Here is a 52,615-nt window from a genome sequence, read left to right as displayed (position 1 = left end):
ATGCTTTTGTTTGACTGTTTTATTTTTATTGTATTTAGTATTCATTTTTATTTTTACATAGAAATGTATAAGTAAGTTATTGATGTTTTGAGCTATAAGTCAGAATTTAACTTTGGTAATAACTTATATTAATTTGGAATTAACGGTGAGGGTTTTGCAGTCTTTATTGGATAGTTTTATGGGGTTATGTGCTGATTATTTCGTATGTTATAGCGTAAAGATCTGTTTATCTGGGTGTTAAGCTTTAATTGCAGTGTTATAGGCTTTATCTGCCTTTGACGTAGAGAGTTAGATGCGTTTATTTAAAGCAAAGGCCACAAAAAGTGGCCTTTGAAGTGGCTATACAGCAAGCTGACTTAGTTTGCCTATGTCATCGCACTATTTTTGTTGTTGGTTTAGCGATTGGTAACCGCCACCATTATAGGTGTTAGTGTAACCGGCACTGATCAATGCTTCATTAGCAATACCGCTACGACGACCACTGCGGCAGTAAACCACCACTGATTTGTCTTTAGCCATTTTTCTATCTGCAAATACGGTCGTTATCTGCTCAAAAGGAATATTGATAGCGTTGGGTAGATGACCCTGTTCAAACTCTTCTGCGGTTCGTACATCGACAACTAAGGCGCCAGCATCAATTTTTTGCCAAGCTTGCTCAACATTTTGAACCGCCGCAAGTGCGAGTTTGCTAAACATAAATAGCAAAGCAGCTATTACCACAAAAATAATGGCATTTGATTTTAGAGACTGTAATCTAAGCATCTTACTCATCAATTTTCCTTTTTATAATAATTTAGAACTGGTTGATAGAGTATTATACCAATCAGTATAAGAAGTTTATCTACTCAGAGTGCTTTTTGCGAGCTAATTCAAGGTGGACAAACTCATAATTGTCGTGCCCTTATGAGTTTATCCAACGCAGAAGTAGCAACTAACAACACCCCTGACAAGCGAGTTTTAGCGATTATGATTCAGCGTTAATGAGCTTGAACCTAGTTTCACTATGGCCTCCACTCATCTAAAAACCGCTAAACTCTGCTGAGCGATCAAATCTTTATATTGATTGGTATGATATCGAGAACTGACTAACAGCTCTTGCTTTTTTACATATTAATCAATGTTAAAGCATCTATCTCCACTAACCATCCGTTGCTAATTGAGCCTCAGTTTTAAAGCCGAGTTTCTTCAATACCATAGCAGCAGGACAAAACCCAGTATAGGCACTTTGAGTTAAGTTTGCCCCGACAAATACGGTTAGCCAAACGAAGTTGTGATTAACCCATAACGTTAAGGCTAGTGAAAGCAAGATCATCATTCCGGCAAAAGCCATTATGGCGCGTTCTAAAGACATAGTGTTACCTCTCACAGTGTTAAAGTTACTTTAATTAAATACGTGCCGACTGTCGGCACGCGGTATGACAACTTTTTATTGATAGCGCTTTTTCATCACCGCATAGTAAAGCACTGGGATTACAACTAACGTCAGCAGCGTCGATACTAATATGCCAAAAATAAGACTGATCGCTAAGCCATTAAAAATAGGATCGTCGAGAATGAAAAGTGCGCCGATCATGGCTGCCATTCCCGTTAGCATAATGGGCTTTGCTCGAACAGCGCCGGAGTGAATAACGGCTTGTTCAAACGGCACGCCTGCAGCGGTTTCTTGGTGGATAAAATCGACTAATAAGATTGAATTTCGAACAATTATTCCGGCAAGCGCAATCATTCCTATCATCGACGTTGCAGTGAACTGTGCACCGAGTAAAGCATGACCTGGCATAACTCCAATAACCGTAAGAGGGATCGGCGCCATGATGATGAGTGGCACGGTATAGGACTTAAACTGTGCGACGACCAACAAGTATATTGCAATCATACCGACAGCGTAGGCGATTCCCATATCCCTAAATGTTTCATAGGTGATTTTCCATTCGCCATCCCACAGCACCGCGACACTATCGAGCCCAGTGGGTTGACTAATATAGTGTTGCTCAAATCCAAGGCCATCAGCGCCATTTATTTTGCCGACCATATCAAACATACCGTATAGGGGACTATCGAGCGGTCCGGCCATGTCGGCGACCACCATGATCATCGGGATCATGTTCTTATGGATTATTGGCGCATCAATTGTACCTTGTTGAATATGCAGCAACTCAGACATTGCAACGGCTTGACCTTCACTGTTTTTAATCGTCAGGTTCATTACTTGCTCTAAGTTGAACTTATCTGATTCTTTCAGCTGTATACGAATAGGCACAGGGTATTTTTGCTTGGGCATATGCATGTAGCTAATATCTTTGCCCCCTATGCTGGTGGCCACGAGATCGACCACCTGGCTATATTCAACGCCAAGCAAGCTCGCTTTGCTCCTATCTATATTAACTTGCCATTTAGCTTGTTCGGCAGGTAGGTAGATATCGATATCCACAACATCGGTTGTTTGATGAAATAAATCTTGTAATTGATTGGCTGCTTTCTCTCTAATCGCTTCACTGGGGCCATAAACTTCAGCAAGGATTGGTGACCAAACGGGTGGTCCAGGTGGAACTTCAACCACTTTGACATTAGCATTATATTGCTTAGCTATCTGCTGCAGTGGCCCTCTAACAGCGAGAGCAATGCTGTGGCTGTCTCTGTCTCTATGCTGTTTATCGACAAGGTTGACTTGAATATCTCCAAGCTCCTGTGTTTGACGCAAAAAGTAGTGACGTACTAAGCCATTGAAATTCATTGGTGCGCTGGTACCTGCATAGAGTTGATAGTTATCAACCTCCTCAACGGTGTTAAGGTGCTGCGCGAGTGCTTTTAAAGTTCTTTGGGTTTGTTCTACTGGAGTACCTTCTGGCAGATCGACCATGATCTGAAATTCTGACTTGTTGTCAAAAGGCAGCATTTTCAGTACCACTAATTTACCGATAGGCAGTGCAACGGCAATAGCGATAAGAACGAAGATCCCCGCGGCTAAACCAAAGCGCGCTTTTCTAGCACTTCTGCCCGTGACAAACGGTCCAATTAACCGATTAAAGGTGCGTACCATCAAGCCATCATGACCAGTTTCTTGGTTCGTCCCCTTATTGTCAGGCTGATTTCCATCGTGTTTTAACAGTTTACGGCTGAGCCAAGGGGTGACCATAAAGGCGACCGCAAGAGATATGAGCATCCCCATGCTGGCGTTTATAGGAATAGGGCTCATATATGGACCCATAAGCCCAGATACAAACGCCATTGGTAGCAATGCTGCAATAACGGTAAAGGTTGCCAGAATAGTTGGTCCGCCGACTTCATCAACAGCAATGGGGATGAGCTCGCTAAAGCTTCTTTTACCCATCGCCATATGGCGGTGAATATTCTCAACCACAACAATTGCGTCATCCACCAAAATGCCTATCGAAAAGATAAGCGCGAACAGGGAGATCCGATTTAAGGTAAACCCCCAAGCCCAAGAGGCAAATAGCGTCAGCGCAAGCGTAATGACAATGGCGATGCCCACCACTAATGCTTCTCGAAAGCCCATGGTGAGTAGCACCAAGATGACCACTGCAGAGGTTGCAAAAATCAGCTTTAAAATAAGTGTATTAGCTTTATTGCCAGCGGTTTCGCCGTAGTTGCGAGATACTGATATATTGACGGCGTCAGGGAGCAAGATATTATCGACTTTATCGACGCGATCAACAATGGCATCGGCGATATCAACGGCGTTAACGCCAGGTTGCTTGCCAATGGCAATGGTGACGGCAGGGTAGATATTGGCTTTATCGCCATGCCAGGCAGTTTGGCTGGGGATATCTGCTTTTAAAGTGATGTCAGCGATGTCAGCGAGAAATATAGGCGCAGCTTGATTATCACTGTCTTTGCGAACAGCAATCACCAATTGCTTTACATCATCAATACTGTTGATGAATTGGCCTGTTTGCACTTTAATCTGTTGATTTTGTTGTACCAGAGAAGCTGGCATAGAGACATGGTTATTGCTGCTTAATCGATTATTGATTTCATCATATGAGACGCCGTAGTAGTTCATTTTAATCGGATCAATACGGACATTGACGGTTAGCTGTTGCGAACCGACTGTGTTTATCTCTCGTGTTCCGGGGATCCTTTTAAGCTCGGTTTCTAAACCGTTGGCGACATGGGTGAGTTGCTCAGCTGATATCGCCGTGTCTTTTGACCATAACGTTAAGCTGACAATAGGGACATCATCTATGCCGCGAGGTTTTATCAGTGGCTCACCAACGCCTGCATCTAAAGGCAACTTGTCCAAGTTGGCGTAAATCTGATTGTACAGTTTAACGATAGCGTCGTTTCTGGCAACGCCCACCTCAAAGATGACGATAAACATCGCCCCATCTGGCTGCGAGAATGAATATAAGGTATCAATGCCTTTGAGCTCTGAAATTATTTGCTCGGTTGGTAGGGTGACTAAACTTTCAACTTCGGCAGGTGATGCGCCAGTAAAAGGAATATAAACGTCAGCGAAAGTAACATCAATTTGTGGTTCTTCCTCTTTAGGAGTGACGAGCACGGCAAAGAGGCCAAGCAGTAAACCCAGTAAAGCCAGTAAGGGGGTAATAGCACTGAGCTGAAAAGCCGCTGCAATTCTGCCTGAAATCCCTAAATTATTTTTGTCTGTCATCTTCTTAGCTCCCTATGGCTTATACTGCTTTTGTAAGCGCAATAAGGTTTGATAAGCATCTCTTGCAATAACATCACCGTTGGACAGGCCTGCTAAGACTTCAAAGTTATCACCATCTTGTTGACCCAACCTGACTTGATTGAGCACCCATTTGTCATTTTGCTGCAAATAGACGCCAGTCAGATCGTTAATAGTGATCAGCGCAGATTCCGGAATAAACATAGTTTGGCGTTGACCACTCACAAATTGTGCTTTTATCAAGCTACCAGGAATAAGACCGTCGATGTTACTTGGTAGTTCGATGCGTACCTTATAGCTATGACTGACTTGGTCTACAAAACTAAACAGATTAAGTTTGTCACTTGTCACTTCTGTACCGTCTGCCAAAATCAGTTTGAATTGAGGATGTGATTTCAAAGCACTGATATAGCGTTGGGGTACTTGAGTGACAGCGCGCATCTGTTTTAAAGAGTAACCAGAGTAGAGCGCTTGCCCAGGACTAACAGTCTCACCTTGCTCGACGTGTCTTTTGGTAACGACACCAGCAAAAGGCGCGCTGACAGCTGTGTACTTTAACGATTCGGTTGCTTGAATTATCCCTGCTTTAGCGGCGCTTACTGCTTGCTGCGTTGACTTGGCATTTGCCTCGGCTTCATCCATTGAACCTTCAGATATCGCACCTTGAGGAAAGAGTGTTTTATAGCGCTTTAATTGTGCTTGAGCTTCAATATTTTGGGCATTGGCTTTGGCATACTCTGCTTCAGCGCTGGCTAGCTGCGCACCTTGCTCTTTACTGGTTATCTCTAGCAGAGCTGCATTTTCGGCGACGATATCATTGACATCGTAATTGAGTTTTAAGATCCGTCCAGATGTTTGCGCAGAGACTGTAGCCGCTTTTGTCGGCTCTATAACGGCATCCAATGCAACCCAATTGGGATATGGCTGGTAGCTAACCGTTACCGTTGAGTGATTACTGACCGCAGGTGCTTCACCAGCCAAAGCTGAAAATGGCAGATTTGGTAGCAATGATAAAAGCAGTAATGCGAGTGAAGGAGAAAAGTAAGCCGTCATAATTCAATAAACCGTAAAAACATCCATGAGATTATTCTAATGGATGTTCGCTGTTGGTGCAATATTTATTCATTAGAAAAATACGATGGATAGGTGGTTGTAACAAAAAAGCACAATCAAATGATAGTGCTTTGCTAGGGCTGCTGGTTTTTATACTGCTTGGTATTAGGGACTGTTGCTCTTTTATGGTTGGTCTTGCCGCAGTGTATTGGCTACTTTAACGAGGCAGAGGTTATACGGCTTAGTCATTCTCCACGTTGTAACCTACAACGCAGTAAAAATAGCCAAGAAGCACGGCCCTTTGGGTTCGTTTCAATGTTTTTATCACTGCGTAAGGTGCTGTTCACTAAGCATCACTGCTCAAGCCTTTCCCAAAAGCATTATTGCTTACGGTAAAGAATTGAACAGCAACTAAGCTCGAAAGATCAACTGCCCCTAGTTAATCATTGAGGTAGTAGGTCAAGGTTGACACGATACGTACCTTCTTTATGTAGGGGGTATTGCTATCACGGTCGTTGATACTAAATTGCCCTTGCGCTGCTCTTTTAATCTTGCCTAATTTGGAGTCTGAATCTTTAGCGAATTTCTCTGCAACTTGACGCGCATTCTGTGTCGCAGATTGGATCATCTCAGGTTTAACATCATTAAGCTTGGTAAACAGGAACTGCGCTTTACTGTTGTAGTCTTGATCAGAGATAGCGATACCTTCTTTGGCAAGCGACAGCATTTGAGTGCGGGCGGACAGTAAAAGATCAATCTTATCGGTATAGAGTGATAATGAGACTCGAGCTGAATAACGATATTTCACATTAGGGTCTGAATACCCTTGGGCTAAGCGGTCATCAATGGCCGGAAGGGAGATAGTTATCTCTGAATCATCAAAACCTTGCTGTTTTAAAAAGGCAGCAACTATCTCCGTTTTGGTTTGTACATTTTGATAGAGGCTATCGAGATCGTTATCGACTTCGGTAAACCTGATTGGCCAGATGGCAATATTGGCTCGCACCTCTTTTTCAGCTAAGCCTTTAACGGTAACGGTACGCTCCATTGATTTCATTTTAATTAGCTTATCGCCGATGGTATTGCCAAGTAACACCATGCCTAAGCAGAGTAAGCCACCAAGAATAAAGGCTGAAACAGCGTTGTTTTTAGTCATAACAGATAGTTCCATCTATATAAATATACTCATGCTGCGAATTTTGGCGAGATGAGTGTGAAGAAGCTTAACGTTAGCAAGGATTATAGAATTGGTAAAATTAAAAGAAGTTTATCGAGGCAATAAAAAAGCCGCATAAAATGCGGCTTTCGGCTTATACAATGATCAACTTAGAATCTGTAGTTGTACTGCATAGAGTAGTATGTTGCATTTGAAAGCGTAGTGGCATGAACTGTACCTAGGTCGTTGCCTAATGTTGGCATTTGTTGGCCAACAAGGTCAAGAACAGAGCTGTGTTCAGTTAACTGAGTTTCTTCGCCTCTAATAAAGGCGATACCGAAATCTAGGCTGGTGTGCTTAGATAGGTTGTAAGTAGCACCCATCGTGTACCACTGACGGTCTGAATCAGGGATAGAGATAGAGCTCACTTCACCGACTACGCCTTGGTCAAACATGTAACCTGCACGTAGTGTCCAGCTATCATTAAGAGTGTAAGTTCCACCAACACTGAATAACCAAGAATCATCCCATGCGTATTTCTTTAGTTGCGCTTCACCTGGATCGTTGACTGTGATCTCATGGAAATCACCCCAAGTAGTCATTTGCGCAGTGTAGTGCAGGGCAAACTTCTCTGTTAGCTGGTGGAAACCAGCAACCTGGAAGATGTCAGGGATAGGGATATTAATCTCTTGAAAATCCACACCACCAAATTTAACATCGCCTTCAGCGGTAAACTCTGGGCTGAAACGGTAACTTACGCCAAGTCGGTGATTGGCATTGATTTCATAAACAGCGCCTACAATCCCACCGAAAGCGACGCCATCAGCGTCAACATCGACCAAATCGACTGGGACATAAGCACCGTCAGGGCCTAATGGAAGCTCACCCGAACGAGTCAGTGTTCCTTGTCCATAAATAACGTCTAAACCAGCACCAACACTAAAGTGGTCATTAATGCGGTAAGAGGCACTTAGGTTAAAGTTAATGGTAGTCACTTCAGTTTTACCTAGAAGGTCTACAGGTGCAGGAATTTGCGCTGCACCGCCTAGTATTGATTTAGGCTTTGATAAGTCGCCCGTATCAGTGCCTGTACCAAAGTTGCTGAACATAGCAACGCCATAGGCGAGCTTGTCATTGACTGGGCTTACATAGTAAAAGTTAGGAATAATTTTCGCTTCGGCTGCATCAGGCACGCTACCGTAGTGGATCTCACCTATGTTCGAATTGATATATACGTCGCTAACTTCTACTTCTACGTCAGCATAAGTTAAACCCATTGATAATTGCTTTTCATCAAACAACGCCATAGCAGCAGGGTTACGCGATAGCACTGATGCGTTATCTGCGATGACAGCATCACCGGCAAAAGCACGGCCGATACCGGTTGCTGATTGGCTGTTAAGTTGGAAACCAGCAGCCATTGATTGAGTGCTCACTAGAGCAACTGATACAGCGATAAGAGTCTTGTTGAAATACTTCATTATTATCATCTCTATTATTGTTGGTCTTGCTTATATAGGTGCTAATTTGAAATTAACTGCAAGATCCACTTGTTAGACCAGTGCATCTTAGGTAGGTAAGGGCAAGCTAACAACTCCGACCAGAGATAAAAAATTGTTAATTATTAGTTAATTGAGGCGCTTAGATGTTTAGAAAATCATTCTTTCGATTGAATATGATTAAAGAAGCTATACAGCATAAAGGCTTGGGGAATGCTTAAGGTTTAACTTATGGTTAAGAGTATGTAACGCCGACTTTTTTTTCGATGTGAATTAAGGGATAAAAAAAAGCGTACAGATGTACGCTTTTTAGAACTAATGTTAATTTACTCGATTACAGCTTAGCTTCGAACTCGCTAAATTGTGCTTTCACTTTATCAGATGGTGCCTGTAACTTACTGATAAGCACACCTGCGATGGTAGCAAATAGGAAGCCTGGGAGGATTTCATAAAGGTCAAATAATCCGCCGCTAAGTTGTTTCCAAACTACCACTGTGACCGCACCGACAACAATAGTGGCGACTGCGCCATTGCGACTGTAATCACGCCAGAAAAGCGACATCAATACCACAGGACCAAATGCGGCGCCAAAACCTGCCCAAGCATAACTTACCAGACCAAGCACGCTGCTTTCTGGGTTCAGGGCAACAACTCCTGCGATGACGGCAATGGCGAGCACGCCAATACGACCCACAAGCATAAGCTCTTTACTTTCCGCTTGAGGACGTAACCATTTTTTGTAAAAGTCTTCTGTAATCACGCTTGAACACACCAACAACTGTGAATCAATTGTGCTCATAATTGCTGACAGAATTGCTGCTATCAGTAATCCGCCAATCCAAGGGTTAAAGGCAGCGTGGGCTAAGTGAATAAATACCGTTTCTGGGTTTTCTAATGGTTCTGCTGCAAAATAGAGTGTACCAGCAAGGCCGGTAGCTAAGGCGCCAAATAGTGCGACGACCATCCAGCTCATTGCAATACGGCGTGATACGGTAATATCGTTGGCAGAACCAATGGCCATGAAACGCGATAAAATATGTGGTTGACCGAAATAACCTAGTCCCCAAGCGAGCAGAGAGACTAAACCGATAACGGTAGTATTTTCACTAAACAACGACAGCATAGCAGGATCTAAAGCTTCAAAACCTTGCTGCGTTTCGGGCTGACTGAAGATAGCAATCGGCACGATTAATAGAGCCACTAACATCAAGCAACCTTGGAAAAAGTCCGTCCAGCTAACGGCAAAGAAACCACCAACGAAAGTGTAAGCCACAATAATGGTAGAGCCAATGATCAGTGCTAGGGTGTAATCAAGGCCGAAAACCTTTTCAAATAAGATAGCGCCACCGACCATGCCAGATGATGCATAAAAGGTGAAAAAGACTAAAATAGTGACCGCTGAAACTAACTTGAGTATGCCTTTGCTGTCTTCAAATCGTTTTTCAAAGAAATCAGGTAGGGTAAGGGCGTTATCAGTAAACTCGGTATAAATGCGCAATCTTTTAGCGACAAACAGCCAGTTTAGCCAAGCACCAAAAACCAGTCCAAAGCCGATCCAAGCTTCACCCAAACCGCCTAAGTAAACAGCGCCAGGTAATCCGAGAAGCAACCAGCCAGACATATCTGAAGCACCGACACTTAACGCTGTTACGCCAGGTCCCATACCACGACCACCCAAAATATAATCGTCTACTGAGTCTGTTGCTTTGTAAGCCCAAAGGCCGATCCCCATCATTAAAGCTAAGTAGCCAATGAAGGTAATTAAAATGGGTAATTCTATGGTCATGAGATATTTACGCTTTTATCATTTTTAGTTGTGGCGCTATGCTAGCAGATATTTGAGCTGTAGCTCAATAATTGATGGGAGTGTGATTGAGATCTAACCAGTAGCGCAAAGATAGCGCTACTGGTTGTGAACGCTTTAGATGAATGTTTGCTTAATCTCGTTTTTCACGTGATTAAGATCTTCTGCTCCTTCACCAACAAGCAACATGTAGGCGTTGTCTGTTTCAAAGCCCATTCCTTTATACTTATTATCAGCAAAAGCTTCGTCAAGCACCATTCTATCTTCTAGAGGCACGATAAACAGCGTGACTTTTCCTGATTCACCTTGCATTACCAAGTGCAGGCTCTGGACGCCCTGAAAATCACAGTAGGTGCTATAAAACACTTTGCCTGGCTGCTGGGTAAACTTCATGTCGCTGCTGCCATTTAAAGAGGCGAGCTGAAAGTTAACATCTTGATATTGCACATTTTGGTCAACATGTAACGCTTTATCTTCATGATAAACATGCGCTAATGCATGCTGCCCTAAATCGACGGGTCCCATTCTTAATAGGGTAAAAGTAATACCAGCTAAAAATGCTACCGAGGCGACCATTGCAAATGCAAAGCCTGTTTTACGGCGCTGTGAATGATGATGCTGCAACTGCTGTCGCAGCAGTAATTTGGCTGCGAGATCGTCTGGCACATCAATTTTAAGCGCATTTTCGATTTTGTTATCTAAGCCTTTTAAATCATTTAAAAAAGCTTCTCTTTCAGCCGATTCCATTGCAGCTTGAAGGAACTCGGGATCTTGGTTATTTGGCTCACCATAAGCTTGGCGGCGAAATTTAAGTTCATCCATTGGATTGACCTCTGATAGTCGGTTGTTCGAGTACATCTTTAAGCTGGTTTCTAGCTCTAAATAAACGTGTCATTACGGTGTTTCTATTGAGATCTAATATTTTAGCTATCTCTTCACCACTGAAACCGCCTATCACTTGTAGTAATAGTGGTTCACGATATTCAAGTTCCAACTTTGAAATCTGTCTCTGCAATAAGTGTTGTTCTGCATGGTCTTCAGTGCTTCCGGAGAACGTATCTTCGATAAATTCTTGTTCAACATCTGAATAATTAAATTGCTTACGTTCAAAACGGCGAGCATTCTCACGACGAAGGATAGTGATCAGCCATGCTTTTGCAGCTTTTTCATCTTTCAATGAATCAAGCGAGCGCCAAGCGCGTAGAAAGGTTTCTTGAGTGATATCTTCAGCGATATGTTTATCGCCGCATAACCAATAGGCATAACGGTATATATCGGTATGAAGTGCCCTGACAAGGCTATCGTATCGTCTTTGTTTGCTAACCATGTCTGAAGAGACCGTGGAGCTAGACCTTTTATTTCGCCAACTATCAAACATTTTTACTTTTTTCTAACTGGATCAATATTTCACAGCTTAACCTTGTTCAACTTCGAATACCAATTGCAGGTAAATAAAGTCTAAATTAGCTGATAAAGAAGCCATTTATATAAAAAACGCTCCCAAAGGAGCGTCTTGTTATGATTTGCAGTAGATAATTCCGAACCGTTAGGATTTTGGGTTTAAAGCGCTAAGAGCAGAAGTGTGTTGCTGCTTATTGGTTGCTTTTGTTGATAACGCCAGTTTTAACAGTCGCTGATAATCAATGTTAGTGCTCTGCTCGCTATAGGCCGATTGTTGCAAAGCCTTTACCATGCTTGATAGCTCTGTTGATTGCTTAGCAATATCTTGCAAGGTCATTGGCTTTGCATTTACATCTGCAAAATAGGCTCTTAGTGCATTTATAACCGCGGTTGGGTCTTTCGCTGCGCAGCTGCTCTGAAGTGCCTTACGGCTGTTTGTTGGCGGCGTTATTTTTTCGATTGGTATCGGTTGTGTATTTTGCGGCTGTTGCTTTCTAGCATTTAACCACAGCATTAATGTCACTAACCATAAGATGGCGAGTATTGCGCTTATCCAAGGCCAATATCCTGCGTCTGTATTGGCTGTAGTACTGGTGGTTGGAGGATTGGTTGCTATTTCTGCTGCGCCACCTGTTACAACAATAGTGCGCGCTGGTAACGTTGCGTATTGCTGTTGCTTAAGGTGCGGATTCCACCACGGCACTTTAATTTTAGGTAAAGTATAAGTTCCCGCTTTTGTGGCGACTATGGCGGTAGTTTGCGTCAGTTGTGACACCATTTGTTTATCTCGAACAAACGACTTTCTCTGCGGCTTCTCTGGGTATGATTTTAGTGCAGAAGGTACCGAAAGTTGTAATTCAGGCAAGCTAGTTTCATCTGTATTTGATGCCAACAAGGTGATAGTGCGGGTAATGGGATCGCCGACTTTATATTCGACTGGCGACTCAGGCCAATCCTCTTTTATTACCACTAAGTCAGACACTAACCACTGACCTTGATATTCGACTGGCTCAGGGTTGATGAGTACCACTGATTTAGGCGCTTGTGTTTGTGTTGGCCTACTTTCATTGAATGAAAACATGCCACCATTGCGCTTGGCTTGCACCAGTACATCGCCGGAGAAGCTTGCACCATTAATGGTCAGCTCTCCCGGTTGGTCAGCAATAATGGCATAGGCACGTTCTATGACTCGGTAGCGTTTGCCATTGATTATCTCATTGCTGTCTTTATCTTCACCAAGTTGTTTTATTTGAGCGCCTTGTAACACGGGGGCACTAAGCACGCCACGTTGAAGCTCAAGGGCAAGATAAAGCTTAACTCGGTAGGTTAGCATTTGACCGACGTAAGCCTCTTCAGACGATAAGCTTACACGCATAAAGATATCTTTTTTCTGCTGCGGTTGGCTGCTTCTGTCTACCACTGAAAGCGTGATCGGACTCGAGCTAACTCCTTGTATCTGAAAGGCCGGAATAGTCACATTGCCACGCGTTTTTGGTGAAAGCAGCACTTGCCAGCGGGTTTCGTTTCGAGCATCAAAATTCATTATTTGCTTACTGCGGCTGATACTCGTTCGGCCAACAATGAAATCTTTAAGCAGTGCAGAAGTGTTGAGCTCGCCACTATTAACATCATCATCAGCAACCACAGTCAATACGAGCGATTCACCTTCTATGACCGGGTTTCGGTCAACAGATGCTTGTAAGCTCGTAATCGCATAGGCGGGCGTAGTGGTCGCAATGGCGAGTATAAAGAGTAGCAGTATATGTCGAATTACCACTGTTGGTTTTCCTTGGTGTTAATGCCTTGGCGGCGTCGTTTTTGATATTCAAGCTGCATTTTATTGCGCAGTAATACTTGCGGATCGTCAGCAATCGCTCTTAAAGCTCTTTCCATTTCTGGTGGCAGCGGCTCATCAGAGGCTGTAGCAGGTGCCATAGAGGCTGGTTCATCACCCTGTTGTGAGTCTTCAGATTCATTAGTTTGTTGAGCATTCGCTGGTTGTGGATTTTCCTGTGGCTTATCTTCTGGGGTTTTGTCATCAGACCCTTTTGCTTCCATGGGCGCTTCGTTACTATTAGGCTTATCTTGTGCAGGATCACTCGCGCCACTCTGCTGCGATTCATCAGCAGCATCTTCGCCGGAGTTTGTGTCATCTGACGGTTGTTGCTTTTGTTCTCCCTGACCACTGTCTGAGTCTGAACTGCTATCATCGGATTCTTTATCACTTTGCTGACCGTCATCAGATTGTTGCTCATCACTCTTTTGTTGATCCTCTGAGTTTTGTTTTTCATCTGAATTTTTCTGGTTGTCGCCGTCGCCCTGGGAGTCTTGTTGCTGTTGCTGTTGTAATTCTTTCGCCAATGCAAGGTTTTGCTGTGCGCTATCCATATCTGGTGCCATCTCAAGTGCATCTTGATAGCGTTTTTCGGCTTTATCATATTGACCAAGCTGCATCAGTGCATTGCCTTGGTTATAGAGACCATTGGCAGAGTTGTCTTGCTCAAACCCTGTTAGTGCTTGATCATATTGTCCCGCTTTATAATGAGAACTAGCCTGCCACTGAGCTTGCTCGAACTTTTGCGCAGCGGTTTCATACTGCGCGGCTTGGTAGTCTTTAGCAGCTTGTTGATCTTGAGTCTGCCACAAATCATCCCAGCTGTTAGCGTAAACGGGTTGTGTTGGTTGTAAAACTATCAGCAAAGCGATTGCACCAAGCAATCCATGCCTGAAACTGAGAAGGGCTGGCAGCAGCAGTAACAGTGCGATATAACCGCCCAGATCTTGCCAAACTTCGCCTTGCCTATCACTCTCTTTTGTATCTTTAGTGGTGGCTAGCCAATCGACCAGTTGCGTAATATCTTGACCGTCTGCACGTGTTGCGATGACGGTACCATTACTCGCAGCAGCTAATGAATTCAGTAATCCAAAATCAGTCTTTGCGACAACCACCTGGTTAGCATTGTCACGCAATAGTTGGCCGTCAGGCAGCTTAATTGGAGCGCCTTGTTCACTACCAAATGCTAGAATTCCTAACCGATAGCCACTGCCTTTTAACACCGATTGAGCGGCACTGAGCTGCGAGGGGGAAATCCCATCGGTAAATAAAATGACGTCACCACTAATATGTCCGCTCTGACTTAACAGTGATTTAGCATGTTCAAGTGCGGCTTCTATATTAGAGCCTTTTGTTGGCATGATACTTGGCGTTAATGTAGGCAGTAGGTTTAATAGCGTGGCGTTATCTCGAGTTAACGGGCTAATCGTAAATGCATCGCCAGCGTAAGCGATAAGACCTGTTTCACCTTCAGCAATCGATCCAAGCAGATCTGTTGCTCGATACTTTGATTGGGTCAACCGGTTTGGTACAAGGTCATTGGCATACATAGACAGAGACATATCCATCACAATGACTCGTCCTTGTGCTGACTCGTAAACTGGCAGCGGCGTTTTATCAATCGCGGGACCAGAAAGAGCAACAACAGCAATACACCATGCCATTGCAAGGTATGCAATATTGTGGCTACGTTTTTTATCAGTGCGACTAAGTAATATGTTCGCGAGGTGAGGGGCTATATATTGATCCCAGCTGGAACTAGCCCCGTGATTCTTTTTAATAAACATTAACACCATAGCCAGCGGGATGAGCGCTAATAGCCATTCTGGACGTATAAAATGCATGCTTAACGACCTCTCGATGGCTGTTTGGGTTTATTGCTGAATACAGATAGCTGCCCAAGGCTTTTTAATATGGTGAGCAATAATGCCAAGCCAAGTGGCCAATAAAACAGTTCTGATTGTGGTCGATAACTGAGTTGCTCTCGGCTAATCGGTTCTAGTTTATCGATCTCTTGATAGATGCGCTCGAGCTCTTCAGTATTGCGAGCGCGGAAATAGCTGCCACCCGTTTTCTCTGCTATCTGTTTAAGCTGGGTCTCATCTAAATCCATTGAAGGATTAACTCGTTCTTTGCCAAAAAGGGTACGACGTTCCATGACTTCGGCGCCAACACCGACAGTGTAAATGGTGATCCCTCTTTTAGCTGCGATATCGGTTGCCTGCTCTGGCGATATTGCGCCCGCATTGTTAGAGCCATCGGTAAGCAAAATAAGCACTCTATTGCTGTTTTCTACTTGGTCAAAGCGCTTAACCCCCAGCGCGATTGCTTCGCCTATTGCGGTTTGCCGGCCTACCAAACCTATCTCGGCCTCGTTTAAGTATTGAGCAACGGTACGTCGGTCTTGGGTGAGAGGAGATTGTAAATAAGCATGATCAGCAAATAGGATAAGGCCAATGCGATCGCCTTTGCGGCGCTCGATAAATTGGCTTATCACATGCTGAATAAGGGTAAACCTGTCGGTGACTTTACCGTCAATGACCATATCTTCAATCTGCATGCTGCCAGATAAATCTACCGATAGCATTAGATCTCTTCCCTTGCTAGGCAACTCTATCGGCTCACCCATCCATAATGGCCTTGCAACGGCAAACACTATTAAAACCCACACCAGCCAATAGCCTTTCGTCGATGTCGTTTCTGTTTTGCTCGGTAAACTCTGTGCTTCGACATCGCTACCTGGAAGATAGAGATGTCCACCTAATTTCGCTTGTTGCAACTGTTGTTTTTTTCTTAATAAGAGTGGCAGAGGTAACAGCAGTAGTAACCAAGGCAGTGCTAAGGTCAACATTATTTGGCCTCCATTTGCGACAGCCCAATTGAAGTTGCTTTAGAGGTTGGCAGAGGTAATGCATTTTTCAACCACTGCTCAGCGTACAGCTTCAAAGCGATAGCTTGTGACTCGGTTAATGGTTCTCGCTGGTAGCTGAGACTGAGTAATTCACATAATTCAGTCGGCGGTTGTTTAACTTGTTGGCTAAGCCATTTATGCCACGCGCTGCCAGATAAACTCGCAACCAAGTCCCGTTCGCAGTAGCTCATTGCCGCGCGTTTTAACACAGCACTGACGTTAGCAATATAATTAGCGGCTTTAAGGTCGAGCTCAGCGAGCTCGACTATCGCCGCTCGTTTTGCAGCGTTGTGCTTTCGGCGTTTACTCAAGTAGACAAACATCGCAATCGATGACATAAGCGCGATGGCTATGAGGATCCAATAGCCATAGGCAATTGGCCATAAACCAATTTCAACAGGAGTTTGGATATCTTGCAGTGATGCTAATGCAGGATTTGCTGCTGGTGTTTGTAGCGCCATCTATCTAAATGCTCCGAGCTGCTGGTTGAGGCGTTTACCTGCATCAATAAAGCGAGTTTCAACATTTATTTTTTGCATCATATTGGTGAATTCCGCTTTAATTTTTTGTTGGCTTTGTAACCAATGCTCATAACTGTGCCTGTCGATAATGCGCTCTTTTCCGCCGTCTTTAACCGGTAGTTTAAAGTGTTTTGGCAACGCAAGATTACCTTCCCGCAACGGGTCGGTAATCAAAAAAGCGCCCATATCACAGTGGCGTTTTAGATCTGACAACATGGCTAAACACGCGGGGCTAAAGTGACAACCATCGGAAACTATCCAAATTAATGATCCTGGCTTGGCAATACGCCTTAAACGCTTACAGGCATTTAGCATGTGCTCGGGGTCTGCCTCTTGCTCTGAGATAGCCTTAAGTTGACGTTGATGTAACTGCTTAATCGCAGAAACTAATTGCAATATTCCCTGCTGACGACTGCGAGGTTTTAGCTCAATATGTTCTTGTTCAGTGGCGATGATAGCGCCGAGCCTGTCGCCATGTAATATCGCGTTCCAGCCCAGAGTGGTCGCAACATGAGCGGCTTGCACCGCTTGTAGCAATAAGCTGGAGCCAAAGTACAAGCTATGGCTCAGATCTAGCAAGATAATGATTGGCCGTTCACGTTCCTCGACAAACAGCTTGGTGTGGGCTTTGCCTGTTCTAGCCGTTACGCGCCAATCTATCGTGCGCACGTCATCACCACTTTGGTAATGCCGAACCTCGGCAAACTCCATACCACGGCCTTTGATTGCACTAGAGCGATGTCCGGCCAAATTAGCTTTAGCCTTAGCCCTTTTCTCAGGCAAGGCTCGTGCTATGTTTTGGCAAGCAAGTAGCTCTTTTTCAGTGATGTTGATGCCATCAGCAAAAAGTGGCAGATCTGATTTGAGCATTTAAGGTACCGCAACCTGAGAAAGAATATGGTTAATCACATCATCTGCCGATACACCGTCCGCTTGTGCTTGATAACTAAGCAGTAACCTATGACGTAATACATTGGGTGCAACTGCTTGGATATCCTCTGGCGACACAAAATCGCGCTCATATAAGTAGGCACGAGCTCTAGCGCAGCGCTCAAGAGAAATGGTTGCACGTGGGCTGACACCATATTCAAGCCAACTTGCAAGCTCGGTGCTATAGGCAGCGGGCTGACGCGTTGCCATTACAATGTCGACGATATATTTTTCAAGTGGCTCAGCGAGGTAGATCTGTAATGCTTGCTCTCTCGCGGCAAAAATATCCCCTTGAATTATCGGCGTCATAGTCGGGATTTCTTGCTTTAATGCTTCGTTACGCGACAAACGTAAAATTTCAAATTCTGTTTCTGCACTCGGGTAGTCAAGATTAAGGTGCATCAAAAAGCGATCTAACTGTGCTTCTGGAAGCGGGTAAGTCCCTTCATTCTCAAGTGGGTTCTGCGTTGCCATTACCAAAAATAACTCTGGCAGTGGGTAGCTATTCTTGCCGACAGTCACTTGGTTTTCTGCCATGGCTTCAAGTAATGCCGACTGAACCTTTGCTGGAGCACGATTAATTTCGTCAGCCAGTATTAGGTTATGAAATATTGGACCTGCTTCAAATTCGAATGTGGCAGTTTGAGCGCGATAGATATCTGTGCCCGTTAGGTCAGCGGGTAATAGGTCAGGAGTAAATTGAATTCGGTGAAAGTCGCCTTCGACACCATCGCACAAAGCTTTAACTGCACGAGTCTTAGCAAGGCCTGGAGGCCCTTCTACAAGTAAGTGTCCATCGGCGATAAGCGCGATGAGTAAATTTTCAGTTAATGTCGGCTGTCCGAGAATAACGGTATTTAAGTATTCGCGTAGTGCATGAAATCGACTCAAAGGCATGATGGTACTCAATTTATTATGTATAGAGACTATGGACAATCTCTATGGTAAATAATTCAATCGGGTTTTGGCTAGTGTTAAAAAACAAACAAGTGTTTAAAATTTTTCATTTAAAAGTTAGAATCAGATCACACTTTAATGGTCAGACCTGTTTGTTGGTTATTTTGCAGGTTTCTCAGGGATATAAAAAAGCGAGCAACTTCAAGGGTTAGCGACGCAGAACAAGAGGGTGAAAAATGAGTGATAGACAGCAATTAACTAACGCTAGAGGCGAACGAATCGCGATTGTATCGGGATTAAGAACGCCATTTGCTAAACAAGCGACCGCATTTCATGGTGTATCTGCGTTAGATATGGGCAAAATGGTCGTGAATGAACTAATTTCACGTTCAGAACTAGACCCTAAACTCATCGAACAGCTTGTGTATGGTCAAGTTGTGCAAATGCCTGCAGCGCCAAATATCGCGCGTGAGATTGTTTTGGGTACTGGCATGGATATCAGTACCGATGCCTATAGTGTCACTCGAGCCTGTGCAACTAGCTTCCAATCAACGGTGAACGTTGCAGAGTCAATCTTGACCGGCAATATGGAAATAGGTATTGCTGGTGGTTCAGATTCATCTTCAGTATTACCAATTGGCGTATCTAAAAAACTCGCACATGCGCTTGTTGATCTCAATAAAGCACGTAGCTTTGGCCAGAAATTATCAATTTTCCGCCGTTTAGGTTTAAAAGATCTATTGCCTGTGCCGCCAGCTGTTGCTGAGTATTCAACTGGATTGTCAATGGGACAAACAGCTGAGCAGATGGCAAAAACTTACAACATTAGCCGTGCTGATCAAGATGCACTGGCCCATCGATCTCACACGTTAGCGACTGAAACATGGAATGCTGGCAAGTTAGCTGAAGAAGTGATGGCCGCTCATGTACCACCGTATAAAACTTTTATCGACCGTGATAACAATATCCGTGAGAACTCTAAGCTTGAATCTTACGCAAAACTTCGTCCAGCGTTTGACCGTAAACATGGCTCGGTTACAGCGGCAAACAGTACACCGTTAACTGACGGTGCATCTGCGGTATTGCTAATGAGTGAGGGTAGAGCTAAAGCATTAGGTTATACGCCGATTGGTTACATCAAGAGTTATGCATTTACTGCCATTGATGTGTGGCAAGATATGCTGATGGGGCCATCTTATGCTACGCCAATGGCGCTTAAGCGCGCGGGTATGGAGTTAGAAGATCTGACGCTTATTGAGATGCATGAAGCATTTGCAGCACAAACTTTAGCTAACATGCAGATGTTTGGTTCAAAGAAGTTTGCCGAAGAGAAACTAGGCCGTAATCGTGCGATTGGTGAAATCGATATGAGCAAATTCAATGTATTAGGCGGTTCACTAGCTTATGGGCATCCTTTTGCAGCAACCGGTACACGACTGATCACTCAGGTTTGTCATGAGCTTAAACGTCGTGGTGGCGGAACGGGTCTTGCGACTGCATGTGCAGCTGGTGGTTTAGGCGCAGCAATGATAGTTGAAGTGGAGTAATCGAAATGGAAAAGACATTTAATTTAGCTCGCCGAGAAGATGGTATTGCCATATTAACCATGGACGTTCCAGGTGAGACCATGAATACGCTGCGTAGCGAATTTGGTCCCGAGATCAGTGAGATACTTGCTGAAATAAAGCAAGACAGCAGCATAAAGGGCTTGGTGTTAGTTTCTGGTAAGAAGGATTCTTTTGTTGCCGGTGCTGACATTTCAATGTTAGATGCATGCGAAACAGCAATGGATGCTAAGTTACTTTCTCAACAAGGGCATGTGGTTTTTAATGAGTTAGAAAACTTATCTATCCCTGTCGTTGCTGCAATTAACGGTGCGTGTTTAGGCGGTGGTTTAGAGTTAGCATTGGCATGTCATCAACGAGTTTGTAGCTTAAATAGCAAGACAATGATGGGCGTACCTGAAGTACAATTGGGTTTACTGCCTGGCGGTGGCGGTACTCAGCGTTTACCGCGTTTGGTCGGCATTACAACGGCATTAGATATGATGCTAACGGGTAAGCAGATTAGACCTAAGCAAGCCATAAAAATGGGCTTAGTCGATGATGCGGTACCTGAGTCGATATTAATGCGCACCGCGATTGAGATGGCGTTGGCTGGTAAACGCACAGCTAAAAAGAAAAAGCAGTCATTTATCAACAAAATGCTTGAAGGCACCAGTGCAGGCCGAAATATTATTTTTGATCAAGCTGGTAAACAAGTCGCTAAGAAAACCCAGGGCAATTATCCTGCTCCAGCCAAGATCATCGATTGTGTTCGTCAAGGTATGACTAAGGGCTTGATTAAAGGTTTAGAAGTGGAAGCAAGTCACTTCTCTGATCTCGTTATGTCGAAAGAGTCTGAAGCTTTGAGAAGTATTTTCTTTGCTACGACTGAAATGAAAAAAGAGACTGGCGCTGGTGATGTAGAACCTCGTAAAGTCAAAAAAGCGATGATCTTAGGTGGCGGCTTGATGGGCGGTGGTATTGCTTCTGTAACGACCACTAAAGCAAAAATTCCGGCTCGGGTGAAAGACATTAGTGAGACTGGTTTAAGTAATGCGCTATCTTACGCATACAAGTTGCTCGATAAAGGCGTTAAGCGCCGCCATATGACGCCTGCTGTGCGTGACAACTTAATGGCGTTGATGACGACAACGACAGAATATAAAGGGATTAAAGATGCCGATATCGTCGTTGAGGCAGTTTTTGAAGATCTGTCGCTTAAACATCAAATGGTCAAAGATGTAGAACGAGAATGTGGTGAAAACACCATTTTCGCTTCAAATACCTCGTCGCTACCAATATCACAAATTGCTGAGGCAGCAACTCGCCCAGAAAATGTCATCGGCTTGCATTATTTCTCACCGGTAGAAAAAATGCCTTTAGTCGAGGTCATTGCCCATGAAAAAACCTCTGCCGAGACGATCGCAACAACTGTTGCATTCGCACGCAAGCAAGGCAAGACACCTATTGTGGTTCAAGATGGCGCAGGTTTTTACGTAAACCGTATTCTGGCTCTTTATATGAATGAAGCTGCACAACTGTTGTTAGAAGGGCAGAGTGTTGAGCATTTAGATAAAGCCTTGGTGAAATTTGGTTTCCCAGTCGGACCAATGACACTGCTTGATGAAGTTGGTATAGATGTTGGTGCCAAAATTTCACCTATTTTAGAAGCTGAACTTGGAGAGCGATTTAAGGCTCCATCGGCATTCGATAAGTTGTTAGCCGATGACCGTAAAGGACGTAAAAACGGCAAGGGCTTCTATCAATACGGTAGTAAGAAGAAGGCAAAAGAAGTCGACAGCAGTGTATACACTGTACTCGGGTTAACTCCGGGTCAAAATAGTGATGCAAGTGAGCTTGCTCAACGCTGTGTAGTGCAAATGCTCAATGAAGCGGTAAGATGTTTGGAAGAGGGTATTATTGCCTCGGCTCGAGATGGTGATATTGGTGCGATATTTGGGATTGGCTTCCCGCCTTTCTTAGGAGGGCCATTCCATTACATTGACACGCTTGGTCCTGCTAAGTTGGTGGAGATCTTAAGTGGATATCAATCTCAGTTTGGTGACCGCTTTGCACCTGCAGAATTGCTAAAACAGATGGCTAATGAGCAGAGCTACTTCTTCAAGTAATGCTTAAATAATCTCAAAAGCGTCAAAAAATTAACAATGCGGCTACATTTAGCCGCATTTTTTTATGCTTGCGGCAATTAATTGACTAAAAAACACTCTCTTTTAGGTGTCAGAGAGGATATAATGCCCAGCTTGAAGATTTTAAGGTATGGACGCTGACTTATTTGATGTGAGGTGTAGGTAAGTGGTATTCCCAATTATTTTATTTTTAGTTTTATCCAGTTTTTTACTTGGACAGGCTGCTTTTAATGCCGGCTTACCTGTAAAACGGTGGGCGATGGCTGGTGCACTGTTTGGCCCTGCGGCTTATCCGCTGCTTAATTCGCATAAGCAACTGGCTTATCGTAAAGCGATGGGTAAGCAGGGCGCTTCGATAAACATGTAAACTGCAGCAATGGATATAAACAAAAAAAGGAGCTAAGCTCCTTTTTTTGTTTATATCACCCGTCATATCTCTCAGCTGATACTTAGTTCCACCAACCTTTGGCCGGGATCACTTCTAGATGATTTAGCCCTTCAGGTAGCTTAACTTTCTTACGAGCTGGTTTAGCGAGACCGAGTATTTGCATTATTGAATCAAACATAATTTATTCTCCTCTATGCCGCAGCTTGGTTAACAACTTTGATGTGTGGTACGCCAGCGGTAAGTAATGGTTTTACTTTGATGTGCGGTACGCCAGCTGTAAGTAATGGTTTTACTTTGATGTGTGGTACGCCAACTGTAAGTAATGGCTTCACTTTGATGTGCGGTACGCCAGCTGTAAGCAATGGTTTTACTTTGATGTGCGGTACGCCAGCTGTAAGGAATGGTTTAACTTTGATGTGCGGTACGCCAGCTGTAAGTAATGGTTTAACTTTGATGTGCGGTACGCCTGCAGTAAGCAATGGTTTTACTTTGATGTGCGGTACGCCAGCAGTAAGTAATGGTTTTACTTTGATGTGTGGTACGCCAGCAGTTTGCTGTGGCTTCACTTTGATGTGTGGTACGCCAGCAGTAAGTAATGGTTTAACTTTGATGTGGGGTACCCCAGCAGTAAGTAATGGTTTTACTTTGATGTGCGGTACGCCAGCTGTAAGCAATGGTTTTACTTTGATGTGGGGTACGCCAGCTGTAAGTAATGGTTTAACTTTGATGTGCGGTACGCCAGCAGTAAGTAATGGTTTTACTTTGATGTGTGGTACGCCAGCAGTTTGCTGTGGCTTCACCTTGATGTGCGGTACGCCAGCAGTAAGCAATGGTTTTACTTTGATGTGCGGTACGCCAGCAGTAAGTAATGGTTTAACTTTGATGTGCGGTACGCCAGCAGTAAGTAATGGCTTCACCTTGATGTGCGGTACGCCAGTGGTTTGCAGTGGCTTCACTTTGATGTGCGGAACCCCAGCAGTAAGTAATGGTTTAACTTTGATGTGCGGTACACCAGCAGTAAGTAATGGCTTCACCTTGATGTGCGGTACGCCAGCGGTTTGCAGTGGCTTCACTTTGATGTGAGGAACCCCAGCAGTAAGTAATGGTTTTACTTTGGAGTACGTTATATCAGTGTGATAAGCAGCTTGTAGGTCAATCATCAGATGATTGCTATTGAAGCTCTCTATTGACGTGTGGCTAGAAGCCATAGCAGGGAGTGAACATGCAAATGCAACTGAAGCAACTAATCCATTAATTATCTTTTTCATCTTAACCTTCTCAAAGTATCATTTTTTTGACTATTGAGAAGGTTGTTGCAGATGTTGTGCCAATGTTTACATCGTTGGGTTATTGCGCTTTATTTAGTGAGACTGCTTTTAATGGCTTAGCATTTGTATCATTGTGCAGAAGATTAGTGAACTCATGTTCGGTTACTGCTTTGCTATATATATAGCCTTGGATCTCTTCACATTTAAGTGCTCGTAAAATACTTAGTTGAGACGTTTCTTCCACACCTTCACCTACCACTGAAAGCCCCATATTGTGAGCGATAGTGATAATCGAGTCGACCATTTTCAAGTCGCGATCTGATTTATCGATATCATCAACGAAAGCTTTATCAATTTTAAGTGTATGGATTGGAAAGCGCTTTAAATATGACAACGAAGAATAACCCGTACCAAAGTCGTCGAGGGCTAAACTCACGCCCATTTTTGAGAGTTGCTGCATTACTTTTATCGCTTTCTCCGGCTCACGTATTACTGTTCCTTCGGTTATTTCAAGCTCTAAGTTTGCTGCAGGCAGCTGAGTTAGGCGTAATACAGATTCAATACGCTGTTGAAGATCGGGTAGAGCAAACTGTTTTGAGGACAAATTGACAGCCACACGACCATTAAATAAACCTTGAGAGCGCCATTTCTGCGCAGCAAAGCATGCTTTTCTTAGCACAATATCGCCAATTTCAACAATGAGTCCGTTCTCTTCGGCTAGCGGGATAAAGCTGTTAGGCGGAATTAAGCCATGTTCTGGATGATTTAAGCGAACCAGTGCTTCCATACCCGCCATATTACCTGTTTTTAAATCGATTTTTGGTTGGTAGTACACTTCAAACAGATCATCTTTAATACCTTCACGTATTAGGTTTTCCACCTCTAACTGCCTAATCGCATTCTTATTGAGTGATTCTGAATAGAATTGATAGCGATTACCGCCTCCAGATTTAGCATGGTACATCGCAATATCCGCTTTACGCAGCAGTGCTTGCTCGTTTTGATCGTCTTCAGGATACAACACAATACCGATACTTACGCCAACCACAACATTTTCAGCAGACAGTTGAAATGCAGTTTCAAAGGCATGGATAACGGTTTTTGCTATAACGGCACTGACACCAATATCAGGATTTTTGTCTATTAAAATAGCAAACTCATCTCCACCTAAACGATAAATGCTGGTGTGATGTGGCACGGCGGCTTGAATTCGTTCAGAGACTAAAATAAGTAACTCATCACCGACTTGGTGACCCAGAGAATCGTTAATTTTCTTAAAATTATCGAGATCTAAAACCATTAAGGTATGGTGAGAATCTCTTTTAACCAAGTTACCCAGCGTTACCATAAGGTTAGAACGGTTGGGGAGGTTAGTCAGTAAGTCGTTATTAGTGAGCTTTCTTAGCTCTTCTTCCTGCTGTTTACGTCGACTGACATCAGAGAAAATACCAACATAGTGAGACAATTCACCTTGGTCATCGTAAATGGCATCGATAGTTAATTCCATTAAAAAGCTAGTACCGTTGCCTCTTGCTGATTCGACTTCATTACTCCATCGACCTTGTTGCTTTAGTATGGAGCGGATCTGTTCGGAGTAACTATCAGGATATAGGTCAAAATTAAACAGTGTGCCAATAAAGTCCTTTTTACTTAGCATTGAAAGATCACAACAGGCCTCATTGACCTCTACAAAACAGAACTCGTTATCCAAAATAAACATACCTTCAGAAATATTCTGAATTGCACGCTCAAAAAGTCTCAGTTGTTCTTCGGCTTGCTTAAAGTTACTAATATTTTTGATTGTGCCTGTCATACGCAGTGCATTGTCATTCTCGTCACGCTCTACAATTTTTGCACGATCTAAAATCCACACCCAATCGTCAGACTTGCCTTTTACTCTGTAGGCGGCTTCAAAATGATCAGTTTCGCCATAAAAATGCTTATTCAAGGCATCACGTACTCGAATTTGGTCCATAGGGTGGATATTACTTTCTTCGCCCTCTTGACCTGAACGCTGACCATCTCTGGGAAATTCTAACGATCCCCAAATATTGGAACGATAAATTTGGCCTGTTTCAATGTCCCAATCCCACATCTCATCACCGCTACCCCACAATGACAACTTTAAGCGCTCTTCACTTTTTGCGATCTGCCTTTGAACAACTCTTCTTCTCATCGCAATTTTTATCGTCGCAATGGATATTAAAAGCACTACTATAAAATATAACGCTTTAGCTGGAGTTGATAACCACCATGGAGGGGTTATTTCTATGTTTAATCTTCTCTCTGTTCCTGGTTGGCTTGTCACAGGATCTATCGCATAAACTACAAATTCATAATCGCCAGGAGATAGATTTGTATAAGTAGCAGAATTAATACCTTCTGAATTAATTAACGACTCTGAAAGACCACGCATCTGGTAAATATAATTGATATCTTGTAGTGGACTTTTAGGGCTATGAAAAGATAATGTAAATGGATAGTCTGAATACTTTAGTCTAAGTTTTTCGGTTTTACTTAACTTGTTATTTAACACTCCTCCACTAGGTGTTTCAGGAATGTTAAATATCAATAGTTCATCGAGCGTTACATCCAGTTTTTCTCTTGATGATAAATATGTAATCAATTTTTTTATTGAAACAAAACTAACTCCAGAAATTCCGCCTATATATATCCCTTCATTTCCTTTTAAAATAGCATGAGTATTATACTCTTCCTGAACACCCAATTCTTTTGTTAAAGTGTATAAACTTCCATCTTTTTTGTTCTTTAAGATTATTTCATTTACAGAAGAGGCTAAAATAAAGTTGTTGTTTTGTGTTATTGAAAATATTGGGTTGTTCTTACTATATATCAATTCCACACTTCCATTTTTTGTGGATAGATATTCTAACCCTGAACTGGTTCCAAACAATATTTGCTCATTGAAAATGTCAATGCTGAGCACCATTTGCTTTGTATAAATTGGAGTGACCAAATCATTTGCAAGTTCAAATAATCCACCTTGTGTTGCGACGAATAATGAGTTGTTGTTTTCTTTTATATCAAAGACTGGGTTATCTTTGTCGATTATATATTCCTGTATAAATCCAGTATCAATATAGTATTGTAGAATACTTCCTGAAGTAGAACCGACATATATGCTTCCACCATCTTTTTTAGATTTGGCAATAAAAAAGCTACCATCAACAATGTTATTTATAATTCCGTCTGTTGTATTTATAGAGAAAAAACCTTTTGAGCTAGCGACATAAATTAGCTTTCCAATTTTAACCGCAGATTTAGGACCTTTGATTTTAGAATTATATAGTTCAATGATGTTTAGGTCTTTATCATATAGACGAATAAATTGATCATCAGAAGCGACCAGTAAATTATTTGTACTATTCGGAGAAATCGACCAAACATTGCCACTATTTACTATTTTATTTTTTATTAGGTTGCTATTGTCATCAATCATGAAAAAACCATTATTTTGGTTCAGAATAAATGTTTTCGTACGACCTCTAATTATTTGTGGGTGCTCTAAAGATTTTTCTGATACATTTAATTTTCCAATAAAAACTGGTTGTTCGACATTGTCTATCATGAATACTGAATTTTTGTTTAAACCAAAATTTAGACCAGACTGTTCTGTAACACTAATGAGTTTAGTTGTAGAAATTTGAGTCAACTTTTCATTGATATATTCGAATACTCCACTTTCTTTGAAAATAATTATTTTTCCATTAATTATTTTTATGGAGTTGGCATCGTTTGTTACTAAGTCAACACTATCGGAAATTGAATATATGACACCAGAATAGTTTCTAATGAACATCGTGTTTTCAAACATTATTATGTTTTTTACCGTGCCAAAGTCACCAGAGTATTTGTTTTTAAGTGATAATTTCTTGTTATTCAGTTCACTCAAAATGTATATAGCATTTTCAGTCCCAATAAATATATTATTGTCATATTCGTTGATCGTCCATATAGCATCATTTATCTCAAAGCCCAAATTTTTTGATGAGATTAGTTTATCTAGAGACGAATCATATATTGATAAACCTTTATCTGTACCAACATACATAGAGCCCGATTGACTGATATACAGACTTCTGATAAATGCACTTGCTAACTCGTTTCTTTCAGATGGGAAGTAATGTCGAAAGTGTTTACCGTCGTAGCGATTCAGGCCATTAAGGGTTCCAATCCAAACATAACCATCAGCATCTTCAACTATTGAGGTTAAGTTACTCTGCGAGAGCCCCTCGGGAACACCTAAAGCGACCGAGTTTAGCGTAAAAGCTATAGAGGACTGTATAGGGACAAAAGAGATGAGTAAAAAAAGTACAATTTTTAGTAATGTCTTAGGCATATTTTTAATTTTATTTTTAGTCAATGTCATAAGGCAACAGGGGTTAATACTCACCTTTTCAGAAAGTGAAGTCATTGTCAAAAACCTTCGTGTATTTTGTAGCTAATTATCATTATCTGTGTCCTTTTCAGTATGATATCTGTCCATTTAGCTTGTTTTTCTTCCTTTTTGATTCCTTTACCTCTCGATAAAAAATGTGGGGCGGATTCTATCCGCGCTCTAATTATCACTGAAATTATAGTCGTTAGTAATCAAATTGTTCAGCTTTAAGCTTGAACGCTCTAAGGTCTAGAATCATATTGTTGGACTCTAGTGGAGTTTGCTCTTGATGAGATTCTCCGGTGCTAAACAGCACGAGTCTGTCACAGTGCTTAGTGCGCATTTTATTCATAATGAATTTGATTAAATCAGAACGTGTTAATGTTTCAATTTGCGCTACAACTTGTTCGCGTTGATTAAATTGAAAGTCTTTATTACCTATGCTTGACCAATAGCGTTGACTGCGGGTCTTAAGGTTTGAGTCGTGCTCCATAACTTGGTTTATCAGACCTGTTTTAGTCGCCTCCCATTGCTCATTAGTTATTTGTAATATGGCGTAGGTAAAATCAGCAATAAACTCGTCAATGGCCTCAAGCAAAATCTGTGGGCCAGTGCTAGGTGATTGGATATAGAAAATGATACCAGGGTAGCGATTAAGAGGTAGGTAGCCTGTTCCTACCATATAACCTAGCTGTCTTTGGGTTCTTAACTCATGGAAAAAAGTTGAAGACATAGTGTGATTCAACAGGCTTAACACTGCCATATTATCAGGAGTCGCGGTATCAGATTGGTAATAGACAATAATACTACTGTCTTGGTGAGCGACTGGGATCTCTCTTAATAAGGTACCTTTATTGGTTAGATCAATTAACTCCCTCGATGACTCTGCACTTGGAGAGGTTACCAGCGAGAGAATTTTATCAAGTTTTATGCCAAGAGATTTTGCTTCACTCTCCAACCAGTCTCCGTAAACTAGTCCCTCTAGATGTACCTTTTCATAAAAGCTTTTAACATGCGCGTGCAGATCTTCAAGGGTTATGTCTTCAAGCAATTCAGCCATACGGCTAGGTTCAAAGCTGCGTTTTTGCAACGTGACAGTCAAGCTGGTAAAGAGCTGGGATATTGGCTTTGCCTGAGTATGGTTATACCAGCTGCGTAAAATTTGTCTTTTGATTAATTCAAAGCGACTTTGGGTAAAGTTTCGTTCACGTGCTTTTTCTATCACAAGAGACAAGAGTGCTTGTTGCTTGCCGGTGAAACCGGTTAAGTGAAGCGTGATCCCGCCTTGGTGTGGGTAGATATTGTAGCTAAGACCCGCCACTTCAGCTTGATAGGTGAACTCGGTCAGGTAATCGAGCAGCATCTCAACGTATAGTCTTGTTAGTGCAGCATGTTTTGGCGAAGCAGCGGCTTGTGCTGAGTCTAATGACAGATACAGATGCCCTTTAGGGACATTAAACTCATCATCTTTTCTGTGCCAAATACGATAGCCATCCTCTTGAGCAACGACTAGGGGCACTGCGCCATTGCTTTTCTCTGCTCTGGCAACGCAATGATCAATAATGAATGGGTTTGCTGCTGGTAGCGTTAATTCGGGGCGTATATTAGGCGTTGACCAACGTGTTAAATCATCCAAGGGAATTGGTCGTATTTGATAAGGAGAGTGGTACCAAGCGGCTTGTTTATCAGTATCAAGTTCAGGAGCAATAAGCTGTAACCGCATATTAGTTGGTGTCATCAATGCCAAAAGCTGCTCTGTTTCAGCAACGTTGAGACCATCCATTCGATAATCGCCGTATACAACATCTTCAATATCGTAGTGGTGCATGTTTATGCTTAAATGGCTTGCTAAATCTAATGCTTTTACTTGCTCTTGGTATTGAAACGCGACCTTGAGTAACGCAGCTCTTTCACCGTATCGCCAATCTTCAAGTCCATGTTCTTTAATCAAGGCAATATATTCAAAAGCACAGTCAATAACGAGCTTGAGATTGTTTAAACCTCTGTCTGTCAGTTGAATGCTGATATTGTAATCTTTGAAGTTATAGCCATTAACACCGCCCCCAGCAGAAAGGTTATTAGCGAGGCCTTGTTCCTTTAAATAAGAGAGTAAACTGCCTTTTCCTTCATATCCGAGAAGGTGGCTAATAAAGGTCAATGGTTTGTGTTTGTAGAAAGCTTCAAGGGCAGGTAGAGCAAATGTAATCGCAATTCGTCTTTGCTCTTTTAGCGGGACGATATTGATTTTTGATTGTAGCTGCTTGGCTAAATAAATAGGCGTGTCGGGGTATTGCACTGCTAGTTCTCGATGTTCTATTTGCCCAAAATAAAGCTTAGCTAGTTTGACTAATTCATCTAATTTATTTGGCGCGACAATGCACAACGTCATTTTGTTCGCGCTGTACTTCTCTTTATAAAAAGCGATTAACTCCGCTCTTAAATCTGATTCATCTCCTGCTAATGTTTCTAAATTGCCGACAGAGAACTTTGAAAATGGGTGAGCAGGATTGACGGTTTCTTTTTGTACTTGATAGACACGACGAATATCGTCCTTTAACTTCATGCTAAATTCGGATTCAATGGCGTGCCGCTCTCGTTCTACAAGCGCGACATCGAATAAAGGCGCGACGAAAAACTGACTAAACCTGTCCAGTGATTCCTCAAATTGTGCAGCGTTAATGCTATAAAAAAAGTTAGTGTGCTCAGTGCCTGTCCATGCGTTATTACTGCCGCCATGCTGATTGATAAAGGCAGAGTACTCGCCAGCTTCAGGAAACTTCTCTGTCCCCAAAAACAGCATATGTTCAAGAAAGTGAGCCATACCAGGTCGAGCAACTGGATCGTCGAAATGACCTACAGCTACTGCCATCGATGCAGCGGCTTCGGTTGACTGACTATCTTCGACTAGCAGTACCGCCAACCCATTGTCTAGGGTTAAACTACGGTACTTGCGGTGGTCATTTGGACTGGTGATAACTTTTTTATTTGTTGGCAAAAGCATTGCTCCAATTGATCGAACAGCACAAATCTAGATACTTACTTTAGTAATCTCTTACAGATAAAGCACGGGTAAAACCTAATTCCCATCAAGTAGCTGCATCAGTTCTTGGTGCCTAAGCACGTGTAGGAGGTGCTCAAGTTTACTGTAATAACTTAACTTGCCATCATTTTTACTTATCTTCAAACACAAGCTGGCTAAACAGCAAATAAACCTTTCTGTTTGGCTAAATATGGTGCAATTTTAGCTTGATGGCTGCTACGAGGGATAACGGTGTTATTTATCCTAAAGCGTGACTATGTGCTATTCGACTAATTAATAACAAAAAACGGTATGTTGCTGTCAATATTCAGACTACAATTAGCTAATAACAATAAAAATTGGGAGTAGCCACGAAGTATGCAGCTATTTTTAATGCGACATGGTGAAGCGGGCTTTAATGCCCACTCAGATAGAGAACGCACATTAACTGACTTAGGCCGCCAGCACACAGGCATGATGAGCAATTGGTTAGGTCAGAGCGTGACTGAGTTTGATTTAGTATTGGTAAGTCCATATTTGCGCGCACAACAAAGTTGGCAAGAGGTGCAGAAGCACTTTCCAAAGCCTAGAAAATGGCTAACCCTTGATGAACTTGTTCCTGCGGGCGATCCAGCGACTGTTGCCGATACCATTGTTGCCTATGCTGAACACTATGAGGCAGACAATGTACTGGTTTTAGCGCATATGCCGTTATTGGGGTATTTAGTGAGTGAATTGGTCCCAGGTATTGAGCCACCACTGTTTGCGACTTCAGGTACGACACTGATCACTAATACTGCGGGGAATACGTCATTAGAGTGGCAGTATGCACCGCATATGATTGGTTAAAATTGCTTTAATTTATTGCTAAAAAATGAGTCCGAATGGACTCATTTTTTATGGCATTAAAATCATTTTCTCAGCGACGATAGGGAAGGTCACCAATATCGATTAGCACCAGTAGAGCCGCATCACCGCCCCATTCTTTAGTGGCTTGGTGGAATGCTTTTACATGGGGATGCTGTGCTAACCACATCGGAATGTTCTGCTTTAAAATCCCTGTTCCATGACCATGCATAATGCAGCAACAGTGACTTTGCTGTTTTACACAGGCTTGGATCAGTGCTGCAAGCTCTAGCTTTGCTTCGGATTGCCGCATACCATGCAGATCTAATAAAAGATCTGGAGCGTAATCGCCACGTCGCAGACGCTTAACCTCAAAGCTATCAACATCGTCTCTTGCCCACTTCATTGGACCATTTTCTGGCAGCAAAGGTTGATAAGTATCTGAAAAGAAGCTGTCAGCGTGTAGCTGTTGCTCTTTTTCTTCAATCACTTTGCGATCTTTAGGCGCTGATTTGAAGTGGCGTTTGTTTTGCTCCAAAGGTTTCATTCCCTTTGTCAGCTCGGCAAATAGTGCCAATTCATCTTTATCTGTTTTTTTATTCATAAGGGTATTTTATTGAATCCGATGCCATATGAATAGAGTTCAGTTACAATGAGTCGGAATAAAAACGTTGGAGTGAATTTTGGATAAGATTTTTGTTGATGAAGCCGTTAATGAATTAAGAACTATCGGTGATATGTTGCGCTGGGGCGTCAGTCGTTTTAATGATGCTAATATTTACTATGGGCATGGTACTGACAATGCTTGGGATGAAGCAATTGCATTGGTATTTCATGCATTACACCTGCCAGAACAGCTTGGCCAACAAGTCATTCACTCTAACCTGACGATCAGTGAAAAACACAAAATCGTCGAGTTAATCATTCGTCGAGTGAGAGAGCGTTTACCGGTTCCATATCTTACTAATAAAGCGATGTTTGCCGGTTTAGAGTTTTATGTTGATGAAAGAGTGCTGGTTCCTCGTTCACCAATCGCTGAACTGATCGCTAACCGCTTTAGCCCTTGGCTATATAATAAGCAAGTTAATCGTGTGATGGATCTTTGTACTGGCAGCGGATGTATCGCAATCGCTTGTGCTTATGAGTTTGAAGATGCGGAAGTCGATGCATTGGATATTAGTGATGATGCTTTAGAAGTGGCGCAGATTAATATCGAGACACTGGGTGTCATGGATAGGGTCTTCCCAATGGAGTCGGATCTGTTTTCTGCGATTCCAAAAGGTCCGCAGTATGACTTGATTGTATCAAACCCTCCATATGTCGACGCCGAAGATATCGGTGATATGCCTGATGAGTATCATCATGAGCCTGAAATCGGTTTAGCATCAGGTCGTGATGGTTTAGATTTAACTAAGCGTATTTTGGCTAATGCTGCGGATTACCTAACAGAAGATGGCTTGTTGGTGGTTGAAGTGGGTAACTCTATGGTGCATATCATTGAGCAATTCCCTGACGTGCCATTCACTTGGGCAAGCTTTGAAAATGGTGGTGATGGGGTGTTTATCCTCACACGTGATCAGCTAGTTGAGAATGAATCACTATTCGTTATCTACAAAGATAGTGAATAATAGCGGTTAGCCATCTAGCTTAATGTGGCTGCTATATGTGAGTACCTACTTCGTTTTGTGCAGTGGGTACTAATCTAATTATGAAAATTGAGGTGTAGAAAACCAATGTCGGGAAACAGTATTGGGCAAAATTTTGTCGTCACAACATTTGGCGAGAGCCATGGAGTCGCCTTAGGTTGTATTATTGATGGTTGCCCTCCAGGTGTTGAGTTAAGTGAAGTTGATATGCAACACGACCTAGACCGGCGCCGACCTGGAACCTCTCGATATACTACCGCTCGTCGTGAAGCTGATGAAGTGCGCATCTTATCTGGCGTGTTTGAAGGGCAAACAACAGGTACTTCAATCGGGCTTTTGATTGAAAATACCGACCAACGCAGCAAAGACTACTCAAACATTAAAGATCTATTCCGTCCTGGTCACGCTGACTACACCTATCAGCAAAAGTATGGCGTGAGAGATTATCGTGGTGGTGGCCGTTCATCGGCGCGTGAAACCGCCATGAGAGTGGCTGCTGGTGCAGTTGCTAAAAAGTATTTAAAGCAAGTTCATGGTGTTGAGATTAATGCTTACCTATCACAGCTTGGACCAATCAAAGCAGAAACTGTTGATTTTGCTGAAATAGAAAAAAATGCATTTTTCTTCCCTGATGCATCAAAGCTTGATGCTTTAGATGAATATATGCGTGATCTTAAGAAAAGTGGTGACTCCATTGGCGCTAAAGTAACCGTGGTCGCAACGGGCGTGCCTGTTGGCTTAGGTGAGCCGGTTTTTGATCGATTAGATGCAGAAGTTGCCCATGCTTTAATGGGTATTAATGCGGTAAAAGGCGTTGAAATTGGTGATGGTTTTGAAGTGGTCAATCAAAAAGGTTCTGAGCATCGTGATTTGATGTCACCAGAAGGTTTTGCTTCCAATCATGCTGGCGGCATACTCGGTGGGATCTCATCAGGCCAACCAATTGTTGCCCACATAGCAATGAAACCAACGTCAAGCATTAGCGTGCCTGGCGAAAGTATGACGGCACAAGGCGACTCAGCCGAAGTGATCACCAAAGGCAGACACGACCCATGCGTAGGCATTCGTGCTGTACCCATTGCAGAAGCAATGTTAGCGATAGTATTAATGGATCATTTACTACGTCACCGTGCACAAAATATGGATGTGAATAGCAGTACACCAGTTATCGGAATGCGTTAATGTTTCAGCCCAAAAACACAGAGCAGCAATTACGCTGGCTCTGTGCTTGTTATTTCTTCTTTTTTTCTATTCTTGGCGTCATGGTGCCTTACTTAGGCGTATTTTTTGATAGCCGTGGCTTTAATGCGCAAGAGATCGGTTTTCTGCTTGCCATTTTAATGGGCACTCGCATCATTGCGCCTAATCTATGGGCAATTGTTGCTGATAGAACGGGCATGCGTTCAGAACTTATTAAAATCGGCGCCGGCGCTGCAGCTGTCTCTTATCTAAGCTTTTTCTACGATGGCAGCTTGACCTATCTCGCAATCAGTCTTGCTGTTTATACCTTCTTTTGGAACGCTATTTTGGCGCAACTAGAGGTTATCACCTTAGAAACCCTTGGCGAAAACGCGACACGCTATGGCGCTATTCGTAGTTGGGGCAGTGTTGGTTATATCGTTTTAGTGGTTGGCGGTGGCTTTGCTATTGGCCATTGGGGGCCACAAATTCTCCCTTATATCGGTATGGCACTGTTTATCGGTATGTTAGCCAGCGCATTGCCGCTGCCGGCAAATAGAGCAAAGATAGAGAAAGAAGTTAAACGGCAACCTCTCGCATTTAATAAAGCGGTTATTTGGTTTCTTATTTCAGCCATGTTGCTGCAAATGAGTGCAGGTCCTTTTTATGGTTTCTTTGTTTTATACCTAAAACAGGCGGGTTATACCGAAGCCGTTGCGGGGATATTTGTCGCTTTGGGTGTGGTTGCAGAAATCATCATGTTTATGTATGCCCCCAAGCTACTTGGCCGTTTTGGAGTAAAGTTTCTACTGTTTATTAGTATTGCACTGACTGCCGTGCGTTGGTTGTTACTTGCTTTTGGGGTAGACAGTTTATTGTGGTTAAGTTTGAGCCAAGTTTTGCATGCTTTCACCTTCGGGCTAACACACGCAGCGTCGATTCAGTTTGTACATAAGCATTTTGATATAAGCCGACGTAGCCAAGGGCAAGCGCTTTATGCCAGCTTAAGTTTTGGTGTTGGCGGGGCATTAGGTACTTGGTTATGCGGTATTATTTGGGGAGATGGCTCTGGCGCCGTGACGACTTGGGTCTTTGCTGCGTTTTGTGCTGTTCTGTCAATGATTGCAGTATTGTTTATCCCCTCATCGAAACCTGAGATTAATCGTGAAGCGAGCACTGCCTAGTATGTGTTTAATGACGGTTAGTTTGACTTTAAATGGAGTTTGTCAAAGTGAGTAAGTTTCGTCTTGGTTTGATTATAAATCCACTTGCGGGATTAGGTGGTAGTGTCGGCTTAAAAGGCAGTGATGGCGTTGCCGAAATAGCGTTAGCGAAAGGGGCTGAGCCCAAATCTCATCTGCGAATGGAGCAAGCTTTAAACGTTGTTTTACCTTATCAAGACCGAATAGAGGTGATAACGGCTTCAGGTGATATGGGAGAAACGCTGGCGCGAAATATGGGCTTTAATGTTCGCGTCGTTTATCAGGCACCGACTGACACCGCAGCGCAAGATACTCAGGCTGTTGTGACTGAACTGCTCAACGAAACATTAGATCTATTATTGTTTGCGGGTGGTGATGGTACAGCACGAGATATTTACGCGATTGCTGACGATAACATACCAGTACTTGGTGTGCCGGCTGGGGTGAAGATCCATTCAGGTGTTTATGGCATTACCCCTCACGCATCAGGCGTGGTGCTGAAAATGCTGCTAGAAGGTGAGTTAGTGAGTTTGATGAGCGCTGACGTGATGGATATCGACGAAGCCGCATTTAGAACGGGAGTCGTTAAAGCTAAGTGCTTTGGCGAAATGCTGGTTCCTGCAGAGCCGCGCTATGTGCAAGCGGTGAAAATGGGCGGCAAGGAAACCGATGAGTTAGTACTTGCAGATATTGCTGCTGAGGCTATTGAGTTAATGGAAGATGAGCTCGTTGTAATAGGCTCTGGTAGCACGGTTGCTGCAGTCATGGAGGAGCTTGGTCTAGACAATACTCTACTCGGTGTCGATCTCATTCAACAACAGCAACTTCTTGCCAGTGATCTGTCAGCTGAAGAGTTACTTAAACTCACCGAAAACCAGTCGGTTAAGCTATTCATAACCCTTATTGGTGGACAAGGTCATATATTAGGTCGAGGTAATCAACAGTTATCACCACAACTAATAAGACGAGTAGGCAAAAACAATATTGTTATTTTAGCGACAAAAACAAAGCTAAAAGCACTTGAAGGACGGCCACTAATTGTGGATAGTGGCGACCCTAAACTAGATAAAGAGCTAACAGGTTATTATAAAGTGGTGACTGGCTATCACGATTATGTGATGTATCAAGTGGCCAACCCCGATTTAGCCTAGCTAACACGACTGCATGAATTGCGTCGAATATCGTTAATTATTACCTATTGGAATAAGCCCAATAGTTTGAGATTGTGGAGCACTCAATGATAGAGAAGTATGAGCAAACCCTTCAAGATTGGATAGAAAGCATTGTTGCAGAAGGTGACGATGATGCCCTATTTGCCAGCGGATACCTACAAGGGCACTTTGCGGTAGTGCTATCAAAACTAGAGAATGAAAGCGAGCAAGGCACTCAAGCGCTAGCATTGCAGATGGTTGAGTGTTTAGCACTTGCTCGAGAAGAGCTTGATGATAATGACTACGCACTTGTTAATGATGCTTGGTTACAGCTAAGCAGTAAGTTAGCTGCTTAAGCCAATCATGTCTGAGTTATTAAGTTTATGAGTATTCAGCGATATAGCGCAATAGGGTTATTAAACCCTAAAAGCCCTACCAATGTCGGCGGCATAATGCGCGCAGCGGGTTGTTACCGCGCTGATGCGGTTTTCTATACCGGCAGACGTTATCCATTAGCCGCGAGTAATGGTAACGCACAGTATAATACCGATACTAAAGCGGCGAGCGAGCAGATCCCACTGACTGGAGTAGAATCTCTTGTTGATGCCGTTGCAGCAGATGTGACTGTTGTTTGTGTTGATTTGGTAGAGGGGGCCATCCCACTACCTGAATTTGTGCACCCAGACAAAGCGATATACATCTTTGGTCCAGAAGACGGCACTATCAGTCAACAAGTGATTAATCGCGCCGATGCTGTTGTATATGTGCCGACAGTGGGTTGTATGAACTTAGCTGCATCGGTTAACGTTTTACTTTATGACAGGCTGGCTAAATCAGCAACTACCGTCACTGGTGATGAGTTGATCCGTACTAGCCGTGATACTAATAATCGAGTTAGAGTAAAACGCTAGTCCAGAGAGTTTTAAACCTAATTGAGCCACAGCTAAGACTGTGGCTTTTTTGTCGGTTTAATTTACTGTACTAATTGCTTACTTGTTTTCATTGCAACATTGACCTAGTTGAAATTAGCTACCATATTTAATTTGAATCTCTTTTACTAAAGGACTGATTAAATGAAGCTATTTTTAAAGGGGTGTTTGATACTATTTATCATATCCACAGCTGGTTGTGCGACAAAAACACCCACATTAGAGACTGGACCTGATGCTCAAGTGACCAAAGACGGTTTAGTTAAAATCGACAACTCAGTATTGGACCTTTCTTTTGCAAAACCCAATGTTGATTGGGGTAAGTATACAAAACTCTATTTCAAAGCCGCTACCGTTACCAATGACCACCCTGCAGATTATAAACCACCACGAATTGATCGAAGAGCTGATGGACTGAATGCCACCTATGATCTCCCCGAAAAAGCGTTAAATAGGATGGCGACTGAGTTTGGTGTGATTGTCGCTAGCGTGTTTAATGAAGATCAGCCTTTTGAGCTTGTCGATAAAGCTGGGCCTAGCACTTTGGTTATTGAAGTCGCAGTCACTGATATTCGATTAAGCGCTCCAGTAGAGAGCTCTCGGCGCAGTTACAGCTCAATGGGAAAAACTTACACACAAAACTCCGGTTCAATGATGTTGCTTGCTGTCGTGAAGGATGGCCAGAGTGGAGAAGTGCTAGCAAAAGCTGCCGATCGTGGAGAAGGATTTGACCAATGGCAGCAAAATACTCAAGTCTTCAATTGGGGTGACGTTAAAACCGTCTATCGTCGTTGGGTTAATGACTTTAAGAATGCCCTAATGATGGCGGGTGCTGAGTAGTTTAAACAGTCAGACGCCTTGATGGGCGTCTGACTGTAAGTTATTTGGCAACTAACTAACTAACTAACGAACTAACTAACTAACTAACTAACTAACTAACTAACTAACCTCTAACGCCTTACCTTTAAGCAGCTTTCGCATCCACATTCTGTTCGGATTTAAAAGCGCGACAAATTCCGTGCTGAGTGGCATGGCTTCACCACAGATCTGAGCGGCTAATGCTTCAGCGGCTAGCAGGCCTGAGCTTAAGCCTCGAGAACCTAGTCCACCTAGAATATATAAACCTTTGTGCACTGGCGCTGGCGTGTTTTGCCAAAACTTCCTACTTGCAGGAGTGAGTTGGTGATTATTGTAGAGCGACATGATTGCATCTAGGTCAGGAGCGGGTCCCATCATAGGAGCATGATCGCGAGTTACCATGCGCACACCGACTCGGGCACTGTGTTTGGATATATCTATGTCGCGGTTCCAATCTTTATCTAAATAGCTATGTTGGATCTTGTGTAGGTTATCGACTTGCTCTTGTGGGCTATAAGCCAAGTTGTCGGCATCTTTTACATAACTTGCGCCCAAACAATGTAGGGCATTATTCACCGGGGTCATGTAACCATGTGCACATAATACGGTACTGAGCTTAGATAGCTTAGATCTTGTTGGTGCATGGCTAACTTGACCTCTAAAACCTGTGACTTGTAGATGCTTAGTCTGCTCAAAGCGAGTAAGAGACTTACCGTTGGCAACCACCACCGTTTTGTATGGACCAAGGCGTTGTTGATTATTGATTAAATACCAGCCACCATTAGACTTTTCAAGTGCCGTTATCTGAGTGTTTAATTGCACGCTAACATCAGATAACTGCTGCGCCCGTGCAAATGATGCTTTGGTGAGATCTTGCGGTGCGACCCAGCCACCTAAAGGGTAAAAAATCCCAGCTTCATTAATCTCTACACCAGCAATTTCGCTTGATTGCTTTTCGTCAACGGCATGAGCGATATCAGTGTTCCACGGATGACCATTAATTATCTTCTGTACTCGCTTTCGGCTGCGTTCATCATGGCCGGTATGCAGTACGCCGCAGAGGTCAAAATCTATCGGGTACTTGTTAGCAGCAAGTGTGTTTAGGCGATGCAGGCTAAAGAGGTAGGCCTGCTGGAAGTACTGACTTAAGCTATTGTTGTCAGGCGTGAGCAGTGGGTAGATAGCGCCCTGTTTGTTACCCGATGCCGCTTGAGCCAGCTCGCTATCTTCACAAAATACACTGATTTTTTTATGTCGCTCTGCCAGCGATAAAACTAAACTTGCACTCGCAATTCCACCACCGATTACGGCAATCTCTGTGGCACTTTCTGCAGCTTGAATTGGATAGGGCGCTTGTTGCCCAAATTGCTGAGCTCGAAGAGCTTGTCGCTCCATTAGCAGAACATTATCTATATTAATTGGATCTGAACTGCTCATAGAGTTTTCAGCGATAAACCCAACCATATCACTTAGTGTTAGCAGCGCTTGTCGATTCTCAATAGGCAGTTCAGCTGATATTAGGCAGTGACAGTTATCTTGGCTGTGTTTGGACATTTGCCAGAATAACGCTTGCGAAATCGATTGTGCTTCAAATCTAGCAGTGCACAGCCAATGAGATATTAAATGGTTGCTGAGTGGCTGTTTACGTAATTGTTGCTCATAATCTCCTAAGTGGAAATCAATAACGAGCCTACCATGGTTCAACTTTACCCGCTGGCAGCCGGCAATTGCGACGAGGTGAGTTTCTGCTCCAGCCTGTGACATGGCCTTAAACTGCTGAGAGGCAAAAAGTTGTTCAATATGTTCATCAAGGACACAAAAGATCTTTAATGTTAGCGGACCGTTCAAAGTTGAATGCAGTTTTATCAGCTCAAAAATCTGGCTTACAGATCCTAATCCGAGCATCGCTATGCAGAGATGTTCGCTGTTGTTAGTCGCTATGATTGATCTAATGTTGTTACTGACTGTCATGGTTATGTCTTTAATGTTAAATTAAACCCTCACAAAAACAGGGTAGGATTTTTATAACTTGAGCTAAATTGTACATTTTTATGCTGCAATTTAGGTGAGGTTTTTACGCTATGTCTCAATTTAGGCACTATTTTTGTGTTCTTTATGGAAAGCTGACCACTTAAATGGATTAAAAGCGATACCATTAGCGCAGCAAAATGGGTACTACCTGTATAGAATGGATAGTTAATAATGAAAAGAGTCGTGATCACCGGTTTGGGCGTTGTCTCAAGTATCGGTAACAACAAGCAAGAAGTCACTGAATCATTGAGAGCGGGTCGTAGTGGTATTACCCACTCTGATCAGTTTGAAGAAATGAAGCTGCGCAGCCATGTTTGGGGCGATATCAAGTTAGATCCTAAAGAGCACATTGATCGTAAAGCATTACGCTTTATGGGTAATGCTGCAGCATACGCTTACATAGCAATGGCTGAAGCGATTGAAGATGCAGGACTAACCGAAGAACAATATTCAGATCCACGGGTCGGTATTATTGCGGGTACCGGTGGAGCATCTTCTGCTAACCAAGTACAAGCTGCTGATACGTTGCGAGAAAAAGGTGTGAAGCGCGTTGGGCCATATATTGTGCCACGTATCATGTCGAGCACAGCCAGTGCTTGTCTAGCCACACCATTTAAAATTAAAGGCATGAACTACTCAATCAGTTCAGCTTGTGCAACAAGTGCACACTGTATCGGCCATGCGGCTGAACTTATCCAAATGGGTAAGCAAGACATGGTGTTTGCGGGTGGCTCTGAAGAGGTCGATTGGACCCTAACTATGGGCTTCGATGCCATGGGCGCATTGTCTACCAAGTACAATGACACACCAGAAAAAGCATCACGTACTTATGATGCTGACCGTGATGGTTTTGTAATCTCAGGCGGTGGCGGAATCGTTGTGGTTGAAGAGCTCGAGCATGCATTGGCTCGTGGCGCTAAAATTTACGCGGAAGTGATTGGTTACGGCGCATCATCTGATGGCTACGACATGGTTGCTCCATCAGGAGAAGGCGCTGTACGTTGTATGCAGATGGCTTTGGCAGATGTTGATACTCCAATTGATTATATCAACACCCATGGTACTTCAACGCCTGTTGGTGATATGCGTGAGCTAGAAGCTTTACGTGAAACCTTCGGTGATGACCTACCAGCAATCGCATCAACTAAATCGCTAACTGGTCATGCATTAGGTGCTGCAGGTGCTCATGAAGCCATCTATAGTTTGATTATGATGGAAAACAGCTTTATTGCGCCAAGCATCAATATCGATACCGTAGATGAAAAAGCGGCAGGCATGCCGATTGTGACCGAAATGAAAGAGCAAGAGCTTACGACTGTAATGAGCAACAGCTTTGGTTTCGGTGGTACAAACGCAACTTTGGTGATGCGCAAGTACAAGTAAATTAAAGTTTGTTATCTAAAAAGGAAGCCTTGGCTTCCTTTTTTGTGGCTGAATTTTAAGATCTGCTCTGCAGGTGTTTGCCTTCATTTAATCCGTTTATACTGATCGACGGTTCAAAAGCTGTGCTGTCTTGGTCGCCAACACAATGCCTAGCGTATCCGCCAATAGATCGCCGAGATCAAAAGTTCGCGCAGGGATAAAGGCTTGGCTTAACTCTTCTATAATCACAAATAGCGTGACCGCCAGTGCGCCATAGTAGCAATTAAAGCGGCCAAGCGAGAAAGACCTAAATTGACTCGCAACCACCACTATAAATGTCAGCGCACCAAACAGCACTAAATGACCCAACTTGTCACCAAATGGAATGTTACCAACCATCTCAAAAAGTAGGTTTTGGTTTCCGCTGCTCGCTTGATAGATGATCCATAGAATGAACGAGAAAAAGGCGGCGGCTATCGCTGAAATGAGTCTGTTCATTATTTGGCCAGTTTGCTGCTAGTTAGCATTAGCGCTCCGTTGTTCGTCATATTGCCTGCTAAAAGCAAAATAGCACTGTTAACTCATTGTTGTTAGTTAACAATTGTTAACTGCTTCGAGTTTAGGTTTATATGCTCTGCTATTTTAAGGCTCAAGATTGAAAATTACTGCAGCTTGATTCTCAAGCCATCACCATCTTGCTAGAATGCCTGTTATATGCCTTCAGCTCACTTTTTTGGAAACCAAAATGAAAATCCTAGCCGATGAGAACATGCCCTACGTGCAACAGTTATTTGGTGATTTAGGCACAATAGAAACGGTAAATGGCAGAGAGTTAACCGCAGAGCAAGTTAAAGACGCTGATGTGCTGTTAGTGCGCTCCGTGACGAAGGTGAACCAAGCATTACTAGCAAGCAATGACAAACTTAAGTTTGTCGGCAGTGCAACTATAGGTACCGACCATATTGATTTAGACTACCTTGCCAGTCGCAATATTCCTTTTTCTAATGCGCCAGGTTGCAATGCCACAGCTGTTGGTGAGTTTGCTTTTATCGCCATGCTTGAGCTTGCGCAGCGTTTTAAAAGCCCTTTAAAAGGCAAAGTCGTAGGAATTGTTGGTGCTGGCAATACAGGTACCGCAGTTGCAAAGTGTTTAAAGGCTTATGGCATTGAAGTGCTACTTTGCGACCCAGTGCTAGCGGAAAAGGGTGACCCAAGAAGCTTTGTTTCCTTAAGTACCCTTATTGAAAAATGCGATGTGGTTAGTTTACATGTGCCCATTACAAAAGCAGGCGAGCATAAAACCTGGTATCTATTCGATGAAGCACGCTTAAACAGCTTACGTAAAAACACTTGGCTACTGAATTGTTGTCGTGGTGAAGTCATTGATAACCGTGCTTTGATTACGTTTAAGCAGCAACGTGATGACGTCAAGGTGGTACTTGATGTATGGGAAGGTGAACCCAACCCTATGCCTGAACTGGTACCATATATTGAATTTTGTACGCCGCATATTGCTGGGTATTCGTTAGAAGGTAAGGCACGTGGCACTTTTATGCTGTATCAGCAACTGGCTAAAGTACTAGCAATAAAAGGCGATAAGCAGATGGAATCGCTATTGCCGCCGCTATGGAGTGAACAAGTTTCTGTTAGCGAAATAGCAGATGAAAGAGCATTATTACAGCTGGCTCGATTTGTTTATGATCTGCGCGATGATGACGAGTTATTCAGAAATAACTTTCTTAATAACCATGGGTTTGATCATATGAGAAAAAATCACAAGCATAGGCGTGAATTTAGTGCATTAAAGGTAGGCAATATAGGCCAAACTAATGTAAATTGGTTATCCAATTTAGGGTTTTCAGGAGTCGAGCTGTAATTATGTCGCAGGAATATAATGTTGTCGTATTAGGTGCATCGGGCGCAGTGGGTCAAACAATGATTGAGATCCTCGAAGAGCGTAATTTTCCGATTGCAAATTTGTATCCTTTAGCCAGCAGTCGTAGCGCCGGTAATACGGTAAGCTTCCATGGTAAACAGGTCGAGATTTTAGACGTAGATACCTTTGACTGGTCACAAGCTCAAATTGGTTTCTTTTCTGCAGGTGGGGATGTTTCTGAGAAGTGGGCTCCGATTGCCGCTGAGCAAGGTTGTGTTGTTATTGATAACACCTCGCATTTCAGATATGACATTGACGTACCTTTAGTGGTGCCAGAAGTGAACCCAGAAGCAATTGCTGATTTTAGAAATCGTAATATTATTGCTAATCCTAACTGCTCAACAATCCAAATGTTGGTGGCGTTGAAGCCTATCCATGATGCTTACGGGATTTCGCGAATTAATGTTGCGACATACCAGTCTGTGTCTGGTTCTGGTAAAAAGTCAGTTGAAGAGTTAGCCACACAGTGCTCTAAGTTGCTTCAAGGTCTACCCGTTGAACCAAAAACTTACTCAAAGCAAATTGCGTTTAACGTGTTACCGCAAATTGATAAGTTTATGGACAATGGTTACACCAAAGAAGAGATGAAGATGGTGTGGGAAACACAGAAAATCTTCGGTGATGAAAATATCGTTGTGAATCCTACCGCAGTACGTGTACCTGTGTTCTACGGCCATTCAGAAGCGATTCATCTTGAAACTCTGCAACCTGTCGACGCTGAAGATGTTAAAGCTGTGTTGCGCGGTGCGCCAGGCGTTGAACTGTTTGAGTCTGATGAAGAGTACCCTACCGCAGTTGATGATGGTGCCGGAACTGATCCTGTATACGTGGGGCGTGTTCGTAAAGATATCTCCCATGACAACGGTATAAACCTTTGGGTCGTTTCAGATAATATCCGCAAAGGCGCTGCATTAAATAGCGTACAGATAGCTGAAGTGTTAATCCGAGATTATTACTAAACTGATTTAGTACTCGATTAATTGCTTAAAAAGCCCGCACAATGCGGGCTTTTTATGTTTTAGAGTTGTGAACAGTAGCAGGGCAACTTAATCTAGTTTATAGTAATCTCAATAAATACAATTGCCTAAAGCTGGTCGCTAAAGAGTGACTTCTACGCTTCAAAGGGAAGGATTGATGAACTTTCGCACTTCGCATTTTGCTGGCATCTTTGCCGCTGCTTTAACTGTTTTTGCTGTTGCTCCTTCGATTAACCTTGCGACTGCAGAACCATTAAAAATTACTGGTCCTGAAGGTCAAACTAAAACAGTTAAGCGACAATATGGCCCAACAACATCATCCGATACCTTCTGGAGTATCGCCCAAGCGGTTAAACCTGATAATAGTGTTACCGTTTATCAAGTGATGTCAGCCTTGTATGATGCTAACCCTCATGCCTTCAGCGGCAAGAATTATAATAGCTTAGAGCGAGGAATGATCTTGTTAGTGCCGTCAAAAGACGTCATGCAACAAGTTTCCAAAAGCAATGCTAAAAAACGTGCTGAAAATAACGATCGCGGCTGGACTAATTCAGCGCAAACAGTCGCGCCGATTCAAACAACCCAGCAAATAGTCAAGCCCAAAGCTAAATTAGCAGCTAAACCAACAGTACAGCCTGAGGTGGTTTCCAAAGCGTCATCTGCTGAAATCGAATCTCTTACCGAAAAGCTTGAACAAGCAGAAGCGTTAAATCTGTCACTAACAGATGAGTTAGCGCGTGCGAGTGATGAAATCACCATAGGTTCAACTGATACTGAATCTTTTCAAGAAGAAATTGCAGAACTAAAAGCAGAAAATGCGCTGTTAAAACAAGCGCTGCAAGATCGTGCTGTAGAAAATGAAGCACTTAAAAGTGATGTTGCAGCCAAACAGAAAGTGATAGACCAATTAAACCAACCAAAAGAGGAGCCGACTTCGACAATCTGGCGCTCCTTAATGGACAATCCATTATTACTTGTTCTTGGTGCAGTCGTTCCTGCATTACTGGCTCTTGTTTTATTCTGGCTGTTTATCCGACGTCGCAACGAAAGTGAAGCGTCAGCTGAATCCATTGATGACAAACAAGCAAACGACTCACCGGTCGCTACCGTTGATGATGAAAAAGCGACCGCTGCTGAAAATAGAGATGAAGAGGATCTTAGCCTTGCAGTGCATTTAGATACTGATCAAGCTGATGACGCTGGTAGCATTAATGTTATTAACGCTCAAGAGTCGGAAGATGTTGACCTTGTGGTTGAAGAAGCCGCAGATGAGGGACAATCTTTAGATGATTTGTGGGCTGAAGCGATGGGCGAGCAAGATGGTGAAATAGAGGCGACCGATGATTTAACATCATTTGCAGCTGAAGATGATGATCTTGACGCGTTATTAACCGGATTCGATGAAGAACCTGAAACCAATAAAGCTACAGCAGATGATGACTTAGATGCACTGTTGTCAGGTTTTGATGAAGAACCTGAAACCAATAAAGCTACAGCAGATGATGACTTAGATGCACTGTTGTCAGGTTTTGATGAAGCACCTGAAACCAATAAAGCTACAGCAGGTGATGACTTAGATGCACTGTTGTCAGGTTTTGATGAAGCACCTGAAACCAATAAAGCTACTGCAGATGATGATTTAGATGCACTGTTATCAGGTTTTGATGAAGCACCAGAAGCTGAAAAAGCATCTGAGGAAGACGACTTAGATGCTCTACTATCAGGTTTTGATGAAACAAATGAAACAGCTGTAACTGATAGCACGTTAGCGGAAGATGATTTAGATGCACTTTTAGATGCAAATGCTTCAGTCTCCGAAGACGTTGTTGCTGATAGTGATGAACTTGACTCACTACTCGCTGAGTTTGATATTCAGGCTGATGAAACGGAATTACAAGCAGATGATAGTGATATTGATGCGCTCTCAGATGAGGTCGCTGCAGAGTTAGAGTTGCCGCTAGAAATTGCAGCAGAGTTAGATCTTAACGTTGAAGATGTAAGTACCGATGAGGCTGAACTCGATCATGAGTTAGACACTTTGCTAGCCGATCTTGAAGCCCCCGTCGATGAAAATGCTACAAAATTCCCCCAAGAGTCAATTGCACTCATTGATGATATTGCAGCAGAGCTAGAAACTGAACTACCAAAAGAAGTGGTAGAAGAGGGTGAATTAGATAGTTTATTAGCTGAATTCAATTTGTCAGATACCCCCGCAGACGAAGTGCTGAGTGAGCTCAACGTTAGCGAAGAGCTTAACGCTGAAACAGCGGAAGCTACTGATAGTGACTTTAGCTTAGATTTCGATCTCAGCGACACTGAAATTGCGTCAGATGAAATGAGTGAAGATGTCAGTATTGAGTTAGATCCAGTCGCAGAAAGTGTCGACGTTGAAACTAAACGTGCTGATGAAAATATGCTTGAGTTTAGCTCCGAGCCAATCGAGGCAAGTGCTAAAGCTGACAAAGACAGCGGATTCTTTGATGATTTAAAAGGGGCAAAAAAACCTGAACCCACAGCGCTAGATTGGGATGCAGTTGCCACTGACATGAACACGGCAACCCTTTCTGATGATGAACTGCTTAGCGAGCTAGCAGCTAGCGGCGGTTCGAGTGTCGCTGCGGACGAGGATCTCGACGCATTTATTATCGAGGACGATAGTAAGTTGACGGTTGATCAAGCATTAGCAGCACTCGACGCTAAGCAAGGTGATGAGCAGGCAAGCGCTATTCCGGAGCACGATTTAACCACTTTCCAAAAAGATAATGGTTTTATCGATATAGATCGACTATTGAATGAAGCCGATGAAGAGACCGTAGAGACTGATCTTTATCAAGAGCTAGATGTTGATATGGGTGAGCTCGATTCTTTAATGGGCAATACATCGATGGTCGATGTTGATGATGCTGAAAATTCAATCAATGCCAAACTTGATTTAGCGCGTGCGTATATTGAAATTGATGACAATGACAGCGCTCGAGCCTTACTCAAAGAGGTGGAACTTGACGGCAATGAGCGACAGCAAGAAGAAGCGTCAGGTTTGATAAAAGAGTTAGTGTAAAATATTCAGTTAAAAACGGCGCCCAAGGCGCCTTTTTTATGCGTATCGTTCGGTATGAATATGCTAGAATCGCCGGCTATTAAATATTATTGATTGTCGATAGCGGCGTTTTAACCATACGCCGCGGTGACAAACATGTTTGTACAGAGTTAAGAGGTGTGTGATGCGGGTTGCGTTAGGTATAGAGTACGATGGAAGTCGCTATTATGGTTGGCAGCGCCAGCTCGATGTCGACTCTGTGCAAGGGCAGTTAGAAAAAGCCCTCTCTAAAGTTGCTAATGAGCCGATCACTGTGCAATGTGCTGGCAGAACCGATACTGGAGTGCATGGCACTGGACAGGTGGTTCACTTCGATACGAATGCGATTCGTAAGGACACCGCTTGGACACTTGGCGTCAATGTCAATTTGCCCGATGATATTGCCGTACGTTGGGTGAAAGTGGTCGATGATGAGTTTCATGCTCGTTTTTCAGCGACCGCGAGACGTTACCGCTATATGATCTATAACCATCAATTACGCCCGGGTATTTTGCGCAGTGGTGTGAGCCATTATCGCGGTGATATTGATGAAAATAAAATGCACCAAGCTGCACAACTATTTGTCGGAGAGCACGACTTTACCAGCTTCAGAGCATTGCAATGCCAGTCTAAAACCCCTTTTCGTGAAATACATGAAGTCAATGTCACGCGCCAGGGTATGTATATCTGCGTTGATATAAAAGCCAATGCTTTTCTACATCATATGGTGCGCAACATCGTTGGTACCTTACTTGAAATCGGCAAGGGCAATCAGCCAAAGGAATGGGTTAATACATTATTAGCGCTTAAAGACAGATCAAAAGCAGCCGCTACGGCACAGCCAAATGGTTTGTACTTGGTTGATGTTACTTACCCTGAGCATTTTCAGTTGCCTAAGCTCGCTTTAGGCCCACTGTTTATGTTGGATTAATCCAGTGATGGAATCGATGAAGCATATTGCGCCTGCAACGAACTCTCCTTTGAGCATTTGGCTCGACTATTTGTTGGCTATTCACCCAACAGAAATCGATATGGGGCTAACGCGAGTCTCTGAGGTCGCCAAACGCTTATCGCTAACCGCACTGGGCGAGACCAAAGTGGTTACTGTTGCTGGCACTAATGGCAAAGGGACCACCTGCGCCATGATAGAAGCAGCGCTCAAACTTACAGGTAAATCGGTTGGCGTTTATAGTTCTCCTCATCTGCTTAACTATAATGAACGGGTACGGATTAACGGTGTTGATGCTACTGATGTAGCGTTAGTTAGCGCATTTGAAACCATAGAAGCTGCTAGAGCAGAGATATCGTTAAGTTTTTTTGAGTATGCGACATTGGCAGGCTTAGTGCTATTTAAGCGTGAGCAACTCGATGTTATCTTACTCGAAGTGGGTCTCGGTGGTCGTCTTGATGCTACCAATATTATTGACGCCGATATCAGTGTTGTCACCTCAATCGATCTGGATCATCAAGAGTATTTAGGTGATACCCGCGAGTTAGTGGCAGCTGAAAAAGCGGGCATTTTCAGAGCGGGACGCCCAGCGATTGTTGGCGAACCTGACTGCCCACAACCACTTATTGATTACGCGCACAGTATTGGCGCCAACTTATATCGAGTAGGGCAAGAGTTTAACTATACCTGCGGCGATACAAGCTGGAATTATAGCGGGCAATATTTTGATTTAGACGCATTGCCTCTACCTAAATTACCCCAGCCCAACGCAGCAACGGCTATCGCGGTATTAGAGCACTTATGTCCCGACATCGATAAGAGTTTGTTTATTAATGTAGTCGGTGAAACCCAACTTGCAGGGCGTTTAGAACAATTGGCAGCTGAACCTTGTGTCATGGTCGATGTTGCTCACAATCCTCACGCTGCTCGTTATTTTAAATCTCGCTTAAGTAAGCTTAACAAAGCACGCCTATTTGCGATTTGTGGCATGTTAAAAGATAAAGATGCTGCTGCAGTGCTAGCAGAGCTGTCAATCGACGTAACACATTGGTATCTTACTGATTTAGATGTACCAAGGGGAGCGAGTGCGGCCTCGTTAAAGGCGTTATTGCCGTCACAGAGCATTGCGAGTTGTTTCGACAACATTGGATCTGCTTGGAACGCTGTACAACAGCAAGCAAATGCCGACGATGTGATCATCGTTTTTGGCTCATTTTATACCGTCGCAGGATTTAAAGCGTTGCTTAAGGGAGAAAGTTTTGTCTAGTCATTTTCAAAATCGTCTAGTCGGTGTGATTGTTATTGTCGCACTAGGAGTGATTTTTTTGCCCGATATTCTTGATGGTAAAAAGCAGCGTCAAGAGGAGCAGTTTGCCGAGATCCCGCTGAGACCGGAAGTAGAGCAAGCACAATTACCGCAGCAAGCGATTGAAACGCTAGAGCTAGACACTGAAGCGTCAACCACCACTGTCGGTGATGATAGCTGGGAAATAGAGCCTGCCAGCGAACAAGGCAAAACCGCAGCAGTGGTTAACACTGAGCCTAAGGTGAAAGATGTTGCCGTAAAAACGCAAAGTAGCGTGGTTGCCGCTAACAAAAAGCCGGCCGTAGCCAACTCAAAAGCATGGACTATTCAGCTTGGTAGCTTTAAAAATGCTGCAAATGTACAAGCGTTAGTGAAACGGTTAAGAGCTAAAGGCTTTAGCGCTTACACGTTACCAACACGGCCTGTTGATGGTCAGCTGACGAAAGTGTTTGTCGGGCCAAACATCTCCAAAGATAAATTGACCGCTATGCAGTCAGATATTGAAAAGTTGGAGAAGTTGAAAGGCCGCATTGTGGCATACAACCCCGTCGAAAAATAACAAGGTGTGATTGTCCTATTCTGAGAAATCGTTATTTCGTCTACAAAGCGTGTGAAATAACCCTGTCTCTGATAGAATCGCGCCGTCTTAAACCCTATGCCGGATATACTCTTCAATGGTTTGGATTGATTACGCCATCATCATCGTTATTGGACTATCGACACTGATAAGTTTGGTACGAGGCTTTGTTAAAGAAGCGATGTCACTTGTCGTGTGGTTCGCCGCATTTTTCATCGCCAGTCAGTTTTACCTCAAACTCGCCACTCATCTTACCCAGATGCAAGATGAAATGGTTCGTAACGGCGTAGCCGTCGCTATTCTCTTTATCTCTACGCTTATTTTAGGCGCGTTGGTTAACTATATAATTGGCCAACTGGTTTCTAAAACCGGATTGTCTGGCACCGACAGAGTGCTCGGCTTATGTTTCGGTGCGCTAAGAGGCGCACTAATCGTAAGCGCAATACTATTTTTCTTGGACGCTTTTACTGGAGCGCCCAATACAGATTGGTGGCAGAGTTCAACACTCGTGCCCGAATTTGGAGTTGTTATTCAGTGGTTCTTTGACTACTTGGAAAACACCTCAAGCTTTGTACCCAAAATATAAAATGCACTAAAGCATTATTTGGACTTCGGCCAAGAATTAACTTGGCTGAAGCAAAAATATTTAAACAATAGAACATCTTACAATGAGGAAGCTTACCCATGTGTGGTATTGTCGGAATAGTTGGTCAGTCATCGGTTAATCAAACCATTTATGATGCATTGACTGTGCTTCAGCATCGTGGACAGGATGCTGCTGGCATTGTGACCGTAGACGGATATGCGTTTAGATTACGTAAAGCCAATGGCTTAGTAAAAGACGTTTTTGAACCAAAGCATATGCAACGCCTGCAAGGTAATTCAGGTATTGGTCACGTGCGTTACCCAACGGCCGGAAGTTCAAGTGCTTCTGAAGCTCAGCCGTTTTATGTTAACTCACCTTTTGGGATCTCATTAGCGCATAACGGCAACCTAACCAACACGGTTGATTTGCATGAGCGCTTGCACAAGCAGCGTCGTCACGTTAGCACGACCTCTGACTCTGAAGTATTGTTAAACTTACTGGCTGATGAGCTGCAACATACTACCACTCAACACCTATCTTCTGATGATGTGTTCAAAGCTATCAGCAAAGTACATGAGA

Annotated in this window: 41 protein-coding genes (1 of these 41 running past the window's edge); 20 read left to right on the top strand and 21 right to left on the bottom strand. The window is 43.2% G+C overall.

Annotation, left to right across the window (positions count from 1 at the left end):
* Nucleotides 1–378 precede the first annotated feature (378 nt).
* The 15 genes from K5R16_RS11070 to K5R16_RS11000 all read right to left on the bottom strand — a co-directional run bounded on the left by K5R16_RS11070 (nucleotide 379) and on the right by K5R16_RS11000 (nucleotide 18,660).
* Nucleotides 379–771, bottom strand: a complete 393-nt coding sequence (locus tag K5R16_RS11070; protein WP_259649843.1) for a rhodanese-like domain-containing protein — start codon at nucleotides 769–771, stop codon at nucleotides 379–381.
* Between the two features lie 367 nt (nucleotides 772–1,138).
* Nucleotides 1,139–1,351 (bottom strand): DUF2892 domain-containing protein, encoded by a 213-nt coding sequence (locus tag K5R16_RS11065; RefSeq protein WP_220737621.1) that lies wholly within the window; start codon nucleotides 1,349–1,351, stop codon nucleotides 1,139–1,141.
* Between the two features lie 75 nt (nucleotides 1,352–1,426).
* Complete coding sequence (locus K5R16_RS11060; protein ID WP_220737620.1) at nucleotides 1,427–4,636, bottom strand: efflux RND transporter permease subunit; 3,210 nt, start codon at nucleotides 4,634–4,636, stop codon at nucleotides 1,427–1,429.
* 12 nt (nucleotides 4,637–4,648) lie between these two features.
* The gene (locus K5R16_RS11055; RefSeq protein WP_220737619.1) at nucleotides 4,649–5,707 is read right to left on the bottom strand and encodes an efflux RND transporter periplasmic adaptor subunit; all 1,059 of its coding nucleotides are present in this window, start codon (nucleotides 5,705–5,707) and stop codon (nucleotides 4,649–4,651) included.
* Between the two features lie 439 nt (nucleotides 5,708–6,146).
* A complete protein-coding gene (locus K5R16_RS11050) occupies nucleotides 6,147–6,863 on the bottom strand; it encodes an SIMPL domain-containing protein (RefSeq protein WP_220737618.1) in 717 nt (238 codons plus the stop codon).
* Between the two features lie 170 nt (nucleotides 6,864–7,033).
* Complete coding sequence (locus tag K5R16_RS11045) at nucleotides 7,034–8,344, bottom strand: OmpP1/FadL family transporter (protein WP_220737617.1); 1,311 nt, start codon at nucleotides 8,342–8,344, stop codon at nucleotides 7,034–7,036.
* A gap of 352 nt (nucleotides 8,345–8,696) precedes the next feature.
* Nucleotides 8,697–10,148: a sodium/proline symporter PutP gene (gene putP, locus K5R16_RS11040; protein WP_220737616.1), complete on the bottom strand. Its 1,452-nt coding sequence runs from the start codon at nucleotides 10,146–10,148 to the stop codon at nucleotides 8,697–8,699.
* Between the two features lie 135 nt (nucleotides 10,149–10,283).
* Nucleotides 10,284–10,988, bottom strand: a complete 705-nt coding sequence (locus tag K5R16_RS11035; protein WP_220737615.1) for a DUF3379 domain-containing protein — start codon at nucleotides 10,986–10,988, stop codon at nucleotides 10,284–10,286.
* Nucleotides 10,981–11,544 (bottom strand): sigma-70 family RNA polymerase sigma factor, encoded by a 564-nt coding sequence (locus tag K5R16_RS11030; RefSeq protein ID WP_220737614.1) that lies wholly within the window; start codon nucleotides 11,542–11,544, stop codon nucleotides 10,981–10,983. Before K5R16_RS11030 ends, K5R16_RS11035 begins: the two co-directional genes overlap by 8 nt.
* 168 nt (nucleotides 11,545–11,712) lie before the next feature.
* Nucleotides 11,713–13,344 carry a BatD family protein gene (locus K5R16_RS11025; RefSeq protein ID WP_220737613.1) on the bottom strand — a complete coding sequence of 544 codons (1,632 nt, stop codon included), beginning with the start codon at nucleotides 13,342–13,344 and terminating at the stop codon, nucleotides 11,713–11,715.
* A complete protein-coding gene (locus K5R16_RS11020) occupies nucleotides 13,338–15,245 on the bottom strand; it encodes a VWA domain-containing protein (protein WP_220737612.1) in 1,908 nt (635 codons plus the stop codon). The genes K5R16_RS11025 and K5R16_RS11020 overlap by 7 nt, the downstream gene beginning before the upstream one ends.
* 2 nt (nucleotides 15,246–15,247) lie before the next feature.
* On the bottom strand, nucleotides 15,248–16,252 hold the full coding sequence (locus K5R16_RS11015) for a VWA domain-containing protein (RefSeq protein WP_220737611.1): 1,005 nt from the start codon (nucleotides 16,250–16,252) through the stop codon (nucleotides 15,248–15,250).
* The gene (locus tag K5R16_RS11010; RefSeq protein ID WP_220737610.1) at nucleotides 16,252–16,773 is read right to left on the bottom strand and encodes a DUF4381 domain-containing protein; all 522 of its coding nucleotides are present in this window, start codon (nucleotides 16,771–16,773) and stop codon (nucleotides 16,252–16,254) included. The genes K5R16_RS11015 and K5R16_RS11010 overlap by 1 nt, the downstream gene beginning before the upstream one ends.
* Entirely contained in the window at nucleotides 16,774–17,703 is a 930-nt protein-coding gene (locus K5R16_RS11005; protein WP_220737609.1) for a DUF58 domain-containing protein, read from the bottom strand.
* Nucleotides 17,704–18,660 (bottom strand): MoxR family ATPase, encoded by a 957-nt coding sequence (locus K5R16_RS11000; protein WP_220737608.1) that lies wholly within the window; start codon nucleotides 18,658–18,660, stop codon nucleotides 17,704–17,706.
* 236 nt (nucleotides 18,661–18,896) lie between these two features.
* Here K5R16_RS11000 and fadI point away from each other — a divergent pair, with 236 nt between their 5' ends.
* The 3 genes from fadI (at nucleotide 18,897) to K5R16_RS10985 (ending at nucleotide 22,718) form a co-directional block, all read left to right on the top strand.
* A complete protein-coding gene (gene fadI / locus K5R16_RS10995) occupies nucleotides 18,897–20,207 on the top strand; it encodes an acetyl-CoA C-acyltransferase FadI (RefSeq protein WP_220737607.1) in 1,311 nt (436 codons plus the stop codon).
* Between the two features lie 5 nt (nucleotides 20,208–20,212).
* On the top strand, nucleotides 20,213–22,333 hold the full coding sequence (gene fadJ, locus K5R16_RS10990; RefSeq protein ID WP_220737606.1) for a fatty acid oxidation complex subunit alpha FadJ: 2,121 nt from the start codon (nucleotides 20,213–20,215) through the stop codon (nucleotides 22,331–22,333).
* 184 nt (nucleotides 22,334–22,517) lie between these two features.
* Complete coding sequence (locus tag K5R16_RS10985; RefSeq protein WP_220737605.1) at nucleotides 22,518–22,718, top strand: hypothetical protein; 201 nt, start codon at nucleotides 22,518–22,520, stop codon at nucleotides 22,716–22,718.
* A gap of 212 nt (nucleotides 22,719–22,930) precedes the next feature.
* On the opposite strand, the gene K5R16_RS10980 is transcribed toward K5R16_RS10985, so the two are convergent.
* From K5R16_RS10980 to K5R16_RS10970, 3 genes are all read right to left on the bottom strand, one after another.
* A complete protein-coding gene (locus K5R16_RS10980) occupies nucleotides 22,931–24,007 on the bottom strand; it encodes a hypothetical protein (RefSeq protein WP_220737604.1) in 1,077 nt (358 codons plus the stop codon).
* A 79-nt stretch (nucleotides 24,008–24,086) separates the two neighbouring features.
* Nucleotides 24,087–28,367: an EAL domain-containing protein gene (locus K5R16_RS10975; RefSeq protein ID WP_220737627.1), complete on the bottom strand. Its 4,281-nt coding sequence runs from the start codon at nucleotides 28,365–28,367 to the stop codon at nucleotides 24,087–24,089.
* A 244-nt stretch (nucleotides 28,368–28,611) separates the two neighbouring features.
* Nucleotides 28,612–31,401: an insulinase family protein gene (locus tag K5R16_RS10970; protein WP_220737603.1), complete on the bottom strand. Its 2,790-nt coding sequence runs from the start codon at nucleotides 31,399–31,401 to the stop codon at nucleotides 28,612–28,614.
* A gap of 402 nt (nucleotides 31,402–31,803) precedes the next feature.
* On the opposite strand from K5R16_RS10970, the gene sixA reads away from it, so the two are divergent.
* A complete protein-coding gene (gene sixA, locus K5R16_RS10965) occupies nucleotides 31,804–32,274 on the top strand; it encodes a phosphohistidine phosphatase SixA (RefSeq protein WP_220737602.1) in 471 nt (156 codons plus the stop codon).
* A gap of 70 nt (nucleotides 32,275–32,344) precedes the next feature.
* Here sixA and smrB read toward each other — a convergent pair whose 3' ends face one another.
* Nucleotides 32,345–32,875 (bottom strand): endonuclease SmrB, encoded by a 531-nt coding sequence (gene smrB / locus K5R16_RS10960; protein ID WP_220737601.1) that lies wholly within the window; start codon nucleotides 32,873–32,875, stop codon nucleotides 32,345–32,347.
* 79 nt (nucleotides 32,876–32,954) lie between these two features.
* Here smrB and prmB point away from each other — a divergent pair, with 79 nt between their 5' ends.
* The 7 genes from prmB to K5R16_RS10925 all read left to right on the top strand — a co-directional run bounded on the left by prmB (nucleotide 32,955) and on the right by K5R16_RS10925 (nucleotide 39,218).
* Entirely contained in the window at nucleotides 32,955–33,899 is a 945-nt protein-coding gene (prmB, locus tag K5R16_RS10955) for a 50S ribosomal protein L3 N(5)-glutamine methyltransferase (protein ID WP_220737600.1), read from the top strand.
* A 105-nt stretch (nucleotides 33,900–34,004) separates the two neighbouring features.
* Nucleotides 34,005–35,099 (top strand): chorismate synthase, encoded by a 1,095-nt coding sequence (aroC, locus tag K5R16_RS10950; protein ID WP_220737599.1) that lies wholly within the window; start codon nucleotides 34,005–34,007, stop codon nucleotides 35,097–35,099.
* The gene (locus tag K5R16_RS10945) at nucleotides 35,099–36,280 is read left to right on the top strand and encodes an MFS transporter (RefSeq protein ID WP_220737598.1); all 1,182 of its coding nucleotides are present in this window, start codon (nucleotides 35,099–35,101) and stop codon (nucleotides 36,278–36,280) included. Before aroC ends, K5R16_RS10945 begins: the two co-directional genes overlap by 1 nt.
* 47 nt (nucleotides 36,281–36,327) lie before the next feature.
* Nucleotides 36,328–37,449, top strand: coding sequence for an ATP-NAD kinase family protein (locus K5R16_RS10940; protein WP_220737597.1), 1,122 nt, complete (start codon nucleotides 36,328–36,330; stop codon nucleotides 37,447–37,449).
* Between the two features lie 86 nt (nucleotides 37,450–37,535).
* The gene (locus tag K5R16_RS10935) at nucleotides 37,536–37,805 is read left to right on the top strand and encodes a YfcL family protein (protein ID WP_220737596.1); all 270 of its coding nucleotides are present in this window, start codon (nucleotides 37,536–37,538) and stop codon (nucleotides 37,803–37,805) included.
* A 27-nt stretch (nucleotides 37,806–37,832) separates the two neighbouring features.
* Complete coding sequence (locus K5R16_RS10930) at nucleotides 37,833–38,360, top strand: RNA methyltransferase (protein ID WP_220737595.1); 528 nt, start codon at nucleotides 37,833–37,835, stop codon at nucleotides 38,358–38,360.
* Nucleotides 38,361–38,522: 162 nt separating this feature from the next.
* Nucleotides 38,523–39,218, top strand: a complete 696-nt coding sequence (locus K5R16_RS10925) for a DUF3313 family protein (protein WP_220737594.1) — start codon at nucleotides 38,523–38,525, stop codon at nucleotides 39,216–39,218.
* A 99-nt stretch (nucleotides 39,219–39,317) separates the two neighbouring features.
* On the opposite strand, the gene mnmC is transcribed toward K5R16_RS10925, so the two are convergent.
* Nucleotides 39,318–41,207, bottom strand: coding sequence for an FAD-dependent 5-carboxymethylaminomethyl-2-thiouridine(34) oxidoreductase MnmC (gene mnmC / locus K5R16_RS10920; RefSeq protein WP_220737593.1), 1,890 nt, complete (start codon nucleotides 41,205–41,207; stop codon nucleotides 39,318–39,320).
* A gap of 231 nt (nucleotides 41,208–41,438) precedes the next feature.
* Between mnmC and fabB the strand changes: the two genes are divergently transcribed.
* The gene (gene fabB / locus K5R16_RS10915; RefSeq protein ID WP_220737592.1) at nucleotides 41,439–42,650 is read left to right on the top strand and encodes a beta-ketoacyl-ACP synthase I; all 1,212 of its coding nucleotides are present in this window, start codon (nucleotides 41,439–41,441) and stop codon (nucleotides 42,648–42,650) included.
* A 96-nt stretch (nucleotides 42,651–42,746) separates the two neighbouring features.
* Here the strand turns inward: fabB and K5R16_RS10910 are convergent, their stop codons facing one another.
* Nucleotides 42,747–43,127 carry a VanZ family protein gene (locus K5R16_RS10910; protein ID WP_220737591.1) on the bottom strand — a complete coding sequence of 127 codons (381 nt, stop codon included), beginning with the start codon at nucleotides 43,125–43,127 and terminating at the stop codon, nucleotides 42,747–42,749.
* Nucleotides 43,128–43,374: 247 nt separating this feature from the next.
* Between K5R16_RS10910 and K5R16_RS10905 the strand changes: the two genes are divergently transcribed.
* The 8 genes from K5R16_RS10905 to purF form a co-directional block, all read left to right on the top strand.
* On the top strand, nucleotides 43,375–44,505 hold the full coding sequence (locus K5R16_RS10905; protein WP_220737590.1) for a 4-phosphoerythronate dehydrogenase: 1,131 nt from the start codon (nucleotides 43,375–43,377) through the stop codon (nucleotides 44,503–44,505).
* Between the two features lie 2 nt (nucleotides 44,506–44,507).
* The gene (locus K5R16_RS10900) at nucleotides 44,508–45,524 is read left to right on the top strand and encodes an aspartate-semialdehyde dehydrogenase (protein ID WP_220737589.1); all 1,017 of its coding nucleotides are present in this window, start codon (nucleotides 44,508–44,510) and stop codon (nucleotides 45,522–45,524) included.
* 175 nt (nucleotides 45,525–45,699) lie between these two features.
* Nucleotides 45,700–48,600 carry a FimV/HubP family polar landmark protein gene (locus K5R16_RS10895; RefSeq protein ID WP_220737588.1) on the top strand — a complete coding sequence of 967 codons (2,901 nt, stop codon included), beginning with the start codon at nucleotides 45,700–45,702 and terminating at the stop codon, nucleotides 48,598–48,600.
* 163 nt (nucleotides 48,601–48,763) lie between these two features.
* Complete coding sequence (gene truA, locus K5R16_RS10890; protein ID WP_220737587.1) at nucleotides 48,764–49,549, top strand: tRNA pseudouridine(38-40) synthase TruA; 786 nt, start codon at nucleotides 48,764–48,766, stop codon at nucleotides 49,547–49,549.
* Nucleotides 49,550–49,556: 7 nt separating this feature from the next.
* Nucleotides 49,557–50,834, top strand: coding sequence for a bifunctional tetrahydrofolate synthase/dihydrofolate synthase (gene folC, locus K5R16_RS10885; protein ID WP_259649842.1), 1,278 nt, complete (start codon nucleotides 49,557–49,559; stop codon nucleotides 50,832–50,834).
* Entirely contained in the window at nucleotides 50,827–51,432 is a 606-nt protein-coding gene (locus K5R16_RS10880; RefSeq protein WP_220737586.1) for an SPOR domain-containing protein, read from the top strand. Before folC ends, K5R16_RS10880 begins: the two co-directional genes overlap by 8 nt.
* A gap of 115 nt (nucleotides 51,433–51,547) precedes the next feature.
* Nucleotides 51,548–52,036 carry a CvpA family protein gene (locus K5R16_RS10875; protein WP_020913176.1) on the top strand — a complete coding sequence of 163 codons (489 nt, stop codon included), beginning with the start codon at nucleotides 51,548–51,550 and terminating at the stop codon, nucleotides 52,034–52,036.
* 98 nt (nucleotides 52,037–52,134) lie between these two features.
* On the top strand, nucleotides 52,135–52,615 hold the start of the coding sequence (purF, locus tag K5R16_RS10870) for an amidophosphoribosyltransferase (RefSeq protein WP_220737585.1). It continues 1,034 nt past the right edge of the window; only the first 481 of its 1,515 coding nucleotides appear in the window; its start codon is at nucleotides 52,135–52,137; the stop codon falls past the right edge of the window.

This window comes from Shewanella sp. c952 (genome assembly GCF_019654975.1).
Classification (GTDB): domain Bacteria; phylum Pseudomonadota; class Gammaproteobacteria; order Enterobacterales; family Shewanellaceae; genus Shewanella.
Note: the sequence above shows the minus strand (reverse complement) of the source record. Positions and strands in the feature narration are given on the sequence as shown.

Coding starts and splice junctions, on each gene's coding strand:
- putP (WP_220737616.1), bottom strand. CDS start 10,148: ATGACCATAGAATTACCCATTTTAATTACCTTCATTGGCTACTTAGCT.
- K5R16_RS10875 (WP_020913176.1), top strand. CDS start 51,548: ATGGTTTGGATTGATTACGCCATCATCATCGTTATTGGACTATCGACA.
- K5R16_RS11015 (WP_220737611.1), bottom strand. CDS start 16,252: ATGTTGACCTTAGCACTGCCTTGGTTACTACTGCTGTTACCTCTGCCA.
- K5R16_RS11020 (WP_220737612.1), bottom strand. CDS start 15,245: ATGCATTTTATACGTCCAGAATGGCTATTAGCGCTCATCCCGCTGGCT.
- K5R16_RS10975 (WP_220737627.1), bottom strand. CDS start 28,367: ATGCCTAAGACATTACTAAAAATTGTACTTTTTTTACTCATCTCTTTT.
- aroC (WP_220737599.1), top strand. CDS start 34,005: ATGTCGGGAAACAGTATTGGGCAAAATTTTGTCGTCACAACATTTGGC.
- K5R16_RS11050 (WP_220737618.1), bottom strand. CDS start 6,863: ATGACTAAAAACAACGCTGTTTCAGCCTTTATTCTTGGTGGCTTACTC.
- fadI (WP_220737607.1), top strand. CDS start 18,897: ATGAGTGATAGACAGCAATTAACTAACGCTAGAGGCGAACGAATCGCG.
- fadJ (WP_220737606.1), top strand. CDS start 20,213: ATGGAAAAGACATTTAATTTAGCTCGCCGAGAAGATGGTATTGCCATA.
- truA (WP_220737587.1), top strand. CDS start 48,764: ATGCGGGTTGCGTTAGGTATAGAGTACGATGGAAGTCGCTATTATGGT.
- folC (WP_259649842.1), top strand. CDS start 49,557: ATGGAATCGATGAAGCATATTGCGCCTGCAACGAACTCTCCTTTGAGC.
- K5R16_RS11065 (WP_220737621.1), bottom strand. CDS start 1,351: ATGTCTTTAGAACGCGCCATAATGGCTTTTGCCGGAATGATGATCTTG.
- K5R16_RS11030 (WP_220737614.1), bottom strand. CDS start 11,544: ATGTTTGATAGTTGGCGAAATAAAAGGTCTAGCTCCACGGTCTCTTCA.
- mnmC (WP_220737593.1), bottom strand. CDS start 41,207: ATGACAGTCAGTAACAACATTAGATCAATCATAGCGACTAACAACAGC.
- K5R16_RS10945 (WP_220737598.1), top strand. CDS start 35,099: ATGTTTCAGCCCAAAAACACAGAGCAGCAATTACGCTGGCTCTGTGCT.
- K5R16_RS11035 (WP_220737615.1), bottom strand. CDS start 10,988: ATGGATGAACTTAAATTTCGCCGCCAAGCTTATGGTGAGCCAAATAAC.
- K5R16_RS10900 (WP_220737589.1), top strand. CDS start 44,508: ATGTCGCAGGAATATAATGTTGTCGTATTAGGTGCATCGGGCGCAGTG.
- K5R16_RS11055 (WP_220737619.1), bottom strand. CDS start 5,707: ATGACGGCTTACTTTTCTCCTTCACTCGCATTACTGCTTTTATCATTG.
- K5R16_RS10980 (WP_220737604.1), bottom strand. CDS start 24,007: ATGAAAAAGATAATTAATGGATTAGTTGCTTCAGTTGCATTTGCATGT.
- K5R16_RS10925 (WP_220737594.1), top strand. CDS start 38,523: ATGAAGCTATTTTTAAAGGGGTGTTTGATACTATTTATCATATCCACA.
- sixA (WP_220737602.1), top strand. CDS start 31,804: ATGCAGCTATTTTTAATGCGACATGGTGAAGCGGGCTTTAATGCCCAC.
- fabB (WP_220737592.1), top strand. CDS start 41,439: ATGAAAAGAGTCGTGATCACCGGTTTGGGCGTTGTCTCAAGTATCGGT.
- smrB (WP_220737601.1), bottom strand. CDS start 32,875: ATGAATAAAAAAACAGATAAAGATGAATTGGCACTATTTGCCGAGCTG.
- K5R16_RS10895 (WP_220737588.1), top strand. CDS start 45,700: ATGAACTTTCGCACTTCGCATTTTGCTGGCATCTTTGCCGCTGCTTTA.
- K5R16_RS10930 (WP_220737595.1), top strand. CDS start 37,833: ATGAGTATTCAGCGATATAGCGCAATAGGGTTATTAAACCCTAAAAGC.
- K5R16_RS11060 (WP_220737620.1), bottom strand. CDS start 4,636: ATGACAGACAAAAATAATTTAGGGATTTCAGGCAGAATTGCAGCGGCT.
- K5R16_RS10910 (WP_220737591.1), bottom strand. CDS start 43,127: ATGAACAGACTCATTTCAGCGATAGCCGCCGCCTTTTTCTCGTTCATT.
- K5R16_RS11070 (WP_259649843.1), bottom strand. CDS start 771: ATGAGTAAGATGCTTAGATTACAGTCTCTAAAATCAAATGCCATTATT.
- K5R16_RS11045 (WP_220737617.1), bottom strand. CDS start 8,344: ATGAAGTATTTCAACAAGACTCTTATCGCTGTATCAGTTGCTCTAGTG.
- K5R16_RS11010 (WP_220737610.1), bottom strand. CDS start 16,773: ATGGCGCTACAAACACCAGCAGCAAATCCTGCATTAGCATCACTGCAA.
- K5R16_RS10905 (WP_220737590.1), top strand. CDS start 43,375: ATGAAAATCCTAGCCGATGAGAACATGCCCTACGTGCAACAGTTATTT.
- K5R16_RS11000 (WP_220737608.1), bottom strand. CDS start 18,660: ATGCCTTTGAGTCGATTTCATGCACTACGCGAATACTTAAATACCGTT.
- K5R16_RS11005 (WP_220737609.1), bottom strand. CDS start 17,703: ATGCTCAAATCAGATCTGCCACTTTTTGCTGATGGCATCAACATCACT.
- K5R16_RS10935 (WP_220737596.1), top strand. CDS start 37,536: ATGATAGAGAAGTATGAGCAAACCCTTCAAGATTGGATAGAAAGCATT.